General features: G+C 56.6%; 43 protein-coding genes and 4 pseudogenes. 34 read left to right on the top strand and 13 right to left on the bottom strand.

The genetic code is table 11. The features are described 5' to 3' along the window. Positions 1-310 (top strand): IS5/IS1182 family transposase (locus HMPREF1024_RS0126765; RefSeq protein WP_032451381.1); only part of this gene is annotated, 310 nt, incomplete at its 5' end. Positions 311-367: 57 nt separating this feature from the next. Beyond that, positions 368-442, top strand: a pseudogene (locus HMPREF1024_RS31775) (hypothetical protein); the annotation flags it as partial. Between the two features lie 395 nt (positions 443-837). Here the strand turns inward: HMPREF1024_RS31775 and HMPREF1024_RS28950 are convergent. The 4 genes and pseudogenes from HMPREF1024_RS28950 to HMPREF1024_RS10440 form a co-directional block, all read right to left on the bottom strand. Beyond that, a pseudogene (locus HMPREF1024_RS28950) lies at positions 838-963 on the bottom strand (glyceraldehyde 3-phosphate dehydrogenase NAD-binding domain-containing protein); the annotation flags it as partial. A 78-nt stretch (positions 964-1,041) separates the two neighbouring features. Next, positions 1,042-2,022, bottom strand: coding sequence for a GlxA family transcriptional regulator (locus HMPREF1024_RS10450; protein WP_009308856.1), 981 nt, complete (start codon positions 2,020-2,022; stop codon positions 1,042-1,044). 161 nt (positions 2,023-2,183) lie between these two features. Further along, the gene (locus HMPREF1024_RS10445) at positions 2,184-2,555 is read right to left on the bottom strand and encodes a DUF2255 family protein (RefSeq protein WP_004176172.1); all 372 of its coding nucleotides are present in this window, start codon (positions 2,553-2,555) and stop codon (positions 2,184-2,186) included. Between the two features lie 199 nt (positions 2,556-2,754). After that, positions 2,755-3,852 carry an alpha/beta hydrolase gene (locus HMPREF1024_RS10440; RefSeq protein ID WP_004221581.1) on the bottom strand — a complete coding sequence of 366 codons (1,098 nt, stop codon included), beginning with the start codon at positions 3,850-3,852 and terminating at the stop codon, positions 2,755-2,757. A gap of 29 nt (positions 3,853-3,881) precedes the next feature. Between HMPREF1024_RS10440 and HMPREF1024_RS10435 the strand changes: the two genes are divergently transcribed. Both HMPREF1024_RS10435 and HMPREF1024_RS10430 read left to right on the top strand, forming a co-directional pair. Next, positions 3,882-4,121 (top strand): hypothetical protein, encoded by a 240-nt coding sequence (locus tag HMPREF1024_RS10435; RefSeq protein WP_009308857.1) that lies wholly within the window; start codon positions 3,882-3,884, stop codon positions 4,119-4,121. A gap of 180 nt (positions 4,122-4,301) precedes the next feature. Continuing rightward, entirely contained in the window at positions 4,302-5,216 is a 915-nt protein-coding gene (locus HMPREF1024_RS10430; protein ID WP_004199872.1) for an AraC family transcriptional regulator, read from the top strand. Positions 5,217-5,352: 136 nt separating this feature from the next. On the opposite strand, the gene HMPREF1024_RS10425 is transcribed toward HMPREF1024_RS10430, so the two are convergent. The 3 genes from HMPREF1024_RS10425 to deoC form a co-directional block, all read right to left on the bottom strand. After that, on the bottom strand, positions 5,353-6,126 hold the full coding sequence (locus HMPREF1024_RS10425) for a DeoR/GlpR family DNA-binding transcription regulator (RefSeq protein ID WP_009308858.1): 774 nt from the start codon (positions 6,124-6,126) through the stop codon (positions 5,353-5,355). Positions 6,127-6,187: 61 nt separating this feature from the next. Beyond that, a complete protein-coding gene (locus tag HMPREF1024_RS10420) occupies positions 6,188-7,693 on the bottom strand; it encodes an FGGY-family carbohydrate kinase (RefSeq protein ID WP_009308859.1) in 1,506 nt (501 codons plus the stop codon). Between the two features lie 53 nt (positions 7,694-7,746). Next, positions 7,747-8,496, bottom strand: a complete 750-nt coding sequence (gene deoC, locus HMPREF1024_RS10415; protein ID WP_014907592.1) for a deoxyribose-phosphate aldolase — start codon at positions 8,494-8,496, stop codon at positions 7,747-7,749. Between the two features lie 361 nt (positions 8,497-8,857). Between deoC and HMPREF1024_RS10410 the strand changes: the two genes are divergently transcribed. The 14 genes from HMPREF1024_RS10410 (at position 8,858) to HMPREF1024_RS10345 (ending at position 24,667) form a co-directional block, all read left to right on the top strand. Continuing rightward, a complete protein-coding gene (locus HMPREF1024_RS10410; protein WP_004143408.1) occupies positions 8,858-9,658 on the top strand; it encodes a DeoR/GlpR family DNA-binding transcription regulator in 801 nt (266 codons plus the stop codon). Between the two features lie 109 nt (positions 9,659-9,767). Beyond that, the gene (alsE, locus tag HMPREF1024_RS10405) at positions 9,768-10,457 is read left to right on the top strand and encodes a D-allulose 6-phosphate 3-epimerase (protein WP_004151641.1); all 690 of its coding nucleotides are present in this window, start codon (positions 9,768-9,770) and stop codon (positions 10,455-10,457) included. 11 nt (positions 10,458-10,468) lie between these two features. Beyond that, complete coding sequence (locus HMPREF1024_RS10400) at positions 10,469-11,410, top strand: ribokinase (RefSeq protein WP_009308861.1); 942 nt, start codon at positions 10,469-10,471, stop codon at positions 11,408-11,410. Between the two features lie 36 nt (positions 11,411-11,446). Further along, the gene (gene fucP / locus HMPREF1024_RS10395; RefSeq protein WP_002904849.1) at positions 11,447-12,781 is read left to right on the top strand and encodes an L-fucose:H+ symporter permease; all 1,335 of its coding nucleotides are present in this window, start codon (positions 11,447-11,449) and stop codon (positions 12,779-12,781) included. 1 nt (position 12,782) lies between these two features. Further along, positions 12,783-13,172 carry a VOC family protein gene (locus HMPREF1024_RS10390; RefSeq protein WP_004143416.1) on the top strand — a complete coding sequence of 130 codons (390 nt, stop codon included), beginning with the start codon at positions 12,783-12,785 and terminating at the stop codon, positions 13,170-13,172. Between the two features lie 246 nt (positions 13,173-13,418). Continuing rightward, complete coding sequence (locus HMPREF1024_RS10385; RefSeq protein WP_004176180.1) at positions 13,419-14,975, top strand: class I adenylate-forming enzyme family protein; 1,557 nt, start codon at positions 13,419-13,421, stop codon at positions 14,973-14,975. After that, positions 14,972-16,564: an acyl CoA:acetate/3-ketoacid CoA transferase gene (locus tag HMPREF1024_RS10380; RefSeq protein ID WP_004179836.1), complete on the top strand. Its 1,593-nt coding sequence runs from the start codon at positions 14,972-14,974 to the stop codon at positions 16,562-16,564. Before HMPREF1024_RS10385 ends, HMPREF1024_RS10380 begins: the two co-directional genes overlap by 4 nt. Before the next feature lie 11 nt (positions 16,565-16,575). Further along, entirely contained in the window at positions 16,576-17,310 is a 735-nt protein-coding gene (gene fabG / locus HMPREF1024_RS10375; protein WP_002904841.1) for a 3-oxoacyl-ACP reductase FabG, read from the top strand. Between the two features lie 11 nt (positions 17,311-17,321). Continuing rightward, complete coding sequence (locus HMPREF1024_RS10370; RefSeq protein WP_004179834.1) at positions 17,322-18,512, top strand: thiolase family protein; 1,191 nt, start codon at positions 17,322-17,324, stop codon at positions 18,510-18,512. A 135-nt stretch (positions 18,513-18,647) separates the two neighbouring features. Beyond that, positions 18,648-19,985 (top strand): MFS transporter, encoded by a 1,338-nt coding sequence (locus tag HMPREF1024_RS10365; protein ID WP_004143425.1) that lies wholly within the window; start codon positions 18,648-18,650, stop codon positions 19,983-19,985. A 13-nt stretch (positions 19,986-19,998) separates the two neighbouring features. After that, positions 19,999-20,877: an SMP-30/gluconolactonase/LRE family protein gene (locus tag HMPREF1024_RS10360; protein WP_009308862.1), complete on the top strand. Its 879-nt coding sequence runs from the start codon at positions 19,999-20,001 to the stop codon at positions 20,875-20,877. A 76-nt stretch (positions 20,878-20,953) separates the two neighbouring features. Next, positions 20,954-22,324 (top strand): MFS transporter, encoded by a 1,371-nt coding sequence (locus tag HMPREF1024_RS10355; protein ID WP_004176181.1) that lies wholly within the window; start codon positions 20,954-20,956, stop codon positions 22,322-22,324. A gap of 13 nt (positions 22,325-22,337) precedes the next feature. After that, positions 22,338-23,513, top strand: a complete 1,176-nt coding sequence (locus HMPREF1024_RS10350; RefSeq protein WP_009308863.1) for a glycerate kinase — start codon at positions 22,338-22,340, stop codon at positions 23,511-23,513. Next, positions 23,510-24,667, top strand: coding sequence for a sugar diacid recognition domain-containing protein (locus HMPREF1024_RS10345; protein WP_009308864.1), 1,158 nt, complete (start codon positions 23,510-23,512; stop codon positions 24,665-24,667). Before HMPREF1024_RS10350 ends, HMPREF1024_RS10345 begins: the two co-directional genes overlap by 4 nt. 82 nt (positions 24,668-24,749) lie before the next feature. Here HMPREF1024_RS10345 and HMPREF1024_RS10340 read toward each other — a convergent pair whose 3' ends face one another. Continuing rightward, positions 24,750-25,625, bottom strand: coding sequence for an NAD(P)-dependent oxidoreductase (locus HMPREF1024_RS10340; RefSeq protein ID WP_009308865.1), 876 nt, complete (start codon positions 25,623-25,625; stop codon positions 24,750-24,752). Positions 25,626-25,736: 111 nt separating this feature from the next. Next, a complete protein-coding gene (locus HMPREF1024_RS10335; protein WP_009308866.1) occupies positions 25,737-26,621 on the bottom strand; it encodes a LysR family transcriptional regulator in 885 nt (294 codons plus the stop codon). Between the two features lie 111 nt (positions 26,622-26,732). On the opposite strand from HMPREF1024_RS10335, the gene HMPREF1024_RS10330 reads away from it, so the two are divergent. After that, positions 26,733-27,476 (top strand): sulfite exporter TauE/SafE family protein, encoded by a 744-nt coding sequence (locus tag HMPREF1024_RS10330; RefSeq protein ID WP_009308867.1) that lies wholly within the window; start codon positions 26,733-26,735, stop codon positions 27,474-27,476. Positions 27,477-27,481: 5 nt separating this feature from the next. Here the strand turns inward: HMPREF1024_RS10330 and HMPREF1024_RS10325 are convergent, their stop codons facing one another. Next, positions 27,482-28,180 (bottom strand): GntR family transcriptional regulator, encoded by a 699-nt coding sequence (locus HMPREF1024_RS10325; RefSeq protein ID WP_004891992.1) that lies wholly within the window; start codon positions 28,178-28,180, stop codon positions 27,482-27,484. A gap of 267 nt (positions 28,181-28,447) precedes the next feature. Between HMPREF1024_RS10325 and HMPREF1024_RS10320 the strand changes: the two genes are divergently transcribed. From HMPREF1024_RS10320 to iroE, 7 genes are all read left to right on the top strand, one after another. Then, positions 28,448-29,980: a PTS transporter subunit EIIC gene (locus tag HMPREF1024_RS10320; protein WP_009308868.1), complete on the top strand. Its 1,533-nt coding sequence runs from the start codon at positions 28,448-28,450 to the stop codon at positions 29,978-29,980. Between the two features lie 11 nt (positions 29,981-29,991). Beyond that, complete coding sequence (locus HMPREF1024_RS10315; protein ID WP_004151635.1) at positions 29,992-31,320, top strand: 6-phospho-alpha-glucosidase; 1,329 nt, start codon at positions 29,992-29,994, stop codon at positions 31,318-31,320. Positions 31,321-32,065: 745 nt separating this feature from the next. Next, positions 32,066-33,511, top strand: a complete 1,446-nt coding sequence (locus HMPREF1024_RS10310) for a sugar porter family MFS transporter (RefSeq protein ID WP_009308869.1) — start codon at positions 32,066-32,068, stop codon at positions 33,509-33,511. Next, positions 33,501-33,944 carry a PTS sugar transporter subunit IIA gene (locus HMPREF1024_RS10305; RefSeq protein WP_002904819.1) on the top strand — a complete coding sequence of 148 codons (444 nt, stop codon included), beginning with the start codon at positions 33,501-33,503 and terminating at the stop codon, positions 33,942-33,944. Before HMPREF1024_RS10310 ends, HMPREF1024_RS10305 begins: the two co-directional genes overlap by 11 nt. A 416-nt stretch (positions 33,945-34,360) precedes the next feature. After that, positions 34,361-34,600 (top strand): hypothetical protein, encoded by a 240-nt coding sequence (locus tag HMPREF1024_RS10300; protein ID WP_004179827.1) that lies wholly within the window; start codon positions 34,361-34,363, stop codon positions 34,598-34,600. A gap of 24 nt (positions 34,601-34,624) precedes the next feature. Continuing rightward, positions 34,625-34,765: a hypothetical protein gene (locus tag HMPREF1024_RS31350; protein ID WP_009308870.1), complete on the top strand. Its 141-nt coding sequence runs from the start codon at positions 34,625-34,627 to the stop codon at positions 34,763-34,765. Positions 34,766-34,952: 187 nt separating this feature from the next. Beyond that, positions 34,953-35,888: a siderophore esterase IroE gene (gene iroE / locus HMPREF1024_RS10290; RefSeq protein WP_032451382.1), complete on the top strand. Its 936-nt coding sequence runs from the start codon at positions 34,953-34,955 to the stop codon at positions 35,886-35,888. A gap of 33 nt (positions 35,889-35,921) precedes the next feature. On the opposite strand, the gene HMPREF1024_RS10285 is transcribed toward iroE, so the two are convergent. After that, positions 35,922-37,577 (bottom strand): bifunctional diguanylate cyclase/phosphodiesterase, encoded by a 1,656-nt coding sequence (locus HMPREF1024_RS10285; RefSeq protein ID WP_009308872.1) that lies wholly within the window; start codon positions 37,575-37,577, stop codon positions 35,922-35,924. A 296-nt stretch (positions 37,578-37,873) separates the two neighbouring features. On the opposite strand from HMPREF1024_RS10285, the gene HMPREF1024_RS10280 reads away from it, so the two are divergent. The 3 genes from HMPREF1024_RS10280 to map all read left to right on the top strand — a co-directional run bounded on the left by HMPREF1024_RS10280 (position 37,874) and on the right by map (position 39,393). Next, entirely contained in the window at positions 37,874-38,122 is a 249-nt protein-coding gene (locus tag HMPREF1024_RS10280; protein WP_002904810.1) for a hypothetical protein, read from the top strand. 289 nt (positions 38,123-38,411) lie between these two features. After that, positions 38,412-38,630: a ParD-like family protein gene (locus tag HMPREF1024_RS10275; RefSeq protein ID WP_002904808.1), complete on the top strand. Its 219-nt coding sequence runs from the start codon at positions 38,412-38,414 to the stop codon at positions 38,628-38,630. After that, entirely contained in the window at positions 38,611-39,393 is a 783-nt protein-coding gene (gene map, locus HMPREF1024_RS10270; RefSeq protein ID WP_004179825.1) for a type I methionyl aminopeptidase, read from the top strand. The genes HMPREF1024_RS10275 and map overlap by 20 nt, the downstream gene beginning before the upstream one ends. Before the next feature lie 227 nt (positions 39,394-39,620). Here the strand turns inward: map and HMPREF1024_RS10265 are convergent, their stop codons facing one another. Next, positions 39,621-39,908 (bottom strand): hypothetical protein, encoded by a 288-nt coding sequence (locus tag HMPREF1024_RS10265; RefSeq protein ID WP_009308873.1) that lies wholly within the window; start codon positions 39,906-39,908, stop codon positions 39,621-39,623. Positions 39,909-40,352: 444 nt separating this feature from the next. Here HMPREF1024_RS10265 and HMPREF1024_RS10260 point away from each other — a divergent pair, with 444 nt between their 5' ends. The 5 genes and pseudogenes from HMPREF1024_RS10260 to HMPREF1024_RS10245 all read left to right on the top strand — a co-directional run bounded on the left by HMPREF1024_RS10260 (position 40,353) and on the right by HMPREF1024_RS10245 (position 46,633). Beyond that, complete coding sequence (locus HMPREF1024_RS10260) at positions 40,353-40,916, top strand: fimbrial protein (RefSeq protein ID WP_004143457.1); 564 nt, start codon at positions 40,353-40,355, stop codon at positions 40,914-40,916. Positions 40,917-40,992: 76 nt separating this feature from the next. Then, positions 40,993-41,690, top strand: a pseudogene (locus tag HMPREF1024_RS0126780) (molecular chaperone). 15 nt (positions 41,691-41,705) lie between these two features. Then, on the top strand, positions 41,706-44,207 hold the full coding sequence (locus tag HMPREF1024_RS10255; protein ID WP_009308875.1) for a fimbria/pilus outer membrane usher protein: 2,502 nt from the start codon (positions 41,706-41,708) through the stop codon (positions 44,205-44,207). After that, positions 44,195-45,199 carry a fimbrial protein gene (locus tag HMPREF1024_RS10250; RefSeq protein ID WP_009308876.1) on the top strand — a complete coding sequence of 335 codons (1,005 nt, stop codon included), beginning with the start codon at positions 44,195-44,197 and terminating at the stop codon, positions 45,197-45,199. Before HMPREF1024_RS10255 ends, HMPREF1024_RS10250 begins: the two co-directional genes overlap by 13 nt. Before the next feature lie 141 nt (positions 45,200-45,340). Further along, positions 45,341-46,633 carry a glycoside hydrolase family 10 protein gene (locus HMPREF1024_RS10245; RefSeq protein ID WP_009308877.1) on the top strand — a complete coding sequence of 431 codons (1,293 nt, stop codon included), beginning with the start codon at positions 45,341-45,343 and terminating at the stop codon, positions 46,631-46,633. 16 nt (positions 46,634-46,649) lie between these two features. On the opposite strand, the pseudogene HMPREF1024_RS10240 reads toward HMPREF1024_RS10245, so the two are convergent. Beyond that, positions 46,650-47,070, bottom strand: a pseudogene (locus tag HMPREF1024_RS10240) (HipA domain-containing protein); the annotation flags it as partial.

Below are 47,070 nucleotides of genomic sequence, written 5' to 3' on the forward strand. Positions count from 1 at the left end.
GCGGCGTAAGAAAATCAGCGCGCTTATCCCTCCCCGAAAAGGTGCGGGTTACTGGCCCGGTGAATATGCAGACCGTAACCGTGCAGTGGCTAATCAGCGAATGACCGGGAGTAATGCGCGGTGGAAATGGACAACAGATTACAACCGTCGCTCGATAGCGGAAACGGCGATGTACCGGGTAAAACAGCTGTTCGGGGGTTCACTGACGCTGCGTGACTACGATGGTCAGGTTGCGGAGGCTATGGCCCTGGTACGAGCGCTGAACAAAATGACGAAAGCAGGTATGCCTGAAAGCGTGCGTATTACCTGAAAACACAACCCGCTACGGGGGAGACTTACCCGAAATCTGATTTATTCAACAAAGCCCTGTCCGGCATATCTTACTGCTGTTGCATTTTCTGACCGAACGCGTCACGGGATGCCAGATGAAATGCTCATTTGATAGCGCGCCGCCTGCAGTGTGTATCAACCGGGCTTGATCAGCCACAGACGTGATTATCAAAAAGATGCCAGCTTCGTTTTCCGCACTCAAATGGCGAGTGCCATCGCGACCATAAACAGAACCGCCAGCTGAAGTTGAATGGTGTACTGAAGCCCAACGCAGCCGGCTTCCATGTTGACAGGCTCTGCCTCACCTCCCCCTTCCCTTGTATCTGGTGATTAGCTACCACCAGGGAGCACCTGACTACAACATATCGCAATTCCGTTCATCGCCGAAAAAGCATAAATGCTCTCTCGGGCATTTATGCTTTTATATCGCGGTCAGAAAGATTTGTTATGTTTCATCTATGAATGATACTCGAGCCACTATTCATCCAGCTGAACTGCTTATACTTTTACAGATGAATACAACACACAGTGGAAATCGTTGATTGCCACAATTTGAATATCCGGATTATTCAGTGCTGCGCGCAGTACATTGCGTCCGATCCGGCCAAAACCGTTAATACCGACCTTTACCATAATTAACTCCTTATCGATTATCGCTGGAGTCAGAGTAGGACGGACGGGTTATGGCGTAAATGACAAAAAAGGATCACTTTACGCCATTTTGCGACAGTGAAATCGTTGACGATATTCACCTGGAGTGAGGTTAAGCTGTTTCTCAAACAAGCGTCGCAGGTTAATACTGCTGCCAAATCCCGTTTGCTCGGCGATACGATCCAGCGTCTCGTGAGTCTGCTCCAAACGCTGCCGCGCGGCGGCCAGGCGGGCTTCCGCGACGTACCGCGCTGGCGAAGCGCCGGTTTCCCGGGTAAAGACGCGGGTGAAATTTCGCGGACTCATGGCGACTTTTTCCGCCAGCTTATCTACGCTGAGGTCGGCGGTGAGGTTTTCGAGCAACCACGCCAGCAGATCGTTAATCGGGCCCTGGGTGGCGGTCTGCTGAAGGTTATAGCGGCTAAACTGCAGCTGGCCTCCCGGGCGACGCAGATACATGACGAAGTCCTGGGCGATATCGCGCGCCAGGCTGAAGCCATAGTCTTCTTCAACCAGCGCCAGCGTAAGATCAAAGCCGGAACTGACCCCGCCAGAGGTCCAGATATGTTCGTCCTGAATATAGAGCGGCCCGCCCTCGACGCGGATCTGCGGGAATTCCGCCTGCATGGTTTCCAGCAGCTTCCAGTGGGTAGTGGCCCGTCTGCCGTCCAGCAGTCCGGTTTGCGCCAGCAGCATCGCACCGCCGCAAATGGAGACTATGCGGCGGGCATGGGGAGCGGCAAGGCGCAACCAGTCAACCACTGCCATCCCCTCCTGCGAGTTTTGACCTCTGCCGGTAATCATGATGGTATCGAGGGGCTCGCGAGGGTCAATCTCATGCAGACGATGGTCGGCCAGCAGATTTAAACCTGACTGACCATGGATAACCTGATGCGGTTGAGTTGTCGCTAGCTTGACCTGGTAGCAGATTTCCCGGGCACCTCCCGGGTGCAGGCGGTTGGCCTGCATCAGAATGTCAGCAATACCGGCGGATTCAAACAGCATGCCGCCATCGGGTACAATAATAAGTATCTTTTTCATGTCCTGAAAAGTAATCTTTTTACAGAATAAGTCAACAAAAGGATGTAAAAACCTGAAGGCTCGGAAAGAGTGGTTTCATACGTGCCTTCAGTTTCAGGGAGATGAACGTTAAACAGGTAGATTTTGCCTCACAGTACAGGCAGCATCACTTTGACAGGACATCACGAAGGTAGAATCTCAATCGTGGCTGCCCTGGCGCGTATCCCTGTCATTGCGGAAACATAGCTGCTGCCGGAGTACTTTTTCAGGTAAGCCTGATCAATTTTACTTTCAAGCTCAGGGTCCGAGGGTTTTGCGAACAGTACGTCGAATTCCTGTCCGATAGCCAGTATCTTACCTGCCTGCTGGGACAATGCAGCCTGATACCATTTTGAACGGATACCACTATAGGCTCGGACGAAAAGTCGGTTGTCCACCTTCACTTCCCATATCCATGTCGGCGTACCGGTCGTATTCATATCGGGATGATACGGTGCGATTTTCAGGTCGTCGGCCGCATCTATTCTTGTTAATACTTCAGGGTTCCAGTACATATACCTCTCCTCTTTCATATGCGGTTGCTTTTTTCTGTCGCAGGATTAACTCGATAATATTCGGAAATTAATATCGCATCAGGAATTAGTGCCAGCTTTATCAGTAACAATAGAATACCCAACACCCCATGCTAAGAGAGCAGTATCTGTCGTTTGTCCCACAGACACTGCATCTGAAAACACCGGACGGTGCTATGGCTTATTTATTAAGATTTTTGTTGAAAAATGCAGTGATGTTATCGAACGGGATCTTGTCCATACGATCATATAAATCAACATGGGTAGCATTTTTTACAATCAGCAGCTCTTTTGGCTGATTTGCCGCTTCATAAGCCGTTTTGGAGAAGTAAAGCGAATGCGCCTTTTCACCATGGATGAACAGGATCGGGCGCGGAGAAATTTCCTTAATATAGGTCATGAGCGGGAAATTCATAAAGGCCATCGGCGTTGTCACGGACCATGAATTGCCAGAGTTGACGGCTCGGGGATGATAGCCGCGTTTAGTCATGTAGTAGTCCGCATAGTCCACGAGGAACTGTGCTTCACCGCCCTTCAGTTTATTATAGGCTGGCTGGTATGCCGGTTTGCCGTTTGCTGCATCTTCCCAGCGTTGAAGACTCATCTTCTCCAGCGCCTGCTCGCGTTGCTCCGGTGTTACGCTGTCATTGTAGCCTTTTGACATTACGCGGCTCATATCATACATGGTGCTGGCAACGACCGCTTTTACGCGCTTATCCACGGCAACAGCGTTCAGGGCAATCCCCCCCATGCCGCAGATACCGATGACACCGATACGTTCACGATCCACATAAGGTTGTAGTCCCATAAAATCGACTGCAGCCATAAAGTCTTCGGTATTGATATCGGGTGAAGCAATATTGCGGGGTTCACCACTGCTTTCACCGGTATAAGACGGATCAAATGCCAGCGTCACGAATCCGCGCTCTGCTAAAGTCTGAGCATAGAGACCCGAGGCCTGCTCTTTTACCGCGCCAAAAGGCCCGGAAATAACAAGCGCAGCAAGCTTCTTGTTCCCGCGATCTTTTGGAAGATACACATCTGCGGCCAGCGTAATGCCGTAACGGTTTTTAAAAGTAACTTTTTGATGATCCACTTTTTCGCTCCTTGGGAAAGTTTTATCCCACGTCTGAACCAGACGGCCTGAAGAATCTGCTGTGCCTGGTGCAGGCTGGGCCACCGCAACTTCTGTTGAAATCAGAGCCATCGCCCCGGCAAGGAGTGCGCCATTAAAAAAGCGCGTCGAAGATATTAGCGTCATGATATTAAAACCTTTCATTGGATATTGAGGGACCTATTTCAGACAACATGCATGAGTATTTCAGTTACAACTTTCGGCCGGTAATCACTGGCGATACCAAACGCTTTGACATTGATCTGGACGTTCTCAACGATAGCGGGCAGATCTGCTTCCTTGATGTTCGGCTGTTCAAGACGTGTTGGCGTACCAATTTCTTCAAACCACTTCTCAAGCGCAGCGATGCCGTCGTGGCAGTTAAAAAATGGCTTAAACCTGAACGGGTTAAATTTGCTCGCGGTGAACCCTGATTTCAGGACACTGCCTCATTTCAGAGTTATTATTTTGAATGTCTTTAATAAAAGGTGTTATTAAAATACTCTGCATTATTTGCCTGATCCTCTGAACCTAATCTCAAAGCGTGTATTTCAGTTTTCATAGCTGCTAAGTTGATAACCTCAAAAGAGGTCAAAAGTGTGGGGCATTACAGAATGATTCCTGACAAATCGGTTGAAATACTGCTGGGTGAGCTATCGAGGGATATTGCACAGCGCACACCCGGCACCGGCGATTTCCCTACCGCCGTAGAAGGGCTCGAATTGTTTCGCCGAAACGAACCCGCTCCCCCGGTAAGCTGCCTGGTCCCTCCCAGTATCGTTCTGGTGGCCGATGGCGCGAAGATCATGTGGGTTGGGGGTGAACCTTATGAATATAATGCGGAAAAATTCCTGATTACCTCTCTTGACCTGCCGGCCAGTTCGGAAATATTGCAGGCTTCGACATCCCAGCCCTGCGTCGGCGTAGCCTATAAGCTTGACCAGCGCGTGCTAATGGAATTAATTGCCCAGGGAAGCCTGCCGCCGGTCAAAAAACGAGACGCGGGAACGAGTGTCGGGATAGGTACTATTACCGATGCTTTGCTGGAGCCTTTCTGCCGTCTGCTTTCTTTGCTTGACGAACCTGAAGCCATTCCTGTTCTCGGGCCGCTGATCCAAAGAGAGATACACTACCGGCTTTTGATGAGCGATCAGTCCGATCATCTCAGACAGATTGCAGCAGTCGACGGCCATGGCTACCGTATCGGTAAAGCTATCGACTGGTTAAAGACCAATATTGCATCACCTTTACGCGTCGAGGAACTGGCAAGTCGTGTGCAAATGAGCACGCCCTCTTTCCACCACCATTTCAGGCAGCTTGCGGGGATGAGCCCGCTACGGTATCAGAAATGGCTGCGCCTCAATGAAGCCAGGCGACTGATGCTGAATGAACATTACGATGTCACCACAGCAGCCTATGCGGTCGGTTACGAAAGCCTGTCCCATTTCAGCCGGGAATATACGCGGATGTTCGGGGAATCGCCCAAGAGGGATATTACTGAACTGAGAAAGTCAGCGGGTAAGCTTTAATCAATTCTGGACCGCCTGTACCATGCCTGGTCTTCGATATCCCCCCGGCACGTGAGTCTAATACCCAAAACTTTACCCCGCCCTGATGGACGGGATTTTACGACGCGCTGGTTAGTGACAACGTCACAGCAGCGCGCTAAAGATACTCCTCTTCATCCAGCGAGATCACCTGAATGCCGGCATTACGATACGCATGAACATCATCAGGCAGACGATCCACCACCACCGTGTCAATTCGATCTGCGGCGGTAAATTGGGCAAGCGAGGTGTTATTCAGCTTGCTATAGTCGCAGACAATAATCACCTGACTGGCGTGTTCCACCATGCCGCGTTTCGTTTCTGCCAGCATGATATCGGCCACGCAGGCGCCGTGTTTCAGCGACAGCGAATTGGTGCCCATAAATGCTTTATCGACGTTTAGCGTGTCGAGAATGGAACGTCCGTTGATCGCCACCACGCAGTGGTATCCCTTCTTAACGATCCCCCCGAGCAGAATCGTTTGAATCGAGGGACTGGCCTCAAGCTCCCGGGCGATTTGGTAATCATTGGTAACCACCGTGACGTTCTGTCTGTCACGAATATTGCGCGCGATATGTAGCGTCGTGGTACCGGTATCCAGCACGATTATATCGCCATCCTCAACCAGCGCCGCCGCGCGCTGGCCGATCCGTTCTTTCGCGCTGAGATTGACAATTTCGCGGGCGTCCGATGCTTGTTCGAAGCTCGCTCGGGTACGAAGAACGGCTCCGCCATGCGTTCGGGTCAGCAACCCCTCCTCTTCCAGCTGGCGGAGATCGGCACGAATGGTAGCGCCAGATACATTAAAGACGTCACACATCTCAGAAACAGCAACTTTGCGTTTTTCCCTGAGAATACCGAGTAACTTCTCCTGTCTTTCTTCTGCAAACATTCTGCCTCTCTCTTTTTTACAGCTCGTTACGCGCGTCGCGGCGCTGGCTTACCTTTGCGTATCAGTCGGGCCCCACGCTGAGCGCATCCAGCCTGTCGTATAAGGCGGCGGATTGCCGGTACAGCGTATCAAAAAGCTCGCTGCAGGCGTGGTAATAATCCCGCAGACGGGGATCCGGTGAGATCAGTTTGTCGAACTGCACCGTTTGCCGCACGCCGCTGGCAAAATCGGCGTACAACCCTACCCCAACCCCGGCGATAATACCGCATCCGGTGACGCCATTCTCCTGATTACGCGTAGATAATATCGGCAGATTGTACGCTGCGGCTTTGATTTCAAGCCACAGCGAGCTGCGCGCGCCGCCACCGGAAGCGATCATTTGTTGCGGATACTGCCCGCACTTCTGCAGCTGCCGAAGATTGCGCCAGGATGCAAAGGCCACCCCTTCCAGAACTGCGCGGAATAAATGACCGCGGCGATGCTTGCGCTGCAGGCCAAAAAACTGTGCCCGCGAGTTCGTGTGTTCGGCCAGACGTTCTCCCGTCAGATAGGGAAGAAACAGCAGCCCTTCTGCCCCCGCCGGCACCGCCGCCGCTTCCTGTAAAAGCTGTGGATGCGTAATCTGGTTATCGGCAAGTGCCAGCCGCGCCCAGCGAACGGCATCGCCGCCGGCGTCGAGGATCGTAAATCCGCCCCAGGCCGCGTTGGCAAGATGTAGATTATTAACCAGCGGATGGTGTAACGGCCGCGGCGACACCACCGTCATCAGCGTCGACGTGCCGGTCGAATCGGACGCCATCCCCGGTTCATACACACCCGAGCCCAGCAGAGAGGCCGCCATATCCGACGTCCCGGCAACCACCGGGATACCCGCCGGCAGGCCCGTCAGGTCGGCTGCGCGCTGCGTCACCTGGCCGATTATGTCGCTGGAAAGTTTAAGCTCCGGGAGCTGATCGACCCGCAGACCAAACGTTTCGCAGGCTTGCGAAGACCAGCTACGGGTTTCGCTGTCCATCAGGAAATAGCACGACGCTTCGCTATAATCGGTCGCCATGGCACCGGTCAGCATGAAATTAATATAGTCCTTCGGCATTAATACTTTGGCGAGCTGCGACCAGCGATCCGGATGATTTTCGCGCCACCAGGCTAACTTGAAAGCGGGCCATGCTGCCGCAGGCGGATTATTCAAATGCGCCAGCCACTTTTCCCAACCTTCGCGCGCGTTAAAGGCGTCAACTTGCGGCTGGCTGCGCTTATCATTCCACAGCAACGCCCTATCCTCCACCAGCTCGCCACGGTCGTCCAGAAGGACGGTGCCATGCATCTGTCCGCAAGCACCAATAACCGCAATTTGCGCTGCCGTTTCAGGATAGCGGTAAAGCACCTCGCGTATACAGTCGCAGGCGGCCTGCCACCATAAAGACGGGGCCTGTTCTGACCAACCTGCACGCGGCGTGGTTTGCTCATACTCTCTTTGCGCAAAGCCGATCATCGCGCCGTCAATGCGCACAATAGCGGCGCGGGTACTGCCAGTGCCAACATCAATCGTGAGTATTTTATCTTTCATCACTAACTCCGGTGACGTCTTAAGGCGGGCCACCAGGCCCGCGGTCTCTCAGTTTAATCGGCGTTCAGCTCGGGAAAACGTTCCGGGTGCTGCTCCAGTTCAGCCAGCACCTTGGTTACCGCGCCATGGCTCATGCCAAAGCGGCGCACGCCAAGCTGGTACAGCGCACGCACCGTGGCCAGATCGCGAATGCCCCCGGCGCCTTTGATATCGATTCGGCCTTTAAGCTGGTCGGCGATGATCCTGACTTTTTCCACCGTGGCGCCGGTGGGCGCCCAGCCGGTAGAGGTTTTGACCCACTTCATCCCCACCTCTACGGCAATTTCGCACACGCGACGAATCTGCTCCTCATTAAGATAGTGCGTTTCAAGGATCACTTTGGCCGGTACCGGGGCGGCGGCTTCCACCACGCGGCGCAAATCTTCGCGCACATAGTCATAATCGCCGGAGAGCACTTTGCCGATATTCACGACCATATCCACTTCCCGAGCGCCGTCGGCAATCAGCTGCCGCACTTCCTGAACCTTGGTATCGGTGGTATGCCCACCGCCGGGAAAGCCGACCGGACCGCCAATCATCACCTCTCCCGTACCCTGCTGCGGCAGCAACGTACTGAGAAAGCGCGTCCAGCAAGGCAGTACGTGGACGGAAATAATGTTGTATCTGGCAGCCAGCTCGGCGCAGGCGCGAACATCCGCTTCGGTACTGGTGGCCTGAACTGCGCTCAGATCAACTAAACGTGCAAAACGACGGGTTGTTTCATTCATGGTCTTATCCTGTCCTTTGTTTTTAATTGCTTTCATTTAATGCTGATATTTGGCTTAAATCCATTTAAAAACGCATTAAATGAAAATAACGTGATCAAATTAGCATTTTTTATTTTCATTTGTTTTTAATTAGCAGCAGGAAATAAGCGTTAACCTTGCAGAGCAGGCGTAATCGGGCATAAATGGGCGCAAAAGCAATCTTGCATTTATTTTTGTTTGTTTTTGTTTATGCCTGAATCACGGGCGAAATAGCGCAAACCGCTGACGGAAGTGAAGCGAAATGCGTGCGCTATCACAGTGTTCGGCTGCGGATAGCTTGCCTTCGTGGGACATTCCCGAGGTCTCAACGCTCTGCGCAAGGGAAAGGTAATCTGATTATGTACTTCAGGAGAGAGCTATGTTGCCGCTGGAACGTCATCGTTTGATTGTTGAACTGCTGGGCCAACACGGCGTCATGCGGGTGAATGAGATTGCGCAAGCGACTCGGGTCTCCAGGGAAACGATTCGCCGCGATCTGAGCGAGCTGGAACGCAAAGGGATCTTAACCCGAAGCCACGGTGGAGCGCTGGCGGCGGAAAATCCGCTGCCGGCGACCCGGGCGGCGGCATCCGCCCTGCCAGTTGAAGATAGCCAGGGAAGCTTTCAGCACAGAACGCTGCTGCACAGCGAAGGCAAAATGCGCGTGGCCCGTAAAGCACTGCAGTTTCTCCAACCGGGACAGACCATTGTCCTGGACGGGAGTAGCACCAGCTGGTTTTTGGCCCGGCAGATGCCGGAGATGGCGTTGACGGTGATTACGCCCTCCATTCGCATCTTACAAACTCTGATGAGCCGACGCTCGTTGCATCTCGTCGGGCTGGGGGGCGATTTCTCCCCGACCGAAGAGTCGTTCTTCGGGGAAACCGCCTCACGAACGCTACGCGAATATGCCATTGATACGCTCTTTTTCTCCTGCCAGGGGCTGGAGCGCGATAGCGGCTTGTATGCGGGTACGCAAGCCCACGCCGCCCTGCTGAAACAGATGCTGCTGGCCGCCCGTCAGACTGTGGCTTTGGTCGACGGCAGCAAGCTGGGGCGAACAGGCGTCGCGCGTATCGGCGGACTGGGCGAGCTGGACTGTCTGGTGACTGAAAGGTTTGTCGATCCGCTGCTGGAAAAAGAGATGACCTGGCATAACGTCAGCCTGCAAATCGCCTGAGTACGCCGTCATGACGTGACGGTTAATACGCGCAATGTCGAAACGCTGCTTACCGCGGCAGGGCCAGACTTTGCCTGAATTCAGCCACCACCGGAATAAATGAGGCCTTATGCGTTATTACCTTTCTCCCTCGCTGATGTGTATGGACATGATGAAGCTGACGGAACAGCTGCGCTTTCTAAACAGCAAAGCCGACAGGCTGCATGTCGACATCATGGACGGCCACTATGTCAAAAATCTGGCGTTGTCGGCCAGCTTTGTGGCGCAGATCCGTCCCTACACCTCGCTTCCTATCGATGTCCATCTGATGGTCGAAGCGCCCGCTTCGTTTATACCGGCGCTGTTAGACGCCGGCGCAGACGCCTTCTCACTGCATCCGGAGACCATCTGCCGCGAAGCGTTCCGGGTTATCAATATGCTTCGTCAGGCGGGGAAAGAGGTGGGAATGGTGCTCAATCCCGCCACACCGGTTGAGAGCATCCAGCACTATCTGCATCTGCTCGATAAGGTGACGGTGATGACCGTCGACCCAGGCTATGCCGGTCAGCCGTTTATTCCTGAAATGCTCGCCAAAATTACGCAGCTTCATCAGCTCAAAGAGACCGGCAGCCTCCGCTTCTTGCTGGAAGTCGATGGCTCCTGTAACCGCAACACCTACCGCGCGCTGCTGGGCGCCGGGGCGCAGATATTGGTGATGGGCAGCAGCGGTTTATTCCGCGCTGATATGCCGCTCGAGCTGGCCTGGGAAACCATGTCCCGCGAACTGTCCGCCGCGCTGCACTCCCCCGAGCTGGTATAGAGGAGCGAATGATGTCAGGAAAAGTCTGTGTTTTTGGTTCATTCAATTTCGACATGGTCGCCAGGGTGGATCACTTTCCGGTACCAGGTGAGTCGTTAGTGGCCTGCGGAAGTATGACCAGCGCCGGAGGTAAAGGGGCGAACCAGGCCACCGCCGCGCTAAAAGCGGGAGCAAATGTCCACTATATCGGCAAGATTGGCAATGACACCTTCGGCCATTTTGCCCGCCGTCATCTGAAAGGCGTGGGCTTCAATGCTGTGACGCTGCTGGTCGCCGAAGAGATCCCCACCGGCAATGCGCTGATTTATGTCGCCGGTAACGATGCCGAAAACATGATTGCCGTCGATCCCGGCGCGAATATGACGGTGACCGATGATGAAATCGCCGGCTGCATTCCCGCTATCGGCTGCGCGGATGTGGTTCTGGTTCAGCTGGAGAACAATCTTTTTGCTATTGAACAGGTCATAGACGCCGGCAAACAAGCCGGGGCCCTGGTAATACTCAATCCCGCGCCCTGGCAGCCCGTTGAGCACGCCCTTCTACGCAAAGTGGATTTACTTACACCGAACGCCACGGAGGCCGGGTTAATGACCGGACGCCGGGTTGACAGTCTGACGGCCGCGGCTGAGGCCGCCGACGTGTTACATGCTCAGGGCGCGCGCAACGTCATTATCACTCTCGGCGCCAGCGGCGCCCTGCTGAGCGAGCATGGGGTGAAATCCCCTATTCCCTGCTTTCCTTCTCACCCCCGAGACACTACCGGTGCGGGCGATGCCTTCAACGGCGCGCTGGCGGCGCGGCTGGCCTGCGGGGAACCGCTACAGGCCGCAGCCCGATTCGCGGCGGCCTATGCCGCCGTCAGTGTCGAAAAGCAAGGCGCCTCATCTTTACCTGAGTACCTGGAGGCACAGGAACGGCTTCTCCGTGCCGCCGCTGATTATGAAATGGCATAAACCCTACTGTATAAAAAACATTAAGAGGATAGCTCAATGAGTACGCTAATCACGGATAAGGTCGATAACGCAGCGGTCCAAAAAGAAAAACTGGACACCAGTGCGTATTTACCCCATACCCCCTGGCTGCAATTTTTACTGGTCTGTTGCCTGTTTGCGCTATGGGGGATGGCGGGCAACCTGAATGATATTTTGATCGCCCAGTTTAAAAAGGGCTTCGATTTAACGGATACCCAGACAGCGCTGGTGCAGTCGATTTTTTTCCTCGGCTACTTTTTTGTCGCCCTGCCCGCGGCGGCGCTGATTAAGCGTTTCTCCTATAAAGCGGCGATTATTATTGGGCTGTGCCTGTACGCCCTCGGCTGCTTCCTGTTCGTTCCGGCCGCACAGATCATGACCTACGGCGCATTCCTCGCCTGCCTCGGAGTGATCGCCTGCGGACTCTCTTTTCTGGAAACGTCGGCAAACACCTACTCCAGCCTGCTGGGTCCGATTCAATCCTCCACCCAGCGTATTAACTTTTCGCAGATCTTCAACTCGCTGGGCGTGATCTCCGGCGTATTAATTGGCCAGCTGATGGTCTTTGGCGAAAACGATCCGAGTCATGAACAACTGCTGGCGATGCCCGCCGCCGCTGCAGACGTTGCACGCCATCAGATGGTTGGTCAGGTGGTCGGGCCCTATCTGATTATCGGCTCCGTACTGGTGGTGCTGGCGCTGGTGTTCGTGTTTATTAAATTCCCGTCGTGCAAGGGCGCGCCCGCTCAACAACAGCAACTCCCGACGGAAAGCATGGGGCCAACGCTGAAACGCCTGTTTGCTATCCCGCGCTTTCGCCTCGGGATCCTGTCGCAGTTTTTGTACGTCGGCGCCCAGGTTGGCGTATGGAGCTTCACGATTCGCTTTGTGCAGCTCGTGCAGCAAGGCACCAGCGAGCACTCCGCGACTTACTGGCTGCTGGCTTCTCTGGTGATTTACGCCGTGGGAAAAACCGTGGCCACCTGGTTGATGAACCGTCTGAATCCGGCGATGCTGCTTGGAACGTTTGCCCTGGCCGCCACCGCCCTGTTACTGATTGCCGTTTTCAGCGGTTCAATGCTGGCGGTCTATGCGCTCATTCTGGTCAGCTTCTGTATGGCGCCATGCTGGCCGACGAACTTTGGTCTGGTGATCAAAGGGATGGGGAAAGATACCCAGACCGCAGGCTCGATCGTGGTGATGTCGATTATCGGCGGGGCCGTAATTCCTCTGGTGATGGGCATTATCTCGGATATGAACGGCGGCAATATGCAAATCGCCTTTATCGCTCCGCTCCTGTGCTTTGTGTATGTCGCTTTCTACGGCTTCTGGTGCGTGCGTAAGGGGGTATAACATGCGCGAACTTATCAACACGATTGCTCATATTGGCTATCAGGTCAGTGACTTAACGCGTTCGCTTGCCTTCTATGAACCGCTGGGCTTTCAGCGCCAGCAGCGGTTTAGCAAGCCATCGCCACAGGGCACTATTGAAGTTGCGTTCCTGGAAATGGCGGGCGCCGTCCTCGAGCTGTATCAGCTTCCCGCTGGAACGCCCTTTGACGCCCCTCGCTGCGGTATCGATCATCTGGCGCTGGAAGTCAGCGACCTGGATGCGGTGCAGCAGCGGCTGGCGGCGCTCGGTTATCAGCTCGATGAAGGGCCGATAGAAGAAGACAACGTGCGCTTCCTGCTTATTCGCGGCCCCGATGGCGAACGGCTCGAGTTCGATGCCTGTAAACGCTAAGCGGCAGGGCTGACCCCTTCACTCTTTTAGGCCCGGTTAACACGGGTCTATAAGATACGTCCTCTGGCTTTATTCACGTCGGTTTGATTCGCGGATATCTCTCCCCCACCCGGTCTCTCCTGCCCATTGTGCAATGTTACAAAATTGCTTCTGTTTTGTTGATTTCTATTGTGAGCCATTCGGCAATTTCCTCTCCTGAATTTCCCCAGACTACTCCTACTCAATACGCGATATCAGGAGAGACACATGAACAGCACCTCCGCCGACTTCCAGAATCTGTACCAGGCCCTGAGCCACAGCGCCGCCCGCAGCCCGGATGCCCTGGCGCTGGCGTTTGAGGATCGGCGCTATCTGTACCGCGATTTTCATCTGCGGGTACAGCGGGCGATGGCGCAGCTTGATCGCGGCTGGTCGCTGCGCAAAGGCGACCGTATTCTGCTGGCCTGGGGCAATCACCCCGCTTTTTGCGAAGTCCTTTTTGCCGCGCTGGGTTTGGGCATCGAAGTGGTGCCTTTCAGCACCAAGCTTAAGCAGGCCGAAAGCGAGGCGCTGGTAGGCCATATCGCTCCCCGGGTTGTCCTGTTCGATGCGACAGTACAGGACTGGCTGAAAAACACCCCTGACGCGCGTGCGGTTTCTCTCAGCGAATGGCAGGCGCTCTGCCTTCCCGAACCGCTGACCCGCCCGCCGGTCCCGGTTAACCGCGACGATACGGCGGTGATGATGTTCACCTCCGGCACCACCGGAGAGCCTAAAGGGGCGATTATCACCCACAATAACCTGCTCTGCGCGATTGACGCCTATACGCAAAAACTGAATCTCACCGCCGCGGATAGCACCATCCTGGCGGTGCCTATCTATCACATCACCGGCCTGTCGGCGCTGCTGGCGCTGTTTATTAGCCTCGGCGCGAGCATCTGGCTGCAGCATCGGTTCAATGCCCCGCAGGTGATCACCACCCTGCGCGAGCAGAACATTACCTTTCTGCACGGCTCGCCCACCATTTTTATCCTTCTTTGCCAGGCTGCGCGTGAGCAGAGCGTCAACCATCCCAGCGATTTTCCGGCATTGCGCACGATTGCCTGCGGCGCTGGCCACCTGAGCGATGGACTGATCAAGGAGTTAAAAACCCTGTTCCCGCATACCGCGATTCAGCCAATCTACGGCCTCACCGAAACGACCTCGCCTGCGACGATTTTTCCGGGCGACGTCTGGGGCAGCGATAAATGCGGCAGTTCAGGTCAGGCGATCCCGGGTCTCGCCATTACCATCCGCAACGATCGCCAGCAGCCCCTCCCCGCCGGGCAAATCGGCCATATCTGGCTAAAAGGCGATGTGGTGATCCGCGAATACTGGCAGCACAGCGAGCGACGCCCGAGCTGCGATGCGCAGGGCTGGTTTTGTACCGGCGATCTGGGCTATCTCGACGACGAAGGCTGGCTGTACATCAAAGACCGCAGCAAGGACATGATCAATCGCGGCGGCGAGAAAATTTACTCACTGGAGCTGGAAAACATTCTCTCTACCTATCGGGGAGTACGGGAAGTTGCCGTCATCCCGACCCCCAGCCCGGTCTACGGCGAAGAGCCCGTGGCGTTTATCGTGCCGGATGGCCAGCATCACCTGACCAGCGAAGAGATCCTCGACTGGCTGAAGGTCAAAATCGCCCGCTTTAAGCTACCGGCGCGCATTATTTTCACCCGTGCTTTACCGCGTACCCACAACGGCAAAGTGAGCAAACAGCAGCTCAAAACGCGTCTCGCAGAATCCATCATCACGCTATCAACGGAGGATAAAAAGTGAGCAGCAAATTTATCGACGCCCATGAGGCGGCGCGGTGGGTCGCCAGCGGCGACACCGTCTGCACCGTCGGGATGACGCTTATCGGCGCGGCGGAGTCCATTTTAAGCGCCATCGAAGCGCGCTTTCTGACCGCGGGCGAACCGCGTGACCTGACGCTACTGCATGCCGCGGGGCAAAGCGATCGCCAGCGCGGTATCCAGCACTTTGCCCATCCGGGTATGGTGACCCGCCTTATCGGTTCGCACTGGGGCCTGGCGCCGCGCTGGATGGCGATGATCAACAACAACGAAGTGGAAGCCTGGTGCCTGCCGCAGGGGCAGATCGTTCATCTCTATAGCGCGATGGCCGCCGGACTGCCGGGGCGGCTTTCCCCCGTCGGTCTCGGTACCTTTGTCGATCCGCGCATAGAGGGCGGAAGGATGAACGCCCGCACCCGCGAACGACCCAATCTGATCGAGCACGTCACGTTTCGCGGCGACGAATATCTGTTTTATCCGGCTCTTCCTCTGGACGTGGTCATTGTGCGCGGCACCCATGCTGATGAAGACGGCAACCTCACGACCGATGAAGAGGTGATGAAGCTGGAAGTCCTGCACGCCGTTCTCGCCGCCAGACGCTACGGGGCGAAGGTGCTGGCGCAGGTGAAATATCGCGTAGCGAAAGGCTCGCTGCATCCGAAAAGCATCACCGTTCCCGGCAACCTGATCGACGCCATCGTGGTATGCGAAGAGCCGCAGACGGATCACCGGCAGACTTCAAGCTGGGCCTTCGACCCAGCGCTGTGCGGCGATATCCAGCTGCCCGCCGCGCAAAATGCGCCGCTGCCGCTGGATCTGCGCAAGCTTATCGGGCGGATTGCCTGCCGCTATCTGACCCCCGGCTGCGTCATCAATCTCGGCACCGGTATTCCCAATGACGTGATTGGCGCCATCATTCACGAGGAACAGCTCGGCGAGCAGGTCACCATCACCGTCGAGTCAGGGATCTACGGTGGGCAGCAGGCGGGTGGCGTGGATTTTGGTATCGGCCGTAATCTGAGCGCGATGATTAGCCACCAGGATCAAATGCTCTACTACAACGGCGCAGGGGTCGACATCACCTTTATGGGCGCCGGCGAGATGGACCCGCACGGGCACGTCAATGCCACACGGCTCGGCGCATCCTGCCCCGGCGCGGGCGGTTTTATCGATATCACCCAGAATGCCCGCCACGTCGTGTTCTGCTCCTCTTTTACCGCCAAAGGGCTGGAGATCGCCTGTGAACACGGGGCGCTGCATATCCGCCGCGAAGGCGAGGTGCGTAAATTCGTCGCCGGGGTAAACCAGATTTCTTACAACGGCGAACTGGCCCGCGCCAAAGGACAAACCATGCATTACGTCACCGAACGGGCGGTTTTCGAACTGCGCCCGGAAGGACCGGTGCTGACGGAAATCGCCCCCGGCATCGATCTTGAGCGCGACATCCTGGCGCATATGGATTTTCATCCGGCGATCGCCGCGGATCTTCAGGTTATGGACAGCCGATTGTTCGCCCCGCCGCCCTGCGGTCTCGCGGAACATCTGTCCCGGAATTCATCCTCTGACTCATAAGGAACGTTGCTATGAAACTTGCCAGTAAAACCGCCATTGTCACCGGCGCCGCACGCGGTATCGGCTTTGGCATTGCCCAGGTGCTTGCGCGGGAAGGCGCGCGAGTGATTATCGCCGATCGTGATGCACACGGCGAAGCCGCCGCCGCTTCCCTGCGCGAATCGGGCGCACAGGCGCTGTTTATCAGCTGCAATATCGCTGAAAAAACGCAGGTCGAAGCCCTGTTTTCCCAGGCCGAAGAGGCGTTTGGCCCGGTAGACATTCTGGTGAATAACGCCGGAATCAACCGCGACGCCATGCTGCATAAATTAACGGAAGCGGACTGGGACACGGTTATCGACGTTAACCTGAAAGGCACTTTCCTCTGTATGCAGCAGGCCGCTATCCGCATGCGCGAGCGCGGTGCGGGCCGCATTATCAATATCGCTTCCGCCAGCTGGCTTGGCAACGTCGGGCAAACCAACTATTCGGCGTCAAAAGCCGGCGTGGTGGGAATGACCAAAACCGCCTGCCGCGAACTGGCGAAAAAAGGTGTCACGGTGAATGCCATCTGCCCGGGCTTTATCGACACCGACATGACGCGCGGCGTACCGGAAAACGTCTGGCAAATCATGATCAGCAAAATCCCCGCGGGTTATGCCGGCGAGGCGAAAGACGTCGGCGAGTGCGTGGCGTTTCTGGCGTCCGATGGCGCGCGCTATATCAATGGTGAAGTGATTAACGTCGGCGGCGGCATGGTGCTGTAAGGAGAAAAACAATGACCCAGGCTAATGATATTGTGATTGTCAGCGGCGTCCGTACCGCTATTGGCACGTTTAACGGCAGTCTTAAACATACCCATCAGCATGACCTTGGGGCCGCCGTCATTCGCGAAGCGATCGCCCGCGCCGGGATTGCGCCGCAGGATATCGACGAAACGATCGTCGGCAACGTCGGGCAAATCGCCGAAAGCGGTTTTATCGCCCGCATCTGTCAGCTGCGCGCGGGGATCCCGCAGGAGAGCACCGCCTATTCCGTTAACCGCCAGTGCGGCTCCGGACTTCAGGCCCTGGCGGACGGCATGATGCAGCTGCAAAGCGGCCAGGCCGAGGTGGTCGTCGCCTGCGGCACTGAAAATATGACCCAGCTGCCCTACTACCTGCGTAAAGCGCGCGATGGCTATCGCATGGGCCACGGCGAGCTGGAAGATGGCCTGATCTCCATTCTCACCTGGCCGGAAGGCCCTTATCACAACGGCATCACCGCGGAAAACGTCGCGCAACGCTTCGGTATTACCCGCGAAGCGATGGACGATTTCGCCTGGTCGAGCCAGCAGAAGGCGCTGAAGGCGATCGCGGAGGGTCGCTTTCGCGAGCAGATCCTGGCCCTTGAGGTGCCGGACGGCAAAAAAGCGACCCGCCTGTTTGCGACCGATGAACACCCGCGCGACACCCCGCGTGAAAAGCTCGCCACGCTGCGTCCGGCTTTTAAAGCCGACGGCGTGGTGACGGCGGCCAACTCATCGGGCATTAACGACGGCGCGGCGGCGCTGGTGATGATGACCCGCCAGCAGGCGGAAAAACGCGGCTTAACCCCGCGCATGCGCATTCGCGGCTGGGCGGTCGCCGGCTGCGGAGCTGAGATTATGGGGTTTGGTCCCTCTCCCGCTACCCGACGCCTGATGGACCGTCTCAATATAGATGTGCAGTCCATTGATTTAATTGAACTCAACGAGGCCTTCGCCGCTCAGGCGCTGGCGGTGATGAACGATCTGCGTCTCGACCCGGCCCGCGTTAACGTCAACGGCGGCGCGATCGCCCTCGGCCACCCGGTAGGCGCCAGCGGTGCGATTCTGCCGGTCAAACTGATGTATGAAATGGCGCGCAGCGGCGCACGCACTGGTCTGGTCACCATGTGCATCGGCGGCGGCCAGGGGATTTCTATGCTGTTCGAGCGCGAAGGCGCTTAGCAAAAGACGGCCCGAAGTGGGGCTTCGGGCCGGGCGTCGTTCGGGTCAGCACCCGGCGACAACCTGTGAGCTGACGAACGGGATCGTCTCGATCCCGGCAAGGCTTCTGACCACGAATACGGGGAAATAATAACCATGTCCGCAATAAATGAAAAGGCGGTAAACGGGACGCAGCTGCAACGCACCCATAAAAAAATCTACCGCCATTTGATGCCGCTGCTTATCGTGGCGTACATCATCAGCTTTATTGATCGTACCAATATTGGCATGGCGAAAGCGACCATGTCGGTGGATATCGGCCTTTCCGCAACCGCATTCGGCCTCGGGGCCGGGTTGTTTTTTCTCACCTACGCAGTGCTGGAGATCCCCAGTAACCTGTTTCTCACCCGGATTGGCGCACGGCGCTGGATAGCTCGCATCATGATTACCTGGGGCATCCTCTCCTGCGGTATGGCGTTTGTCACCGGGCCTACGTCCTTTTACGTGATGCGCCTTCTGCTCGGCGCCGCCGAAGCGGGACTCTATCCGGGCATTATTTACTACCTCACCCTCTGGTTTGGCCGCGAAGAGCGCGCAAAAGCCACCGGCCTGTTCCTGCTGGGGGTCTGTCTGGCCAATATTATCGGCGCGCCGCTGGGCGGATTGTTATTAAGCCTTGATGGCATGTCCGGCTGGCACGGCTGGCAGTGGATGTTCTTTATCGAAGGGCTGCCTGCGATAGCGCTGGCGTTCGTCGTCTGGCGCAGACTGCCGGATAAACCAGCCGACGCCCGCTGGCTGGACAGCGACGATGTGCAAGCCATTAACGCGGTACTGGCGAAAGAAGCCGAGGAAACGCGCCATACGCCGAGCCGTTTCTCCCTGAAAACCGCGCTGTCCACCCGAGTGTTTTTGTTGCTGGTGCTGATTTACTTTACCCACCAGTTTTCGGTTTACGGCCTGAGTTATTTCCTGCCGGGGATCATCGGTAGCTGGGGCCAGCTTACTCCGCTGCAGATTGGTCTGCTGACCGCCATCCCGTGGATTGCCGCCGCCGCGGGTGGGATCCTGCTGCCGCGATTCGCCCGCACGGAACAGCGTTCCCGCAGCATGCTGATGGCCGGATATCTGGTCATGGCGACCGGCATGGCGATTGGCGCCATTGCCGGCCACGGTGTGGCGCTGCTTGGCTTCTCGCTGGCCGCTTTCATGTTCTTCGCTATGCAATCCATCATCTTTAACTGGCTCCCGTCCATCATGAGCGGGCATATGCTGGCGGGCAGCTTCGGCCTGCTCAACTGCCTCGGGCTGTGCGGGGGCTTTCTCGGGCCGTTTATTCTCGGCGCGTTTGAGGACCGCACCGGTGCGGCAACGTCCGGCTTATGGTTCGCTGTCGCGCTACTGATTATCGGCGCGCTGGTGTCCCTGTTTCTCAAAAGTTCCTCATCCCCAGGCTCCGTATCGGCGAAACAGGCCCACGGCGAAAAAGTGTAATCAGGAGGCCATTATGCGCATTGAAGTGTTACTGGATTTAAAAACCCGACTCGGCGAAAGCCCGGTCTGGGATGTCGAACAGCAGCGTCTTTGGTGGGTGGACAGCCTCGACGGGCGCCTGTTCGCCTGCAACGCGCAGGGCGGCGCGATCAAGAGCTGGGACGTGCGACAGAAAATTGGCTCTTTCGCCCTGCGCCAGAACGGCGAAGGCGCGGTGGTGGCGCTGCAGAATGGCGTTCATCTGCTCGACTTCGCCAGCGGCGAGCTGACGCTGTTGCACCATCCGGAAGCGGACCGACCCTTTAACCGGCTCAACGACGGCAAAGTCGATCGTCAGGGACGCTTTCTGTTCGGGTCAATGGATATGCGCGAAGAGGAACCGAGCGGCGCGCTATATCGCCTGGACGCCGATCTGTCCCTGCACGTGCTGAAGAAAGACATTATCGTCTCTAACGCCCCCTGCTGGAGCCCCTCCGGCGAGACCTTCTATTTTGCCGATACCTGGACGGGCGAAATCTGCGCCTGGGACTACAACACCGCGACCGGCGATCTTTCCGGTGAACGGGTCTTTTGCCATGTCGATCGCAGCGAAGGCGGCGCGGCGGACGGCGCCACCGTGGACAGCGAAGGCTATCTGTGGAACGCGCTGGTCTACGCGGGCAAGCTGGTGCGCTATACCCCAGAGGGCAAGGTCGATCGCATCATTGAGATGCCGGTGAAAAAAGTGACCAGCGTGATGTTCGGCGGCGAAAACCTTGATGTGCTGTACGTCACCTCCATGGCGCAGCCGCCCCTGCCGCGCTTCCCGGAAGATAATCAGCTGCGCGGCAGCCTGTTCGCCATTTACGACCTGGGCGTGACCGGCGTAGCGGAACGGCGCTTCGCCGGCTAAACGAACCACCGGCTCGCCGCGATAACAATAATACCCGGCGAACTGACTCTGACCCTGACACCAGGCGGCGCGCATCATGCTGTCGCGACGCCGCGGAGTAAACACGACTATGACAACAATCAATCACACACCTGCCGGCGAACAACGTGGCAAAAAGCGGCTGATACATCGCTTCTCCTGGGTTTCGCTACTGGTTTGCTGGCTAATCTGGGTGCTTAACGCCTACGATCGCGAGATGATCCTGCGCCTTGGCCCGGTCATCTCTAAGGAGTTCTCGCTCTCGCCGGAACAGTGGGGCAATATCGTCGCCCTGATCATGGTAGCCCTTGCGGTGCTGGATATTCCCGGCTCCATCTGGAGCGATCGCTACGGGTCTGGCTGGAAACGAGCCCGCTTTCAGGTACCGCTGGTGCTGGGCTATACCGCGCTGTCTTTTATTTCCGGGATTAAAGCGATCAGCCACGGGCTGACGGCCTTTGTGCTGCTGCGCGTGGGCGTCAACCTTGGGGCCGGCTGGGGCGAACCCGTCGGCGTCAGCAACACCGCGGAGTGGTGGCCGAAAGAGAAGCGCGGTTTTGCGCTGGGGGTGCATCATACCGGCTATCCGATTGGCGCGCTGCTGAGCGGCGTGGTGGCAAGCCTGGTGCTTGCCACGTTTGGCGAAGGCAGCTGGCGCTACTGCTTCCTGCTGGCGCTGCTCGTCGCCATCCCGCTAATGATCTTCTGGGCAAAATATTCTACCGCCGACCGCATCAACACGCTTTATCAGCATATCGACAGCCAGGGGTTGACGCGCCCGGCGACGCAGGAAAGCAGCCATGTCGCCAAAGGCGAAGGGATGAAGACCTTTTTACGCACCCTGCGCAACCGCAATATTTCGCTGACGGCGGGCAATACCCTGCTGACGCAAATCGTCTATATGGGCATTAACGTTGTACTGCCCCCGTATCTTTATCACGTCTCCGGCCTGTCGCTGGCGGCGTCCGCCGGGCTGAGTATTATCTTCACGCTTACCGGTACCCTGGGTCAGGTAATCTGGCCCTGGCTGTCGGATAGCTTTGGCCGTAAACGAACCCTGATCGTCTGCGGTCTGTGGATGAGTATCGGCATTGCGCTGTTCTATTTCGCCACCAATATGCCGCGCCTTATCGCCATTCAGCTATTTTTTGGCCTGGTGGCCAATGCCGTGTGGCCTATCTACTACGCCATGGCGTCGGACTCCGCCGAAGAACGCGCCACCTCTACCGCTAACGGAATTATCACCACGGCGATGTTTATCGGCGGCGGCATTTCGCCATTGCTTATGGGCTGGCTCATTCAGTTTGGCGGCGGCTGGGAAAATCCAGCGGGTTATATCTACGCCTTCTTTACCATGGCGGGATGTGCGCTGCTGGGGATGTTATTACAGCTCATGACCACCGATAAAACGCCGCGCAAAGCGCATTAACGCAGGAGAACGTATGAAGATTGTTATCGCGCTGGATTCGTTTAAAGGTAGCTGTAGCGCGCAGGCCGCTTGCGCAGCGGTAGCCCAGGGATTGCGCCGGGTTGACCAGACGCTGGAGCTGGTCGAAATGCCCGTGTCCGACGGCGGAGAGGGACTGCTGTCGACTCTGGCGGATAGTCCGTTGCTTGAGGGGGCGGTGTGGCAACAGCAGCGCTGTACCTCGCCTTATGGCCTCTCCCTGCAGGCGGATTTCCTGATCCTGCCCGGCGAGCGGGCCATTATCGAGATGGCGCAAAGCTGTGGGCTTGAACTCACGCCGCCAGCGCAGCGGGATGTGCGTCAGGCCAGCAGCTACGGGCTGGGCGAACAGGTAAAGGCGGCGCTGGACGCCGGGTGTCGGCATTTGATTATCGGCCTGGGCGGCAGCGCGACCAACGATGGCGGCATCGGTTTTGCCCAGGCGCTCGGCGCGCGCTTCTGGCGTAAGGACGGCACCCTGCTGCCGGCTCCCGCGGCAGGTCAGGACCTGGCGCATATTCAGCGCATCGATTTGAGCGGTCTGGACCCGCGTCTACAGCAAAGCGAAATACAGGCCTCCTGCGATGTCACTAACCCTCTGCTTGGCGAGCATGGCGCCACCTGGGTGTATGGGGCGCAGAAAGGCGCGGACGAGGCGGCGCTCTGCGAACTGGAGGCGGGAATGGCGCATTATAGCCAGCTGCTTACGCAAACCCTCGGATTCGACGTCAGCGGACGGCCCGGCGCCGGGGCCGCGGGCGGTATGGGGGCTGCGCTTATCGCCTATACCGGCGCCACGCTGCGTCCGGGCATTGACCTGGTGCTGGAGCTGCTTAACGCCGACGGCCATCTTCGCGATGCTGCGCTGACGATCGTGGGTGAAGGCTGGCTCGATCGGCAGAGCGCCTTTGGTAAGGCCCCGGTGGGCGTGGCAGGCAAAGCCGCACGCCATGGCGTGCCGGTTGTGGCCCTTTGCGGCGGGCGTGATGAAAGCAGCCGGCAACTATATCAACACCATATTGACGCAATGTGGTCTATTTGCCAGCGCCCTATGGCGCTGGCAGAGTCGATGAACACATGCGAACCGCTCCTCGCCGACGCCGCGGAGAATGTTCTACGAACCTTTCTGAGCGGGTGGCGCGGAGAGGCACATAAGCGGATAACTGTATGATTATTACAACAGCGCTGGCTAATGAAATTGTCGCCCGGGCAATGGCGATAATTCATCATAACGTGAATGTGATTGACCATCATGGACAGATCATTGCCTCAGGTGAGCGGCATCGTATCGGCGAACAGCATGAAGTCGCCCGGGAGGTAATACGCACCGGGAAACGCATTTGTATTAACAACGCCGCGGAAGCCGCGCGTTTTCACAACGTGCATCCTGGTATTAATCATCCCATTATCTATGACGATCGCGTGGTGATGGTGGTAGGCATCAGCGGCGATCCCGCGGCGATAAGCCGCTATGCTGAACTGGCGGTGCTCACCGCCGAACTGCTGGTCCGCCAGGCCATAGAGATGCGGGAAACCAACTGGCGGCAACGTCTGCGTGACACCTTGTTTTGTCAGTATCTTGAACAAGGGGCTACACCCGCCGGGCAAGAAGCGCTTCATCGCCTGCTGGAACTTGGTTTCGATTTTGATACACTGCGGGTTCCGATCGTAGTGACCGTGCAGGTCGAACAGCATCAGTTAAGCGACATACTGAGTACGCTGTTGCGGGAATTCTCGCAGCTCTCCGGCGTAAGTGACGTTATTTTGCTGGGCAGCCATGAAATATTGATCCTCAACGCGCTAAGCGAAGCCCAGGAAACCCTGCTGCGGGGCATTGAGTTTGTACTGAGTAATCATATAAGCCATTACCATATCGGGATTGGCGTGCAGGCGGACAGCGCCCCGGACATTCGCGAGGCCATTCGGTTCGCCCGCTCGGTGATCGAAGTGGGTAGCAAAGTGCAGCCGCAGCGGCAGATCTACTACTTTCGCGAAATGGCAATGCTCTGCCTGTTCAGGGTGCTGGAAGACAGCTATATGGTCAATTTTTTTATCAATAACGTACGCCAGCTGCTTGAGCATGATTCCGGCGAAGTGCTGCTGGATACCCTGAGCAGCTTTATTGCCAATAATGCCGAACCGGGCAAAACGTCGCTGCTGTTGGGGATTCATCGTAATACGCTCACCTATCGGCTGCAGCAAATTAAAAAGCATATACAGCTCGATCCGATGGTCTTCACCGACCTGACGCAGCTGGCGGTGTCGGTACACTGTTATCGCCGGCTGAATCCGCGCCAGAGCGAATGGATTGATAGCTTAAGCTAACGTACGGTAGATTCGAATTGATGCCCCATCCGCCAGGATAAGTGGCCACCATGGCCACTTCTTTCCTGGCGTGGGTAGGAAATTACGCTTTTGACGACGGCGACAGCCACTGATATACCGCAGACAAATCCTCTCCGGCATATCCCGCGTCCGCCGCCTGCTGCCACAGTTCGGCGATGTTTTCCAGCCCCGGCATGGTGTGCGGCTCGGCCAGGGAAAGCGCCAGCCGGGCATCTTTCAGGGCATGCGCCAGCTGCATCTGCGGGGTAAACTGCTCGCTGGCGATGGCGTCCAGTTTCACTTTGACATAGGGCGCCGCCAGCGGGCCGCCTTCCAGGGCGCTCCACAGCTGGTCGGGGGTGAAGCCCAGCGTCTTCGCCAGCTGGGCGCTCTCCGCGATGCCCTGCATCATCGAAATCAGCCAGGCATTGAGGACCAGCTTCATTTTGTGGCTATTGCCCGCCTCGCCAAACCACTGCGTCCCGCGGGAGATAGCCGCAAACACCGGTTCGGCAGCGGCGCCCTTTTCCCGATCTCCGCTGGCGAGCACCAGGATCTGTGCCTTCTCCGCTGGGGCTTTGGTCCCCGACACCGGGGCATCGATATAGGTCATCGCTGGCTGAAGTTCCCGCAACAACGCGATGGCCTGCCGGGTCTCCGGCAGGCCAATGGTGCCCATCTGGCAATAGATCGCCTGCGGCTGACAGGCGGGCGCGATTTGCGCCAGTACCTCGAGGGTGGCCTCGCCGTCGGCGAGCATACTGATGATCACCTCGGCATCGGCCACCGCCTGCTGCGGCGTGGCGTGCAGAGATAACCCATGCGCCTGTAAATCTTCGCCGCGGGCTGGCGAACGGTTCCAGCCGGCAACGGTAAAGCCGTTTTTCAGCAGGTTACTGGCAAAAGCGTGTCCCATGGCGCCGAGTCCCAGCACCGCGACCTTTGGTAATGTACTCATCTTGTCTGTCCTGATTCGCGTCTTAATAAAAGCGGACCTCTACTATCGCATCTCTGGCACGGATGTCAGTAGCAATAACGGGCATGAAAAGTGACACTGTCACTGATATTCTCAAGGCTGACGAAGCCATTCCAGTAAGCGGCACATCGCTGGCGACAGGCTGGCGTCATCCTGGTAGCACAGGCACAAACGGCGCTGCGCCCAGCGGTCCTGTAACCCGATGACGGCAAACGAATAGCGCTGCCGGTAACGCTCGGCAATAACGCGCGGCAGGATCGCCCCGCCGGCGCCGTGCGCCACCATCTCGCAAAGCCCTGCAAAATGGCTCATCCTGACCCGAACGTTTAGCGCCTGGCCGAGTTCAGCTGCGTGCTGTTCGATATGCTGCTGTAGCGCACTGGTCTGATAGAGGGCGACCAACGGCTCGTTGAGCACCGCCGCAAACGCCACTTCCTCTTTTTCGGCCAGAGGGTGAGCTGGCGGCACGATCAGCACCAGCGGGTCGTCAGCGACGGGATCGAGGCGCAGCGGCCCGGGGTCGACCGCATCGGACACCACTCCGGCCTGCGCCACGCCCGCCAGGATACAGCTGACGATATCCGCGCTGGTGCGTTCTTCGGTTTCGATCTGCACCGCCGGGTGCGCTGCCATCCAGGCGGCGAGCTTCCCCGGCAGAAAGGCCGACATCGCCGAGGTGTTGGCGAACAGGCGCAGCGTCCCCCGCTGACCGCAGGCGAAGGCGTGCATCGCCTGGCGCAGACGCTGCTGCTGCGCAAGAAGCGGGCGGGCATGGCGCGCCAGTACCTCCCCGGCCTCTGTCATCGTCACCCCGCGGGCATGACGGTGCAACAGCGGCACGCCGATCTCGGCCTCCATCTTGCGCAGCCTCTCACTGGCGGACGCCAGGGCCAGATGGGCATTCGCCGCTCCGCCGGTGATACTGCCGGTATCCACGATGGCGATAAATAGCCGCAGATCGGCCAGATCCAGTCGCATCAGGCCCTCCTTTCCCTTCGGTTTTTCCGTAGTCTATGGCCAACATACCGCATTGTGGCCCTCACGACCAGCTGTTTCAATGCCCCTTTCTACCCTGAAAAGTGAGCCATAATGTTCGATTTACACACGATCTCTTTCCTGTTGATCTTTATTGCCGCCGGGCTGGGCAAAGGGGTGACCGGCATGGGATTGCCCACCGTGGCGATGGGCCTGCTTGGCCTGCTGATGCCGCCGCAGGCCGCAGCGGCGCTGCTGGTGCTTCCCTCGCTGCTCACCAATCTCTGGCAGTTACTGGCAGGCCCGGCGCTGGCGCAGATTGTACGCCGTCTCTGGCTTATGATGACCGGGATTATTATTGGCACGTTGGCCGGGTCCTCACTGCTGATCGGCCTCAATCCTCGGTGGTCGGCGCTGGCGCTTGGCGCCGCATTGATAGTCTATGCCGGGTATGCGCTCTGCAGTCCGGTGTTTCAGGTTTCCGGCCGCGTGGAGAAGTGGCTGTCGCCGCTCATGGGCGGGCTGACCGGCGTTATCACCGGGGCGACCGGGGTATTTGTTATTCCGGCCGTTCCCTGGCTACAGGCGCTGGGCTTTCGTCGCGACGAGCTGGTGCAGGCCCTGGGGTTGTCGTTCACCCTTTCCACTCTGGCGTTGGCGGCTGGCCTCGCCCTGCACGATGGCTGGCATGATGATGCATGGCTATTGTCGGCGCTGGCGCTGTTGCCGGCGCTGCTCGGCATGTGGCTGGGACAGCGGATCCGCTCGCGTCTCAGCCCGCAGCGCTTTCGTCAGGGCTTTCTGTTGTTCCTGCTGGCGCTGGGGATAGAGCTGATCGCCCGGGGATGGCTGGTCTGAATCCTCTAGCGGCGGGTAATGTGCTTCACATTGTACTTACTGGTGTTCTGGTAGATCTCTGAGAAATCGACGATCGCCCGGTTCTGGGCGTAGCTGATCGACTGCACCCGCAGCAGGAGGCTGTTTGGCGCCACCTGCAGCAGCTCCGCCTGCTCACGGGTCGCCAGCACCGGGGTATAGCTGCGGTGGCTCTCGATGATGGTGATATGGCACTCTTTTTTAAAATAGTTGAACTTAGACTGCTCGAGGTTACCCACGCTGAGCCAGGGGAAGGTGGCGAAGGGGATATAGCTGTTTTCCACCAGGATTGGGACCTCATCGATCAGCCGCAGCCGTCTGACGTAATACACTTTCTCCCCCGGCTGGATCTTTAACTGCTGGGCAATGGCTGGCGGGGCATCAAGCAGCGTAAATTCAATAACTTTGTTACGGTAGTTGGTGACGCCCACCACCTGCATCTGGTAGTTAAAGCCCTCCAGTTCCCCGCCATGATAGTTACTTTTACGCACAATGCAGGTTCCGCTGCCGTGCCGCCGCGCGATCAGCTTTTCTTCCTCCAGTAGCGCCAGCGCTTTGCGCAGCGTCATCACCGAGACCTTCAGCTCCGCGGCGAGCGCTTTTTCGCTGGGCAGCATATCGCCGACGGCATAGTCGTCGCTGTTGATGCGGGCCTTCAGTTCAGTGGCAATCTTTTTATAAATCACTTTTAGATGTCTCGATGGAGTGGCGCCAGTCAACGGTATACATGAATAACTTCATGTAATTAAATGATTATTTTTATCTTTCAGCGAAAAAATCAACAATGACACATCTATAAATCACGCCATATTTATATATCTGTCCAGCAACAATATATATGACTTTCGTCACAGATGGCCCTTTTCCTGCTCGGGTTCCCGGTGGTCTGCTCCTAGTCTGATAAGCCTATTCATCAGGTGATGACAGCGGTCTGCAAAGACGAGAGGACAACCATGATTGGAGTGAAAAAGCTTCAGGACTTTTCCAAGGCGATGATCGGGCCGGTGCTGTATCTGCCAGCTATCGGCCTGTTGATCGCCCTGTTCAGCATGACGACCAACCGGCTGTGGGTGGATGAAAGCAGCGGGCTCTACCTGGTGGGGAAATTTGTCTCCAGTATGCTCTGGGCGCTGATGAACCAGCTTGGGTTTCTGTTCTGCCTGGGGCTGGCCAGCGGCCTCGCGAAAACCCGCAAGGCTGAAGCGACCTTCGTGGCGGCGATGACCTGGCTTATCTACCTGGCGGCGAACAACAGCTGGCTGACCCTGACCCATCGCCTGGCGACCGGGGCCACTAACGCGCAACTGTACGGCAGCGGACAAACCTTTATCTTCGGTTTTCAGGTTATCGATATGGGCGTGTTCCTCGGTATCATCCTCGGCTGCGCCGTCGCCTTTGTCCACAATCGTGTGGTCGGTATTGAGTTTCGCGGCGCGCTGTCGATCTACGGCAACAGCAAGCTGGTGCTGCTCGTGATGCTGCCGCTGGTTGGCCTGTTCGCCATCGCCACCGTCTATCTCTGGCCGATGGTGGAGCTGGGCATCTCAGCGTTAACCGGCTTTATGAAATCCTTTGGCGCCATCGGGGTCTTCCTGTACGGCTTTCTCAACCGGTTCCTGATCCCGACCGGGCTGCATCATCTGATCTGGTCGCCGTTTGTGTTTACTTCTATCGGTGGTCAGTTGCTGGTTGATGGTCAGACGGTAATGGGTGCCAAGCCCATTTTTCTTGCCGAAATCGCCCGCCATCCCATTGGCGCGCTGAGTGATTCCGCCCGTTTTCTCACCTATGGCATGGTGAAGATCTTTGGCACCGCCGGTATGGCGCTCGCCTTCTACCGCACAGCGAAACCGGAGAATAAGCAGCGGCTGAAAGTCACGCTGATCCCCTTGATTGTTACCTCCGTCCTGGTGGGGATCACCGAACCTTTTGAATTTCTCTTTATCTTCACCGCCCCGCTGCTGTGGCTTATCTACTCCCTGCTGGACGGTTTTTTCCAGATGCTGGCCTGGCTGCTTCACGTCAGGGTCTGCGCCACCAACGGCCTTATCGATTTCGTCGTCTATAACCTCCCGGCAGGCGCCAGCGTGACGCGCTGGCCGCTGTTTGTCGCCGTCGGCCTGCTGGAAACCGCGACCATGTACCTGGTCGGCACCTTCTGTATTACCCGTCTGCGGCTGCTCACCCCGGGGCGCGAAACCGCAGCCGACGATGAACATTCGCAACAGGCTAATCGCGAGCATCGGGATAAAGGCGCGCTGGTGATTGCCGGGCTGGGCGGTAAAGAGAATGTCTGTGCGGTGGGCAACTGTTTTACCCGTCTGCGGGTTGATGTGCGGGACCCCGCCCTTATCCAGCAGACGCTGTTGAAAGAGAGCGGCGGGAGCAGCGTGCTGATTAAAGGAAACCATGTCCAGGTTATCTATGGCCTGGGAGTTAACAAAATTCGAACGGCGGTCAACGCCAGTCTGGGTGTTATTGAATAACGAGGTGGTAAATGAAAGATAATTTTGTGGTCACCATTGCCGGCGGCGGCAGTACTTATACCCCTGGGATTGTGATGATGTTACTGGAAAATATGTCGCGCTTTCCCCTGCGGGAGATCCGTCTGTACGACAACCATCACCAGCGTCAGAAGACTATCGGCGACGCCTGCGCCATCCTGGTGGCTGAACGCTTCCCACAGGTGAAGTTCAGCTATACCACCGATCCGCAGGCGGCCTTTACCGACGTCGATTTCGTGATGGCGCATATTCGCGTTGGCCTGTATGAGATGCGGGAAAAGGATGAAAAGATCCCGCTGAAATATGGCGTGCCGGGCCAGGAGACCTGTGGTCCGGGTGGGATTGCCTACGGTATGCGCTCGATTGCCGGGGTGCTGGAGCTGGTCGATTATATGCAGCAGTACGCACCAGGGGCCTGGATGCTCAACTACTCCAACCCGGCGGCTATCGTCGCGGAAGCGACCCGTCGCCTGCGGCCCGACGCGCGCATCATCAACATCTGCGATATGCCGGTGGCTATCGAGGGTCTGTTCGCCGACATCCTCGGCCTGCCGTCGCGCAAAGCGCTGAACGTTCGTTACTATGGCCTGAACCACTTCGGCTGGTGGACCAGCATCACCGATAAAGCCGGTAACGATTTGATGCCGGCGCTGAAGCGTCACGTGGCGGAGCAGGGATACAGCAGCCCAAAAGAAGACTTTCAGCATAAGGCGCCGAGTTGGATCGAGACCTTTAAAAAGGTGAAGGATGTGTTTGCCCTCGATCCGACGACGCTGCCTAACACCTATCTGAAATACTATCTTTACCCGGACTATGAAGTGGCGCATTCCGACCCGGAGTTTACGCGGGCCAACGAGGTGATGGCCGGACGCGAAAAAGAGGTCTTTGATATGGCCCGGGAGATCACCCGTCGCGGCACGGCGGAAGGCGCGCATTTCCATGCCGGGGCCCATGCCACCTTTATCGTCGACCTCGCCTGCGCCATCGCCTTTAACACCCAGGAGCGGATGCTGTTGATCGTCGAGAACAACGGAGCCATCGCCAACTTCGATGAGACGGCGATGGTTGAAGTCCCCTGCCTGGTGGGCGTCAACGGTCCGGAACCGCTGGCGATGGGGAAAATCCCGTCATTCCAGAAAGGGTTGATGGAGCAGCAGGTGGCGGTTGAGAAACTGGTGGTTGACGCCTGGATTGAGGGCAGTTACCAGAAACTGTGGCAGGCCATCGCCCTGTCGAAAACGGTGCCCAGCGCTTCGGTGGCGAAAGCTATCCTCGATGAACTGATCGTCGCCAACGAAGGCTACTGGCCCGCTCTGCACTGATCTTTTTCGTGATGGGTAAGATGCAGAGAATCCACCTTCTCTGCATCTTTACCCGGTGTTTCCCCCGGTGATGCATTCATCCTTAACCTCCGCCCCCGTGGGCAAAGCGAATCGCTCATTTCCCCCTTCAGACCGGAGGTAAAAGGCCTCTATCTTCATTTTGCCCCGATCGTGACAATGAAATATAAATTCTATTCTTCAATATTATGGCGTAAAAATGTGATCTGCGTAGTATTCTTCGATTTACATTAACCCACTGAAAAAAACATCGTTATTACCTCACTGTAAATTTAACCTGCTTTTCATGGGGATATACTCTCTTTAGCCTTTGTGATTGGCTTCATGCATTTACCATTCTGCAACACTGATTTGAAATTAAATTTTCATAATGTGATCTTGTTGCATGTTCATTCCATTTCTTTGTGCCATATTCTTACCACGGTAAATCGCCGGAGCGACAGCAACGTGCCACACCAGAGCGCTGTTCATCGGCAAATGTCGTCGCGACTGACGCACTAAAGACCGCTAACCCGCAAAGGAGAACGGATATCGACTACATCCATGTCAACACCAAGCCGTAAACCTCTTTGACCGCCATTGCTTAGCGTACCCTGCCTTGTGCTGAGCAATTACACAAAGAAGAAAATCATTTAATTCAGTTAGATACGACAACACAGGCGTGATAAATCCTGACTGGGGAGATGTATTTTTATCTTGTGTCGTTCAACAAAATAAAGGGACTACCATGTCATTTATAACAAACCTGAACCAGCAACAGAGAAAACGACTTCATCAGATCACCTTAGTGGCCACCTTCGGCGGCCTGCTTTTCGGTTACGACACCGGCGTTATCAACGGCGCCTTTTCCTCACTGAAGCAGTACATGGCGCTGACCCCAACCACCGAAGGGCTGGTAATGAGCGTTCTGCTGGTCGGCGCCGCGCTGGGCAGCGTGTTTGGCGGCAAATTTGCCGATTACTTCGGCCGGCGTAAATATTTACTCTTTCTCTCCTTTGTTTTTCTCATCGGCGCGTTGCTTTCCGCCGCGGCCCCCGATATCACTACCCTGCTGATTGCCCGCGCCCTGCTGGGCTATGCCGTCGGCGGCGCTTCGGTCACCGCCCCCACTTTTATTTCAGAAGTGGCGCCTACCGAGATGCGCGGCAAGCTGACCGGCCTGAATGAAGTCGCCATCGTCATTGGCCAGCTGGCGGCGTTTGCCATCAACGCGATCATTGGCATCATCTGGGGCCATCTGCCGGACGTCTGGCGCTATATGCTGCTGGTACAAGCGATTCCGGCCATCTGCCTGTTCGTTGGCATGTGGCGCGCGCCGGAAAGCCCGCGCTGGCTGATCAGCAAAAATCGTCATGATGAAGCGCTGCATATCCTCAAACAAATCCGCCCGGCGGAACGCGCGCAGAAGGAGTACGATGACATCTCTACCCTGATCAAAATTGAAGCTGGTAATAAGTACAGCGCCCAGAGCACCTTTGCGACGATTGTCAAAACACCCTGGATCCTCAAAATTTTGCTGGTCGGCATTACCTGGGCCGCACTGCAGCAAACCACCGGCGTTAACGTCATTATGTATTACGGTACGGAAATCCTGAGTGCCGCCGGTTTTTCCGAACGAACCTCGCTGATCTGCAACGTGCTGAACGGTGTTTTCTCCGTGGGCGGTATGCTGATCGGGGTGCTGTTCCTTGTCGACCGCTTCAAACGTAAGACAATCATCATCTACGGTTTCGCCATTATGGCAACCCTGCATCTGATTATCGCCGCTGTCGATTACACCCTGGTGGGTGACCTGAAAGCTACCTCCATCTGGCTGCTGGGCGCGCTGTTCGTCGGCGTGATGCAGGGCTCCATGGGCTTTATTACCTGGGTGGTATTAGCCGAACTGTTCCCGCTGAAATTCCGCGGACTGTCGATGGGGATCTCGGTATTTTTCATGTGGATCATGAACGCGGTGGTCAGCTATCTGTTCCCGCTGCTGCAGGCAAAACTGGGCCTTGGGCCAGTCTTCTTTATCTTCGCCGCCATTAACTATTTAGCCATTCTTTTCGTGGTCTTTGCCCTGCCCGAGACCTCCAATAAATCGCTTGAGCAGTTAGAAGCAGAGCTGTCAGCAAACCATGAAGAAAAAAAATCCACTCGTCTCACCAGGGAGGTTGGTTATGATCGATAACATCACGCTGGATAATCTGCATATTGGCTGCAAAGCCAGTAATAAAGCGGAAGTCATCGCCATGATCGGCGCGGAGTTTAAAGCCAAAGGCTATGTCAATCAGGAATGTGTCCACTTTCTGCTGGAGCGTGAACATCAGGTCTCGACCTTTTTAGGCAATGGCATCACCCTGCCGCATTTACCGAAATCCGCGACGGATATCATCCTTAAAACCGGGATTGAGATCTATCAGTTTCCTGATGGCGTAATCTGGGATCGGAGCAATGTAATGTTTATTGCCATCGGCGTGATCGCGAAAGAGAAAGAGCATATTGACGTACTCAAGGAAATTGCCTCGATATTTAGCGATGAGCTGATCGCTAATGCACTGTCATTAATCTCTGACAAACATGATTTCCTGAAAATTCTGCAGCATAACGCCTTGCCCCATTAAGTATGACACCGACCGGAGCTCTGGCCCCGGTCGGATTTTCACCCCTCGCCCAGCAAACATGGCGAATAATCTGATTCTCCCCGTTATAACCTCAATGGCAATAATAACCAGAGAAACCAACGTATTGCTACTTGCTTGAAGTACGCACATTAGCGCAGGCATCTCATAACTAAAACCCCATTAAAACAATGAGTTAAATATTCTTCAGGGCTACTGACCCTCAGGTTTATTGCTCGCGCTGTTAGCACCGTACGCCAGTGATTCCTGCGGTATTCCATTAGTTTTGATTTATATCAATACCTGTTCGATCGTTAAAATGCATTTTACAGCGCGATTATTTTAGCAGGGTGAATACGACATTGGTTTTACGATTGGGATATTTATTTAGCCGACCCGCAAGTCTGTGGGGATGGCTGATGTGTAATGCGTTTAACGGTATTGCGATTGTCCTCTGCTTTCGTGGCATAAGCATCGTCACCGGTTTCAGCGAGGCGATCTGGCAGGTCATCATCACGCTGGCTATTATCATATCAACCTGGTACAGCGCTAACTATTTTGCTGCGCTGGAAGCTCGACGCGATAAACGACGCTATCTGCTGCTGGCCTGGGTGGTCATGACCATTCTGTTGAATTTTATTCACCTTGGCGGTGGTTAACGCCATTTATTAAAGGATCATACCATGACGCTGGCGATGCTGTTGGTGCTTATCAGCCACCATAAAGGGCTGACGCTCTTGCTGATCGTAATTATTGCGCTGCTGTTTATTGCGCTCACTCCGCTGGTCAAAAAACTGTTGAGTCACCTTCACCATCGTTCCTGAATTTTCTTTTATGACCGCCTACAGGGGGCCTTCTCTTCGTCATCTCCGTTTATCCCGTCACCCGCTCCCCCAGCATACAGTTTGTGGCAACGCCAGAAAAAGAAATGAGAACCATTATCATAAAAGCTGTGCTAACGTGTCAGCCCAACAATAACGCCAGAAGCAACAAAACAGGGGGACAGACGAGGTGAAGTTGAGTTCAGGGAGCATCACAACAGGTCGTACGAGCGGGCTGCTGACGCTGGCGATTGGCGCACTCTTCTACAGCAGCGGCAGTATTGCCCGGCCGGATCTTCAGCCGCTGGGGCCGAACATTGCGGATAAAGGGTCGGCGTTTTACCACTTTACGCAACGCCAGTATGACTCTGCCGATGGCGAACGTCACTACCGGGTATGGACCGCAGTGCCGGACAAAACCCCGCCCGCCGCCGGCTATCCGGTACTGTATATGTTGGATGGCAACGCGGTGATGGATAAACTCGACGACGCGTTTCTGCAGCAGCTCTTCGCCGGCTCCCCGCCGGTGATCGTCGCTATCGGCTACCAGACCGCGCTGCCCTTTGATACCGCAGCCCGCGCCTGGGATTACACCCCACCGCTAAAGACGCATGAGCCTCGCGCCGGGAAACCCGCGCTACCGCCGCGTAAAACCGGCGGCAATGATGCTTTTCGCCAGCTGCTGACCGAAACGATGGTTCCCCAGACGGAAGCTAACCTGAAAATAGATCCCCACCAGCGCGCTATCTGGGGCCACTCCTACGGCGGATTGTTTGTGCTCGACGCGTGGAGGAAGGCTTCGCCGTTCGGGATCTACTATTCCGCCAGCCCGTCGCTAGGTCAGGCCCTGCAATCGCCTTTGCAGGCAAGCCAAAGTCTTGATGCCGTCCGCTTTCGCGGGAAATCGCTGTACCTACTCGAGGGTGATGGAAAAGCCCGTGGAGAGCCGTCCGGGCACGAGGCCTCGCTTGAGGTGTTGCGTCAAACCCAACAGCAGCTGGCCAGTAAAGGGTTGACCGTAGCCTTCTGGCGCTACCCCGGCCTGACGCACGGTCAGATGTTCGAGGTCTCGCTGCGTTCGGCGCTGCTGCATCTTTCCGGGCAGGCAGCGCTTGCGCATCAATAACGCCCTTACGCCCACCAGCGGAGGGTGGGCGCATCAGCGCCGGTCGGGCAGGTGTTTGATATCGACCGGCTCGCCGAACAGAAATCCCTGCATCTCGTCACATCCCTCCTCTTCGAGAATCTGCAGTTGTCCAGCCGTTTCCACCCCCTCGGCGATAAGCGGCGTATTGATCGAATTGCCCAGCGAAATAATGGCTCGCACGAATGAGCGTACCTGAGGGTTGCTCTCCACATCTGTCATAAAGCTGCGGTCGAGTTTGATGACGTCGAAATGAAAATCGCGCAGCATGCTCAGGGAGGAGTAACCGGTGCCAAAGTCATCCAGCGCAATACTGATCCCCATTTTTTGCAGATGATGCAGAACGCTGAACGCCAGCTGTTTATTGATCACAAACGCCGTTTCGGTGACCTCAAACTCCAGCAGACTGACCGGGTAGGCGGTACGCATCAGGATCTCGCGGACTTTTTCGATAAAGCTACGATGGCGCAACTGCACCGGAGAGATATTGACCGAAACTTTTCTGTTCAAACCATTTTCCAGCGATTCGTTACACACCTGCTCGAGCACCCAGTAACCTAAGGGCACGATGGCGCCGCTCTCTTCGGCGATGGGAATAAACACGTCCGGCGGGATCGTCCCCAGCTGCGGATGCTGCCAGCGCAGCAGCGCCTCGTAACCGGTGATGCTACGATCTTTGATGTTGCGGATAGCCTGATAGTGGAGCGAAAACTCCCCGGCGTGAATACCGCGCCGGATATCGGCGGCCATCATATTACGCTGCCGCGTCTTGTCATCCATTTCACGTTCATACCAGCAAATCTTATGGTCGAGGCTGCTTTTTGCCCGATACATAGCCAGATCGGAATTGCTCAGTATCGTATTAATATCCGTGCCGTCCTCCGGGTAGACTGAGATGCCAATGCTGGCGGAGAGAACCACTTCCGTCGCGGCAAACGTCTGCTTACCGCTGAAGCAGTGCCACAGGCGCGCAGCAAAGGCATCCACTTCCCCCTCATCGGAAAAAGGTTTAACGGCCACAAACTCATCGCCGCCGAAGCGGGCGACCATCTCCTCCTTCTGCAGCGTTTTGAGCACGGCGCCCGCCACGCGCTGCAGCTGCTGGTCACCAATCAGATGGCCCTGCAGATCGTTAATCTCTTTAAATTTGTCTAAATCGATCGTGAAAATGGCAAAGCGGCGGGCATCATTTCCAGTGATCAGCTTCTCCACCCGTTCAAAAAACTCCACCCGATTGGGTAAACCGGTTAACGCATCGTAGCGCGCCATCCAGGCGATGCGGTCGTTAATCGCCTTCTGTTCACTAATGTCGCGGGTAATTTTGGCAAAACCCAGCAGGGTGTTCTGCTCATCGCGGATGGTATCGATCATGACATGCGCCCAGAATCGGGACCCGTCTTTGCGATACCGCCAGCCTTCCCCTTCAAACTGCCCGCTACGCAGGGCGATTTCCAGGTTTTTTGCGGGTACACCGGAGAGTTGCTCAGCTTCGCTATAGAAGAGACCGAAGTAGCGACCGATGATCTCGTCGCTCAGGTACCCTTTTGCCCGGCGGGCGCCCTCATTCCAGCTAATGACCGTGCCGTCGGCGCTCAGCATATAGATGGCATAATCTTTAACGCTTTCAATAAAGTGGCGATAGGCAATATCCGTCAGGTGATCGTTACTCATGGTACAGCGCTCTCTGTGGCTCGGTCGTGGCAAAACGCATTAGATATAGCAGAATTACGCCTATTAAGAATACAAGGAGATAGCCTTTTGTTGGCCTCTTTCTGACCCGGACACCGCAGAAGGCGCGGCGGACGCTCTCGTTAAGCGTAGTGGACCAGGCCGTCCGAAGGAGTGATATTCCCCGCGATTTTTGCACTTAGGTCGCCCACTAATAGTTACTTTTATTGATTAAAAAGTTTGATTGAAAGAATAAATAAAAGGAGTAATGTTAATAATACTTTCTATGGAGGTTAAATATGTTGCGTGATTATTTAAAAGTGGAAAAAGAAGACCAGCTTGTTGAACAACAGAGTCGGCATGACAATAGCCAGCATTATTCTTCGGTGACCGAATGGGTTATTTTAAGTAAAGATGGCCAGCGCAAAGGCCGGGTATCCCTGTTCGACCGCTTCACCACCCGCCGCTCCTGGAGCGACAGTTTCCGCATTACGCAGTTCGATAATGCGGGTAAAGTGGTGGTGGATAAACTCACTGACGCGCTGTAAATCCTTCGGATTCCCGGCCTGACGGGAGAATATTAATACGCAAAATTAACACCTGCATAAAATATATTGATGCGTCGCCATCATGTTATTTTCTTTCTGCATACCGATAATCTAATGGGTAATTTTCGCCATGGTGCACAGCGCGAATTTTTAACCCGAAAAAATGCTGAATATAAGCCCGCTGGTCGGGCTTTTTTGCATGGTGCTCGCCATCCACGCCACAAAATGCCAAGGACATCCCGCGCTGGATTGTATACGATGTATATACGAATCATTACGGTATATATCTATGGGAATCGTCAAAATCTCCGATCTGCTGCACGATGATATTCGTGATGCCAGCAAAGCCATGTCCCGCTCCGTCAATGCCCAGGCGGAATACTGGATCCGTCTGGGCATGATGAGCGAACTCTACCCTGAGCTTAACCACCAGCAGATCAAACTGCTGATGCTGAAATCCGGCTCTGACCGTCTGCTGGAGGTGATCAATGCCATCAATAATCATTAAAACCGCCGACGAACTCGCCCGGCAGCGCCATGCCGGCCAGCTGCTGGCGTCGGTGTTTGATATGCTGGATACTTTTATCGTTCCCGGCGTAACGACGATGGCGATTAACGATCGAGTGGAAGATTTTATCGTCAACCAGCTGCACGCCCGCCCGGCCAGCAAGGGGCAATACGATTTTCCCTATGTGTTGAACACTTCCATTAACGATGTGGTGTGCCACGGGATCCCCAAAGCGACCGAACATCTGCGCTCCGGGATGATTGTTAACGTCGATATCACCCTCGAGAAAGCGGGCATGATTGCCGACTCCAGTAAGATGTACCTGATAGGCGATGTCTCCCCGCTGGCCCGCCGGCTGGTAAAGACTACCTATGAAGCGATGTGGAAAGGTATTGAGGTGGTGAAGCCTGGCGCGACGCTGGGCGATATTGGCCACGCTATTCAGCGCTGGGTGGAGGAACATGGCTATAGCGTGGTCAGAGAATATTGCGGTCACGGCGTCGGTCAGGAAATGCATGAGGAACCGCAGGTGCTGCATTACGGCCGCCCCGGAGAAGGCGCCGTGCTGCAGGAAGGCATGGTGTTCACCATTGAGCCGATGGTCAACCAGGGCGACAGCCGTATCAAAACCAAAAAAGATGGCTGGACGGTGGTTACCCGCGATAAAAAACTCTCCGCGCAATGGGAGCACACCGTGGCCGTCACCGCCAACGGTTTTGAGGTGCTGACGTTACGCGACGATGAACAGTCGCGGATCCGCTGAGTTGCTTCCCTTTCTCTATGACGGTGGGCCGCTTTCCGATCCCGGAGCTCGCTTGGGCGCCAGACGACACCTGATTCTGCCGCCGGGCGGCGGCAATAATTGTTTTCATGAATGATTTTCTGCGCGCGCGTCTGCCCGCTGGTTATGGCTGATGCGCGCATAAACCGCACAACGGTTTATCCTTTACCTCCTTGCATCAGCTTACTCTTCATTGCCTTTATCCCGCCTTAGCGATAGCGAATAATGACATCTGCTTCACTATGCTGCGCATTTCGCCAGTGAATACTGACCTCACCACGATTGTCCGGCATGGCGTAGCGAGGACGGTTGTTTGTCAAGGCGACCTGTTCCGGTGAATGGTGCTGGCACGAGACATCGATACGATCGTGCCGGGGGGCGATAACACAGGCCGGATTGATGACCCGTCCTGAAAAATGAACCTGGCCGGAAAGCGCAGCAGACGACGCCAGCGGCGCCAGGCGCAGACATAGCAGAGCGAGACGGAATGGAGACATAGCAATCTTCCTTGATAACGGGTGACACTGCGCGGCACAGCATCGTTTCTGTGCCCTACAACCTGCGGCTTCCTGCCGTCACTCCACGCTACTGCAAAATAGCGGCAGCGTAAATGATTATTCCGGGCCACCCGGTCAACTGCCGGGAATAACAACAACTTTTTCGTAAAATTTGCTCAGAACAGTTATCTCCCGGAAATAATGCATTATACGTATGGGACTCTTTTCAATATTTAATGAGATTATACTTACACCAAAAAATAAATAATGTTACAGCTTAACACATCTTATCAATGGGCCTTTACGATGTTCTCCGTATAATCCCGCCCCCGACGGTAATATACATTAGCGATGCTTACCGTTTTTTGTGAACAGAAATAAAAAACATGCTTTAAAAATGTTAAATGCTTTTGTTAACTTGTGATTATTTAATAAGGTTTGAGTATGAAAGAAAAAGGCACCCTGCTGGTTGTTGGTTCACTGCTGGCCTTAAGTCTGGCTACTGTGACCACCGCCCGCGCGGCGGGTACACTGAATTTCACCGGTAAAATTATTAACGAGTCCTGCCAGATCGCCAATAACGGTGGCGATGTTAATGTCGATTTTGGCAACGTCGATATGTCGGCGCTGAAATCCCATGAAGCGAAAACCGCAGAAACGCCGTTCACTATCAACCTCACCGGTTGCCCACTGGCGCAGAACATCAGTATCAGCCTGGAAGGTACTCCGGACACCAACGCTAACGGCACCAGCGCCGCCGTGCTGGCGCTCTCCGACGCCGCAGATACCGCCAAAGGGGTGGGCATTGAAGTCTTCTCTTCCCCTGACGGCTCAACGGAAGGCACTCAGCTGACCTTTGACAAGCAGAGCAAAACGGCGGTTTCGCAAGCCGACGAAAACGGTGATATTGCATTTAACTTTATTGCCGATCTGAAGAGCGATTCCTCACAGGATGTCACCGCCGGCAATATTAATGCCACGGCCAATATTGATATTGTGTACGAATAGAATGTCCTGATTGCCACTTTTCCAAGGGCAGCGTCCTCCTGCCCTTATTCTCTTCCTCGTGACCGGATCCTCAATTATGCAGTGTTATAAAGCGGTCTTTTATCCTGAGTCCTTCTCTTTTGCCCGTTCCTGGCGTCTGCCGCCGGGGTTGCCATTGCCGGCACACGTGTCATTTATAATGAACAAAGCCATGAGGCAGACATCACGGTAAAAAACACCAATCCTCACGATCCGGTGCTTATTCAGAGCTGGGTAGACGATCTGGCTGATAATAATAAATCACCGTTTATCGTCACCCCGCCATTGTTCCGTCTGGATGCCGGAGACAGCAACGATCTGCGCGTGTTATTAACCTCGGCGCAACTGCCAAACGATCGGGAAAGTTTGTTCACCCTGAATATCAAAGTGATTCCCGCCAATACCGCGCCGGCTGGCGAGAACATTCTGCAATTTGCTATTAAGAATCAACTGAAGCTCATTTATCGCCCGGCAGGGCTCCCTGGCTCGGCGCTCGACGCGGCGCAGCACCTGCGCTGGCGGGTCAGCGGCAACCACCTGCAGGCGGAGAATGCCTCCCCCTATTATGTGACTATCACCACGCTCACCTGCGCGGGCCAGAACCAGAAAACGCCGCTTGAGCGCAGCGTGATTGCTCCTCACAGCCGTGAAGAGTATTCCCTCCCCGGCGAGGCCTGCGCCCGCGAGGTGAGCTGGCGCATTCTGGATGACTTTGGCGCTGTGCAGACGTTTAGCGCCCCCGTTTCGGCGCACTAAGCGTCTGATGTCGCGATGCGCCACGGCCCGGCTCATACCGTTACCGTCGTCAGCCTCTCCATCCTGCTGGGCGGACAGAGCGCGCTCTTGCACGCCCAGGCGACCTTTAATATGGATCTGCTGGAGAAAAACGACCATTTGCCGGCAGTGGATCTGCAACGCTTCAATCAGCAGGCGGGCCAGCCGCCAGGCGCCTATCCGGTGAGCTGGCAGGTCAACGGCGTCACGCTGGACGCCCGTAAGACCGTCACGTTTCGCCAGAACGATCGCGGACAGCTCACGCCCTGCCTTAAGCCGGAAGATCTGCTGCAGGCCGGAGTTAACCCGGCCGTGCTGTCCCAGGCGCCCGGCGCAACGCCCCGCTCATGCCCCGAACTCAACGCGCTGCTGCCGGGCAGCACGGTCAATTTCGATTTTGCTCATCAGCGGCTGGTAATGACCATTCCTCAGGCGCTGATGACGCACCGGGCGAGGGATAATATTCCCTCTGCGCTGTGGGACGAAGGTATTAGCGCCTTTCAGAGTAACTATCGTTATTCAGGCGCCAGCCAGCGTACCCGCGAGGGCAGCACCGAGCGCGATAACTATCTGATGTTGAAAAGCGGCGTGAACGTCGGCGCCTGGCGCCTGCGCGCCAGCAATAGCCTGACCGCTAACAGCGATGATAAGCCCCAGTGGGCGACCAGCGGCGCCTGGCTTGAGCGCGACCTGACGCGCTGGCAGAGTGAACTGACCCTCGGGGATACCTTCACGTCAGGCGATGTGTTTGACGCGGTACAGTTTCAGGGAATATCCCTCGCCTCCAGCGATGCAATGCTCCCGGACTCGCAGAAAGGTTTTGCCCCGACCATCCGCGGGATTGCCAGAACCAACGCCCAGGTCACGGTTCGGCAAAATGGCTACGTGCTGTATCAAACCTACGTCACCCCCGGCGCGTTCGTGATTGACGATCTTTATCCCACCGCCAGCAGCGGCAATCTTGAGGTTGCCGTCAAAGAGTCGGATGGCGAAATCCGCCGCTTCACCCAGCCGTATGCTTCGGTGACCAGCATGCAGCGCGAAGGCAGCCTGAAATACAACCTGGTCGCCGGGCGCTACCATAGCGACGATGCCAGCCAGCGGCCGTTGATGATGCAGCTGTCGCTGATGCGCGGGTTCGCCCATAACCTGACGCTGTTTGGCGGACTGCAGAGCGCGGCGCAATACCATAACCTCTCGCTCGGCGCAGGACTGGGTTTGGGAGAAGCCGGGGCGCTCTCGCTGCAGCAGTTAAACGCCCGCGACCGGCACCAGCAGGATCCGATCGATGGCCGGGCCTGGCAGCTCCAGTACAGCAAAGGTTTTGATCGTCTTGGCACGCAGTTGACTTTCACCGGCTGGCGTTATTCGCATCAGCGCTATGCCACGCTGAGCGAGGCGTTTTCCAGCCCGGGTAGCGACGACGACCTGCAGGATAGCGACAACAAAAAAGCAACCCTGCAAATCACCGCCAGCCAGAGCCTGCCGTACGATATCACCCTCTATCTGAGCCTCGACCAGGACAGCTACTGGTCAGGGGGCGCCTCACAGCGTACCGCCAATATGGGGATCAGCAGCCAGGTTCACGGTATCGCGTGGTCGCTCAGCTACAGCGACTCCCGCAGCAGCCACGGTGACGAGGAGGATGACGAGCCGCATTCCGACAAAGTGGTGACGTTGTCACTTTCCGTGCCGTTGAGCCACCTGCTGCCGGGGAGCTATGCCGGCTATACCCTGACCTCCTCCCGCCACAGCGTTGGCAGTCAGATGGTCAGCCTCAACGGCACATTGCTGGACAATCACGCGCTTAGCTACGCCGTCAGCCAAACCCGCGATCGGCAAAACGGGTCCAGCGGCAGCCTGACGGCCGGGTACAGCAGTGGAAGGGGCGATCTGAATCTCGGCTACAGCCACGATTCGCAGGCCGCTCGTCTGAACTACGGCGCCAGCGGGGGCATTCTGATTCACCGCCACGGGGTAGTCTTTACGCCGGAAATGAATGGCGCTGTCGTCCTGATTGACGCCGGTGGCGCCGGCGGTGTGACCCTCGCCAACCAGAAAACCATCGCCACCAATGGTGACGGGTACGCCGTGCTGCCCTTCGCCACCGCCTATCACCGCAACGACGTCTCTCTCGACAGCCATTCGCTGCCGGAGAATGTGGATCTGGCCAACAGCACCGTGACGCTGGTCCCTACCAAAGACGCGGTGGTTCTGGCGCGCTTTCACACCCACGTTGGCTATAAGGCGCTGTTTACGCTGCAGTCGCGGGGACAACCGCTGCCCTTTGGCAGCGAAGTACGCGCTAAGGACACCAACAGCATCGTTGCCAGCGAGGGTCAGGTGTACCTGGCCGGCCTGGCGCCAAAAGGCATCCTTTATGCGCAATGGGGGCCGGGCCCTCAGCAGCGCTGTAGCGCCCGCTACGATCTCACCCCGACGCTGGCGCAGACCCCCCATCCACTCATTTTACAGCAGACGTTATCATGTCCTTTTTAACTCTCCTGCGTCGGGTCGCCATGACGCTGTTATTTATTCTGTTACCGGCCGCCAGCGGATGGGCCTGTACGCCAGTGTTTGTCCGCGGCCAGGCCTCCACCCTTCGGCTGAACGTGGGGCAGCTCACGGTTCCGGCTGACGCCAGACCCGGCACCCCGCTGTATCATAAAAGTTTCGCCTGGAACCGCCTTAGCGACGGCGGCGAACAGTGGATCCGCTGCGCGGACGATCCGCACGGGCTATCACCGCTGTTGCTGGACAGTCTGCTGTCCGGGGGAGTGACGCGACCGACGGTTTATCAAACTAACCTCGCCGGCATTGGCGTTCGCGTATCGCTGCGCGCTATCGGCGGCTATGGCGGCTTTCCTGACCGGCCGACGCCCTCGCCGTTTAGCCAACGGGTGGACAATCCCGCCGCCTTGCCCGATGCGGTGTGGAAACTGGGCTATTTCCGCCTGACGATTGAGCTCATTAAAACCGGTCCCGCGGCGACGCCGGGCGAGCTTGAGTATCACAGCGAGCGCTTTTTAATGGCGGAGCATACCCCGCTGGCCGCGTTAGACTTAACCGGCAGGATCAGCACCGCGGGATGTTCAGTGAATGACGCCACGCCAGCCCTGATTAAGCTCCCTGCGGCGATGCTTGACCACTTCGGCGGCGTCGGCAAAACCACCGGCGACACCCCTTTCGCGCTGCAGCTGGATTGCAACAGCGCGGTCACGGTTTCCCTGCGAGTTGACGGCGCGGAGCCCTTCTCCGCCCGGGGGCATGGCGTTCTGCGCAATGACGCCACCGACGATCGGGCGCAGGGTATTGGCGTGCAGTTGCTTTACCATCGTCAGCCGGTCGTACTGAATCATGAGATGACGCTGGGCAGCGCGAGCGCGGGCCGGTTTACCCTGCCGCTCACTGCCCGCTACTACCAGACACGTTCCCGGATCACCGCCGGTCAGGTGTCGGCCGTCGCGACCTATACCTTGCATTATGACTAGGCGATGGCGAACCGACGGATGAAGCGGATGAAGGAATTGCTCTGACCGGCGAATCGTAAGAGAATAGCGCCTACACGCGACGATCTGAGTACACGGGAGTTCATCATCAGCCATTCTCGTCGATTCCCCTTAGCCAGCAAAGTGGCGCTGGCAGGCGCGGCGCTCATCGCCGCTGGCATGCTGTTCAGCTGCACCAGTAAAGCCCCTAAATCCCTTGTCACGCCGCCGAACGCTGCCGCCGTCAAAGCCGGGCAGGCGCACCGGGAGCCGGTGCGCGGCGTGTGGCTCACCACCGTTTCGCGCCTTGACTGGCCGCCGGTCGGGTCGATTATCGCCAGCACGCCGGAGAGCCGCATCACGCAGCAGAAGCTGGCGCTGATCGCTAAACTCGATAACCTGCAGCGCCTGGGGATCAACACCGTCTTTTTCCAGGTGAAACCGGACGGTACGGCGCTCTGGCGGTCGGATATTCTGCCGTGGTCCGATATGCTGACCGGCAAAATCGGCGAATACCCTGGCTACGATCCGCTGCAGTTTATGCTGGATGAAGCGCACAAGCGCGGCATGAAGGTTCACGCGTGGTTTAATCCCTACCGCGTCTCGGTCAACACCAAACCGTCGACGATTGCCGAGCTGAACAACACCCTTACTCAGGTACCGGCCAGCGTGTTCGTCCTGCACCGTAACTGGATCCGCACCGCCAGCGATCGCTTTGTTCTCGACCCGGGCATTCCCGAAGCGCGTGACTGGATCACCAGCATCGTCGCTGAAGTGGTGCAGAACTACCCGATTGACGGCGTGCAGTTCGATGACTATTTCTATACCGAAACCGCCTCTTCCCCGCTTAACGACAACGAGACTTTCCGCCGTTACGGGCAGGGCTATACCTCGAAGGGCGACTGGCGGCGGCATAACACCCAGCAGCTCATAGCCCAGGTTTCCACCACCATCAAAAAGCTCAATCCGAACGTCGAGTTTGGCGTGAGCCCGGCCGGGGTGTGGCGCAACCGCTCCCACGATCCGGCGGGGTCCGATACCCGGGGCGCGGCCGCCTATGATGAATCCTATGCCGATACCCGCAGCTGGGTGCAGCAGGGACTGCTCGACTACATCGCGCCGCAGATCTACTGGCCGTTTGCCCGCGATGCCGCGCGCTATGATGTGCTGGCCAACTGGTGGGCCGAGGTGGTTAAACCGACGCATACCCGGCTGTATATCGGCGTGGCGCTGTACAAGGTGGGTGAACCGTCCAAAAACGAGCCTGACTGGACGGTGGATGGCGGCGTGCCGGAGCTGAAAAAGCAGCTCGATCTCAATGAGACTCTGCCGCAGATCCAGGGCACCATCCTGTTCCGCGAAAACAACCTCAATCAGCCGCAAACCCGGCAGGCGGTTAACTATTTGCGCAGCCGCTGGGGGCAGCCGCAGAGCTAGCCGCCAGCCGGCTCTGCTATAGCGCCTGCAGCCCTTGCTGCAGGCGGGCGTGCAGCTTCAGCATGTTCTCTGTAATGGCCTGCCAGACGTGGCTGGAAAAGTCCGCCGGCAGCGTCCGGCGAGCGCTTTCGATTGCCTGCGGCACATGCCCGGCAAACTCCTGGAGGATCGCCAGCATCTGCTCCCGGGGAAAGTTCACCGCTTTGGCCGTCGCCAGAAAATGACGCGGATAGATGGCGTTAATCTCTGTTTTACGCCCTTTTGTGGCATTGAGCCCCATCGACAGCTTCAGATCGCGCAGATGCAGTCCCGTGCCGCCCAGCACCGGAAACGCCGAAATAATGTCGTAGAACGGTGTTAAGCGGTAGCTGCCGCCGGGCAACAGGTAAATTGAGTAAGTTTTTTGCGTGACCGTCCGTCGCCCCCGTCAGCCACTG

Origin of the sequence: Klebsiella sp. 4_1_44FAA (genome assembly GCF_000238715.1) — a bacterium.
Classification (GTDB): Bacteria; Pseudomonadota; Gammaproteobacteria; order Enterobacterales; family Enterobacteriaceae; genus Klebsiella; species Klebsiella pneumoniae.

Bases quoted from the DNA above. Each gene is read 5' to 3' on its own strand.
- fabG (WP_002904841.1), top strand. From the start codon at position 16,576: ATGAAACTTGCCAGTAAAACCGCCATTGTCACCGGCGCCGCACGCGGT.
- HMPREF1024_RS10335 (WP_009308866.1), bottom strand. From the start codon at position 26,621: ATGCGACTGGATCTGGCCGATCTGCGGCTATTTATCGCCATCGTGGAT.
- HMPREF1024_RS10340 (WP_009308865.1), bottom strand. From the start codon at position 25,625: ATGAGTACATTACCAAAGGTCGCGGTGCTGGGACTCGGCGCCATGGGA.
- HMPREF1024_RS10255 (WP_009308875.1), top strand. From the start codon at position 41,706: ATGCGCCACGGCCCGGCTCATACCGTTACCGTCGTCAGCCTCTCCATC.
- HMPREF1024_RS10390 (WP_004143416.1), top strand. From the start codon at position 12,783: ATGCGCGAACTTATCAACACGATTGCTCATATTGGCTATCAGGTCAGT.
- fucP (WP_002904849.1), top strand. From the start codon at position 11,447: ATGAGTACGCTAATCACGGATAAGGTCGATAACGCAGCGGTCCAAAAA.
- HMPREF1024_RS10310 (WP_009308869.1), top strand. From the start codon at position 32,066: ATGTCATTTATAACAAACCTGAACCAGCAACAGAGAAAACGACTTCAT.
- deoC (WP_014907592.1), bottom strand. From the start codon at position 8,496: ATGAAAGCAATTAAAAACAAAGGACAGGATAAGACCATGAATGAAACA.
- HMPREF1024_RS10250 (WP_009308876.1), top strand. From the start codon at position 44,195: ATGTCCTTTTTAACTCTCCTGCGTCGGGTCGCCATGACGCTGTTATTT.
- HMPREF1024_RS10445 (WP_004176172.1), bottom strand. From the start codon at position 2,555: ATGTACTGGAACCCTGAAGTATTAACAAGAATAGATGCGGCCGACGAC.
- HMPREF1024_RS10280 (WP_002904810.1), top strand. From the start codon at position 37,874: ATGTTGCGTGATTATTTAAAAGTGGAAAAAGAAGACCAGCTTGTTGAA.
- HMPREF1024_RS10420 (WP_009308859.1), bottom strand. From the start codon at position 7,693: ATGAAAGATAAAATACTCACGATTGATGTTGGCACTGGCAGTACCCGC.
- HMPREF1024_RS31350 (WP_009308870.1), top strand. From the start codon at position 34,625: ATGACGCTGGCGATGCTGTTGGTGCTTATCAGCCACCATAAAGGGCTG.
- HMPREF1024_RS10260 (WP_004143457.1), top strand. From the start codon at position 40,353: ATGAAAGAAAAAGGCACCCTGCTGGTTGTTGGTTCACTGCTGGCCTTA.
- HMPREF1024_RS10315 (WP_004151635.1), top strand. From the start codon at position 29,992: ATGAAAGATAATTTTGTGGTCACCATTGCCGGCGGCGGCAGTACTTAT.
- HMPREF1024_RS10350 (WP_009308863.1), top strand. From the start codon at position 22,338: ATGAAGATTGTTATCGCGCTGGATTCGTTTAAAGGTAGCTGTAGCGCG.
- HMPREF1024_RS10330 (WP_009308867.1), top strand. From the start codon at position 26,733: ATGTTCGATTTACACACGATCTCTTTCCTGTTGATCTTTATTGCCGCC.
- HMPREF1024_RS10305 (WP_002904819.1), top strand. From the start codon at position 33,501: ATGATCGATAACATCACGCTGGATAATCTGCATATTGGCTGCAAAGCC.
- HMPREF1024_RS10435 (WP_009308857.1), top strand. From the start codon at position 3,882: ATGCATGAGTATTTCAGTTACAACTTTCGGCCGGTAATCACTGGCGAT.
- HMPREF1024_RS10450 (WP_009308856.1), bottom strand. From the start codon at position 2,022: ATGAAAAAGATACTTATTATTGTACCCGATGGCGGCATGCTGTTTGAA.
- HMPREF1024_RS10345 (WP_009308864.1), top strand. From the start codon at position 23,510: ATGATTATTACAACAGCGCTGGCTAATGAAATTGTCGCCCGGGCAATG.
- HMPREF1024_RS10365 (WP_004143425.1), top strand. From the start codon at position 18,648: ATGTCCGCAATAAATGAAAAGGCGGTAAACGGGACGCAGCTGCAACGC.
- map (WP_004179825.1), top strand. From the start codon at position 38,611: ATGCCATCAATAATCATTAAAACCGCCGACGAACTCGCCCGGCAGCGC.
- HMPREF1024_RS10300 (WP_004179827.1), top strand. From the start codon at position 34,361: ATGTGTAATGCGTTTAACGGTATTGCGATTGTCCTCTGCTTTCGTGGC.
- HMPREF1024_RS10265 (WP_009308873.1), bottom strand. From the start codon at position 39,908: ATGTCTCCATTCCGTCTCGCTCTGCTATGTCTGCGCCTGGCGCCGCTG.
- HMPREF1024_RS10370 (WP_004179834.1), top strand. From the start codon at position 17,322: ATGACCCAGGCTAATGATATTGTGATTGTCAGCGGCGTCCGTACCGCT.
- HMPREF1024_RS10440 (WP_004221581.1), bottom strand. From the start codon at position 3,852: ATGAAAGGTTTTAATATCATGACGCTAATATCTTCGACGCGCTTTTTT.
- alsE (WP_004151641.1), top strand. From the start codon at position 9,768: ATGCGTTATTACCTTTCTCCCTCGCTGATGTGTATGGACATGATGAAG.
- HMPREF1024_RS10355 (WP_004176181.1), top strand. From the start codon at position 20,954: ATGCTGTCGCGACGCCGCGGAGTAAACACGACTATGACAACAATCAAT.
- HMPREF1024_RS10275 (WP_002904808.1), top strand. From the start codon at position 38,412: ATGGGAATCGTCAAAATCTCCGATCTGCTGCACGATGATATTCGTGAT.
- HMPREF1024_RS10400 (WP_009308861.1), top strand. From the start codon at position 10,469: ATGTCAGGAAAAGTCTGTGTTTTTGGTTCATTCAATTTCGACATGGTC.
- HMPREF1024_RS10425 (WP_009308858.1), bottom strand. From the start codon at position 6,126: ATGTTTGCAGAAGAAAGACAGGAGAAGTTACTCGGTATTCTCAGGGAA.
- HMPREF1024_RS10410 (WP_004143408.1), top strand. From the start codon at position 8,858: ATGTTGCCGCTGGAACGTCATCGTTTGATTGTTGAACTGCTGGGCCAA.
- HMPREF1024_RS10285 (WP_009308872.1), bottom strand. From the start codon at position 37,577: ATGAGTAACGATCACCTGACGGATATTGCCTATCGCCACTTTATTGAA.
- HMPREF1024_RS10430 (WP_004199872.1), top strand. From the start codon at position 4,302: ATGATTCCTGACAAATCGGTTGAAATACTGCTGGGTGAGCTATCGAGG.
- HMPREF1024_RS10385 (WP_004176180.1), top strand. From the start codon at position 13,419: ATGAACAGCACCTCCGCCGACTTCCAGAATCTGTACCAGGCCCTGAGC.
- HMPREF1024_RS10320 (WP_009308868.1), top strand. From the start codon at position 28,448: ATGATTGGAGTGAAAAAGCTTCAGGACTTTTCCAAGGCGATGATCGGG.
- HMPREF1024_RS10360 (WP_009308862.1), top strand. From the start codon at position 19,999: ATGCGCATTGAAGTGTTACTGGATTTAAAAACCCGACTCGGCGAAAGC.